The organism is Actinomadura meridiana, assembly GCF_039537545.1.
Lineage (GTDB): Bacteria > Actinomycetota > Actinomycetes > Streptosporangiales > Streptosporangiaceae > Spirillospora > Spirillospora meridiana.
In genome coordinates this window covers 169,045-225,532 of sequence record NZ_BAABAS010000019.1, presented here as the reverse complement: position 1 = coordinate 225,532, position 56,488 = coordinate 169,045, and the positions used below count along the sequence as shown (strand labels likewise).

The window sequence follows — 56,488 nt, the reverse complement described above, 5'->3', positions numbered from 1 at the left end:
GCGTTCCGGGTGCTGGTCCGCAACGCGATGTTCCGCCGGGTGGAGCTAGCCGCGCTGGAGCGGTACTCCGACCTCGCCGCCCTCGACCCGGACTTCGGCGCCGACGCCTGGGCCGACGCGATGGACGGCTACTTCGCCGAGCACGACGAGCTGCTCACCGGCGCCGACGCGCGCGGCCCGAAGCTGCTCCAGATCGAGGAGGTCCCGGAGGACGCGCTGTGGCGCGTCCGGCAGGTCTTCGACGACCCCGCGGGCCACCACGACTGGGGGATCTCCGCCGAGGTCGACCTGGCGGGCTCGGACCAGGAGGGCGAGGCCGTGATCCGCGTGACCGGCGTCGACCGGATGTGACACACCGAAAGGGGAGGGGCATGGTGCAGGTCGCGGTGGCGCAGTTCGCGCCCGGCGTCAACAAGGACGAGAACCTGGCGACGATCCGCAAGCTCGCGGGAGAGGCGGCGGGGCGCGGCGCGGACGTCGTGGTGTTCCCCGAGTTCGCGATGTTCACCGCGTCGAAGCTGGACGAGCGGTTCGTCGACTCGGCCGAGCCGCTCGACGGCCCGTTCGTGAAGGGCCTCGCCGACCTGGCGGGACGGCACGGCGTGCATGTCGTCGCGGGCATGAACGAACGCCTGGACGAGCCGAACCGCATCTCCAACACGCTCCTCGCCATCGGCCCGGATGGTGATGTCGTCGCCGAGTACCGCAAGATGCACCTGTACGACGCCTTCGGCTACAAGGAGTCGGACCTCGTCCAGCCCGGCGACATCGGCGACCCGGAGACGTTCACGGTCGACGGCGTCACGTTCGGTTTGCAGACCTGTTACGACGTCCGGTTCCCCGAGGTGACGCGCCGGATCGTGGACGCGGGCGCCGACGTGCTCCTGCTGCCCGCCGACTGGGTGCCGGGCCCGCTGAAGGAGGACCACTGGCGGACGCTCGTCCGGGCCCGCGCGATCGAGAACACCATCTACGTTGCGGCGGCCGGGCAGTGCGCGCCGACCGGCGCCGGGAACAGCATGATCGTCGACCCGATGGGCGTGGTGACGGCGGGCCTGGGGGACGGTACCGGCATCGCGGTCGCGGAGGTCTCGCCGGAGCGGGTCGCGGCGGTCAGGCGCATCAACCCCGCCCTTGACCTGCGCCGATTCACCGTCACCCAGGCCCCGGCTTGACAAATGAGTGAGCGCTCACTCAAATGGGCCTGGTCGGACGGTCTGCGGAGAGGGCGCGAGCGATGGGTGATCGACGGTTCCGGTTCGCGGTGATGGCGGCCTACGCGCGGGACGGCGCCGCGTGGGCGGCGCAGGCGCGGCGCGCCGAGGAACTCGGGTACGCGACGCTGCTGACGCCCGACACGTCGGGCACGGCGATGCCAGCGGCGGTGCTCGCCGCGGCGGCCGGAGCCACGACGACATTGCGCGTCGGCACCTTCGTGCTGTCGGTCGCGACCCGTCCCGCGCACATGATCGCCTGGGAGGCGGCGTCGATGGCGTTCGCCACCGGCGACCGGTTCGAGCTCGGCATCGGCGCCGGACGGCCCGGCGGCGAGGCGGACGCGGAGCTGTTCGGCGTGCCCTACCCGGCCGCCGCCGAGCGCATCGCCCGGGTCGAGCAGGTGATCGACGCGGTCGCGAACCCGCCGGAGGGCCTGTACGGCGGGTCCGGTCTTCGGCCGCGCGTGCTGGTCGCGGCATCCCGGCCGCGGATGCTGGCGCTCGCCGCCCGCCGCGCCGACACCGTCGCGTTCGGCGTCCCGCCATTGACGGACGACGCACGGCTCGCCGAGTTCGTCGGCGTCGTCCGCGAGGCGGCGGGGGAGCGGCTCGACGAGGTGGAGCTGTGCACGCAGGTCCATGTCGTCGGCGACGAGGTGCCCGAGTGGCTCGGCCGCCAGATGAACGTGGAACCCGGCGCGATGGCGGCGGCGGGCGCGATCGCGCAGCTGTCCGGGACGCCCCGGCAGATGGCCGACACGCTCGCCAGGCGCCGCGACGAACTCGGCGTCTCGTACGTGTCGGTCTCGTCGGCGTTCGCCGAGCAGTTCGCGCCCGTCCTGGAGCTGCTCGCCGGGCAGTAGCACGCGCCTAGCCGAAGACCTTTCCGGGGTTGAAGATGCCCGCCGGGTCGAGCGCGTTCTTGACGGCGTGGTGCATGGCGATGACGGCCGGGTCCAGCTCGTCGCGCAGGCCACGGCGCTTGAGCAGGCCGATGCCGTGCTCCCCGGCGATGGTGCCGCCGAGCGCGATGGCGCCCGCGATGATCTGGTCGAAGGCCCGCTCGGCGCGGACCCGCGCGGCGTCGTCGCCCGGCGGGATGATGATCACCGGGTGCAGGTTGCCGTCGCCCGCGTGCGCGACGTTCGCGATCCGGGTGTCGTTCTCGGCGGCGGCGGCCTCCACGCGGGACAGCATCTCGGGCAGCAGGCCGCGCGGGACGCACACGTCCTCGGTCAGCAGCGACCCGAGGCGTTCGAGTGCCTGGTGGCTGAGCCTGCGGGCGGCGAACAGCGCCTCCGCCTCGTCCTCGTCGGTGGACCGCGCGCTCCAGGTCGCGCCCGCCTCCTCGAACAGCCGCACCATCGCGTCGGCCTCCGCCTCCCCGGCCTCGCCCGGCTGGTCGGAACGGGCGAGGAGCAGGACGTTCGCGTCCGCCGACAGGCCCATGTTCCGCCACGCGTCGACGGCCTCCAGGACGTGCCGGTCGACCAGCTCCAGCGCGCTCGGCATGAGCCCGGCGGCGGTGACCTTCGCGACGGCCTCGCCCGCGTCCTGGAGGGTGTCGAAGTAGCCGACGATCGTGCGCTCGGGGGCGCGGGCGCCGCGCAGCCGCACCGTCACCTCGGTGATCACGCCGAGCGTCCCCTCGGAGCCGACCATGAGCCCGCACAGGTCGTATCCGGCGACGCCCTTGGCGGTGCGGCGGCCGAGCCGCACGACCTCGCCGCGCCCGACGACCGCCTCGACGGCCAGGACGTAGTCGCGGGTCACCCCGTACTTGACGCAGCACAGGCCGCCCGCGTTGGTGGCGACGTTCCCGCCGATCGTCGACCAGGGCGCGCTGGACGGGTCCGGCGGGTACCACAGGCCGCGTTCGGCGCAGGCCTGCCGCAGCACGTCGTTGACCACCCCGGGCTGGACGACGGCGAGCCGCTCGGCCTCGTTGATCTCCACGATCTCGGTCATCGTCTCCAGGGACAGCAGCACGCAGCCGTCCAGGGCGTTGGCGCCGCCACAGACCCCGGTGCCCGCGCCGCGCGGCACGACCGGGACGCCGTGCTCGGCGCAGACCGCCACGACGTTCCGGACGTCCTCGGTCGATCCGGCGCGGACGAGGGCCGCCGCCGTCCCGACGGGGGCCCACGCCGCCTGGTCGCGCGCGTAGGAGGAGATCACATCCGGATCGGTGACGATCCGGTCGGCGGGGACGAGGGTCCGCAGCTTGTCCAGAAAATCCGACATGGTGCTAAGTAATCACATCCGGCGCAGGTCAGGCCGCCCGGGATGTCACCAGCCGTTCGACGAACATCGCGCTAGTCCTCCCTCTTGAGAATGCGGCGCTTGCCGCCGTGCTTCTTGTGGACGGCCTGCCTGCTCACGCCGAGACAGACCGCGATCTCCTGCCAGGACCAGCCCCGGTCGCGGGCGCTGGCGACCTGGAGGGACTCCAGCCGCTCCGCCAGTTCGCGCAGCGCGCGCACGGCGCGCAGCCCGACCGCGGGATCCCGGTCGCTCGCCTCCTGGGCGAGCGTCACTCCGTCGTCCATGGCGTCAATGTAGGTTGACGCTCGGCCAGGTGTCAACCTACATTGACACTCAGTGGACGGGGAGGAGGGTCGACAGCAGGTCGTCGAGGTTGATCAGGCCAGCGACGTGATCGTCCGGCCCCATGGCGAGCCCGAGGTGGCTGTGGTGCCGTTTGAGGACGCCGACGGCCTCGCCGACCGACGTGCTGATCGGCACCTCGGGCACCGGGTGCGCCAGTGAGCGGGCGGGTGTCCGGTGGCCGCGCGCACGCGCCAGATAGGCGTCGCGGACGTGCACCATGCGGAACTGGCGGCCCGAGTCGCGCAGCATGATCCGCAGGTGGCCGGTGCGGACGGCGGTGTCGATGACCTCCTGCGGCGTCGCCCCCGCCGGGACCGACACGATCTCCGACACCGGCACGACGAGCCCGGCCAGCGGCGCGCGCGGGGCGTCGAGCGCGGCGGTCAGCAGCGCCAGCTCGGTCTCCTCGATCAGGCCGAGGCGCCGCGAGTCCTGGGCGATGCCGCGCAACTGCTCCGGCGTCCGCGACACCTCCCGCGCGTCGACCGGCTGGACGCCCACAAGCCGCAGCAGCAGGTTCGTCGTGCCGTTCAGGGCCGCCAGCAGCGGACGAACGACCGCCGCGAACGCGCGGAAGAGCGGCCCCAGCAGCGTCGCCGACCGTTCCGGATCGGTGATCGCCCACGACTTCGGCGCCATCTCTCCGACGACCATGTGCAGGAACGTGACCAACGCCAGGGCGATCACGAACGCGACACCGTGCGCCGCGCCGTCCGGCAGGCCCGCGGCGTGGAACGGCGGACGGAGGGTCTCCGCGAACACCGGCTCCGACACCAGCCCGAGGCCGAGCGAGCACATCGTGATGCCGAGCTGCGCCCCGGCGAGGGTCAGCGACAGCTCGTCGATCCCGGCGACCGCGGCGGCCGCGCCCCGGCGGCCCCGCGTGGCCGCCCGCTCCAGCCGGGGACGCCTCGCCGCCACCAGCGCGAACTCGGTCGCGACGAAGAAGCCGTTCCCGGCCAGCAGGGCCAGGGTGACGGGCGCGCCGAGAGACAGGTTCACCGGTCCTCCTTCCCATGATCGTCGCCGTCGTCCTCGACGTCGACGGCCCGGATGCGGATCAGGTCCGGCACGTGCCGTTGGACGGTCAGGACCTCGATGAAGGCCGTTCTCGCGGGCTCGTCCAACCGGGTCGGCGGCAGGTCGACGGTCACCGCGTCCCCCGGCTCCGCGACCCGGCCGAGGCGTTTCAGCAGTAGTCCCGCGACGGTCTCGTAGTCGCCCTCGGGCAGCGCGATCCCGGTCTCGTGAGCGACCTCGTCGGTGCGCAGCCCGGCGTCGGTCGTCCACCACTCGCCGCTGCGGATCGCGAGGTCCTCGTCCGGCTCGTTCTCGTCGGCGATCTCCCCGACCAGCTCCTCGGCGACGTCCTCCCAGGTGACCAGGCCCGCGAAGCCGCCGTACTCGTCCACCACGCAGGCCATCGGCTCGCCCGCCGTCCGCAGCCTGGTCAGCACGTCCGGCAGCGGCAGCGACGTCGGCAGCAGCAGCGGCGCCTTGGCGATGTCGCCGACGGCGGTGTGGCGCGCCTCGTCGGCGCCGAGCCGGATCAGTTCCTCCAGGCCGACGACGCCGACGAGGTCGTCGACGCCGGCGCCGACGACGGGATAGCGGGAGTGCCCGGTCGCGGAGATGACCTCGCTCAGCTCGGCGGCGCGCGCCGACGCCGGGACCGTCACCGCGTCGACGCGCGGGATCATCACGTCCTCCGCGTCGCGGTCGGAGAAGGCCAGGGCCCGTTCCAGCAGCACCGCGTGACCCGCCTGGATCTCCCCGGACTCGCCGATGATGTGTCCGAGTTCCTGGAGCGTCGCGCCATGGTGCAGTTCCTCCACCGGCTCGATCCCGACCGCGCGGACGAGCCGGTTCGCGGACGCGTCGAACAGCCTGATCAGCGGGCCCGCCATCGCCAGGTAGACGAGGGTGGACCGGGCGAGCACCCGCGCCATCGCCTCCGCCTTGACCAGCGCCAGGTTCTTCGGGAACAGCTCGCCCAGGATCATCTGGACGACGGTCGCGAGCGCGAAGCCGAGCGCCACCGCGACGCCGCCGGACGCCGCGTCCGGCACCCCGCCCGCCCGCAGCGCCGGGTCGAGGAGGTCGGCCAGCGCGGGCTTGGCGATGAACCCGACGACGAGGGCGGTGACCGTGATGCCGAGCTGCGCGCCCGACAGCATGAACGACAGCCGTCCCATCACCCGCACCGCCCGCGCGGCCGCCCGGTCGCCGTCCGCGGCCCGCTGGTCCAGCAGCGGACGGTCGGCGGTGACGAACGCGAACTCCTGCGCGACGAAGTAGCCGGTCGCCGCCGTCAACACGAGAATGGCCAGCAGCCCGAGCACGGCGCTCACCCGGACCTCCTTCCTGGGGGTGTCCGAGGCCCTCGCGGAACTCCAAGATCCCCTTACCCGTCACGCGCCCTTCACCCCACCGGGTGTTTGGACGGTTGTCAGGTGGTTATCGACCGCTCCGCGTGGAATGAACCCCTGGAATGAACCCGGGACGAGCAGAGGCCGCGGCCACGAGTTCGAGGGGGCGCCCATGCCCAGACCGTTCGCGTCGTCCGCCGATCTGGGCGACAAGGAGCAGACGCTGGAGGTTCTGGCCGACGGCGTGTACGCGCTCACGGCGGAGGGCGATCCGAATGTCGGGGCCGTCGAGGGGGAGGACTTCCTCGTCTGCTTCGAGGCGCTCGCGACCCCGGCCGCGGCCCGCGACTGGCTCGCCGTGCTGCGCGAGCACACCGACAAGCCGATCCGGTACCTGGTCCTGTCGCACTACCACGCCGTCCGGACCCTGGGCGCCAGCGCGTTCGGCGCCCCGGTGATCATCGCGCACGAGCTGACCCGGTCGCTGATCGCCGAGCGCGGCAAGCAGGACTGGGACTCGGAGTACGGCCGGATGCCCCGGCTGTTCAAGGATCCGGACGGCATCCCCGGCCTCACCTGGCCGACCGTGACGTTCTCCAGCACGCTCACCATCGACCTCGGCGGCGACCGGGGCGATCTCGACCTGGCGTACTGCGGGCGCGGCCACACCGAGGGCGACCTCGTGGCGTGGCTGCCCCGGCACCGGATCCTGTTCGCGGGCGACCTCGTCGAGACGCAGGCCGCGCTGTACACCGGAGACGCCTTCCACCAGGACTGGTCGTCCGGCACGCTCGACCACGTCTCCTCGTTCGGCGCGGAGACGCTCGTCGGCGGGCGCGGCGCCGTCGCGCACGGCCGGGACGCCGCCGACGCCGCCGTCGGCCAGACCCGCGACTTCCTCACCACGATGATCCGCGAGACCCGCCGGGTCCGGGCGGAGGACGGCACGCTCAAGGACGCCTTCGACGCCGTGCACGCCCTCCTCGAACCCGCCTACGGGCGCTGGCCGATCTTCGAGCACTGCCTGCCGTTCGACGTGTCCCGGCTGTGGGACGAGCTCGACGGCGTCGAACGTCCCCGGATCTGGACGGCCGAACGCGACCGCGAGGTCTGGGCCCAGCTCCAGCCCTAACCGAACTGGCGGGCGCGGAGATCCACGGTATGGCCGAGGACGCGCATCGCGCCGAACGGGCGCACGTTCCACGGCGCCCCACGACAAGACCGCCTTATTGCGGTGTCCTGGGCCATTCCCGGCAAGCCGTGCAGAAAAGGCGATTTGCCCGTTGCGCATGTAAGGGGCCGGGGGGCGAAAATCCGCCCCCCGGCCCCCGACATCGTGCCGGAGCGCGTCCGGCTACACGAGCGGCTCGGCTAGTGCGCCGCCTCGTACTGCTCGATCACATTGGCGGGGATACGGCCCCGCTCATTGACCTTGATCCCGCGGCTCTTCGCCCACTCGCGAATCTCGGCGGAGCGCTCGCGGCTGCCGGCGGTGCGGGTGGCGCGCCCGCCCCGGCCGGCCGGCTTGCGGGCCTTGCGGGCCCCGGCCACGAATGGCTCCAGACCGTTGCGCAGCTTGCCGGCGTTCTTCTTGCTCAGGTCGATCTCGTAAGCGGTGCCATCGAGGGAAAAGCTGACCGTCTCGTCAGCCTCTCCGCCGTCGATGTCATCGACGAGAAGGACTTCGACCTTCTGTGCCATGCGGGGACTCCCTAACTATGCGTCCGGCTTCGCGTCCGGATGTGCCTCGATGAATGCAGCATAGACCTCATCCGCTATCTTGCCACGTTCAGAGACTTCGATGTCACTTCGCAATGCCCACGCGCGGACATCACCGTTCGTGTAGCCCTTGATCTTCACGGTGCGGGACTTGCGCCCCTTCCCGGCGGGCTTCACCTCGGCGGCGTTCTCGATGAAGGGCGCGAGCGCGTCCAGCATCTGGTTCAGCCGCGTGAAGTTGTCCTCGCTCAAGTCGATCGTGAACGTGCGGCCCAGGACTTCGAAGTCCCGCTTTGCGACATCGGCTCCTTCGGAGCCGTCCATGTCGTCCACCCGAATGACCTTCTCGGCCATGTGTACTCCGTGTTCCCTTCCCCTGGCCTGCGCGGCGACCATGACCGTAGCGGATTTCGCCGTCGAGCACGGCATCGGGTCTCCCGGGCGCGTTGGCGGCCGGGCGCGCACTGGACGGACGCCGCCCGGCGCGGCCCGGGTCAGCCGGGACGGACGGTGTCGAGAACGCCCTGTGGCACGGGGCGGGACCGAAATCAAGTTCCGGTCAAAGTGCGCATGTCCCCGGCATCGAGGGGTAGCGGCCATCACCACTGGCATTTCACGTGAGGGAGCTGAAAGATGGTCAACCCCGCCCGCCGCGAGGACCCGAAGCAGGAGCAGTTGGAGAGTCGGCGGGTCAGCCCCCGGGACGCCCGGCTGACCACCGATCAGGGAATCAGGGTCGACGACACCGACAACTCGCTGTCCGCGGGTGAGCGCGGTCCGTCCCTGATGGACGACTTCCACCTCCGCGAGAAAATCACACATTTCGACCATGAGCGGATACCGGAGCGTGTCGTGCACGCCCGTGGCGCGGGAGCCTACGGCCATTTCCGGCTACACGAGTCGCTCGCCGAGTACACCACCGCCGAGTTCCTGTGCGACACATCACTGACGACACCGGTGTTCGTACGGTTCTCGACCGTCGCGGGTTCACGCGGCTCGGCCGACACCGTCCGGGACGTCCGCGGGTTCGCGACGAAGTTCTACACCCGGCAGGGTAACTTCGACCTTGTCGGCAACAATATGCCGGTCTTCTTCATCCAGGACGGCATCAAGTTCCCCGACTTCGTGCACGCGGTGAAGCCGGAGCCGCCGAACGAGATCCCGCAGGCCTCGTCCGCCCACGACACTCTCTGGGACTTCGTGCAGCTCCAGCCCGAGACCATGCACATGATGATGTGGCTGATGTCGGACAGGGCGCTTCCGCGCAGCTACGCGATGATGCAGGGATTCGGCGTCCACACGTTCCGGTTCGTGAACGCCGAGGGCCGCGCGACGTTCGTGAAGTTCCACTGGAAGCCCCGCCTCGGCACCCATTCCCTCGCCTGGGACGAGACGCAGAAGATCGCGGGCAAGGATCCGGACTTCAACCGCCGGGACCTGTGGGACCGGATCGGCGACGGCGACTTTCCCGAATACGACTTGTGCGTCCAACTCGTCCCGGTCGAGGACGAGCACAGATTCGACTTCGACCTGCTCGACCCGACGAAGCTCATCCCGGAGGAGGACGTCCCGGTGCGGCGGGTCGGCACGCTGACCCTGGACCGTAACCCGGACAACTTCTTCGCCGAGACCGAGCAGGTCGCCTTCCACCTCGCCAACGTCGTGCCCGGCATCGACTTCACCGACGACCCGCTGCTCCAGGCGCGGCTGTTCTCCTATCTGGACACGCAGCTGATCCGGCTCGGCGGGCCGAACTTCCCGCAGATCCCGGTGAACCGTCCGGTCGCGGACGTCCACAACCACCACCGCGACGGCTACCACCAGATGGACGTCCACCAGGGTCAGGCGAGCTACCACAAGAACTCGCTGTCGGGTGGATGCCCCGTGGTCGGCGGCGAGGGCTCCTACACGCACTTCCCGGAGCGGGTGGACGGCGCCAAGATCCGCAAACGGAGCGCGAGCTTCGCCGACCACTACTCGCAGGCGACGTTGTTCTGGAACAGCATGTCCGACTGGGAGAAGGGGCACATCGTCGGCGCGTTCCGGTTCGAGCTCGGCAAGTGCGACCACAAGCACGTCAGGGAGGGCGTCGTCGAACAGCTCAACCACGTCGACCACGACCTCGCCGTTCAGGTCGCGGACGGTGTCGGCGTCGAGCCGCCGCAGGCACCGGCGGGCGCCAACCACGGGCGCACCTCGCCCGCGCTGAGCCAGGAGAACCTCGGCTCCGACTCGGTCCAGGGCCGCAAGGTCGCGATCCTGGCGGCGGACGGCGTCGACTCGGCGGCCGTCGCGGCGGTCGGCGACGCGCTGAAGGACGCCGGGGCGATCTGCGAGGTCCTCGCCGCGAAGGACGGGTTCGTCCAGGCCGCCAACGGGGGCAGGGTCGAGGTCACCCGCGCGATGTCGACGGTCGCGTCCGTTCTGTACGACGCGGTGCTGGTGCCGGGCGGCGAGCGGAGCGTGGAGACGCTCGCGGAGGACGGCGACGCCCTGCACTTCGTCGCCGAGGCGTTCGTGCACTGCAAGCCGATCGGCGCTCTCGACGCGGGCATCGACCTGCTGGGCCGTGCCGGGATCACCGGGGTCTCCAGCGCGGAGGGCACGGTGAGCGAGGGCGGCGTCGTCACCGGCACGGGCCCGGGCGGCGACTTCTCCGCCGCCCTGATCGACGCGATGAAGGCGCACCGGCACTGGAGGCGCCAGAAGTCCCACGTCCCCGCCTGATCCCGAGAAAGGGCCCGCCCTCGTGAGGGCGGGCCCTTTGTCTCGTTCGGGTTCAGGCGGCGGGCTGGAGCAGCACCTTGATCGCGCCGTCCTGCTTCTTCTGGAAGATCTCGTACGCCTGCGGCGCCTTCTCCAGCGGCCAGCGGTGTGTCGCGAGGTCCATCACACCGAGCGGGTCGGCGTCGTCGGTGACCAGCGGCAAGAGGTGGTCGATCCACTTCTTGACGTGTGCCTGGCCCATCCGCAGCGCGATGCCCTTGTCGAACATCCGTAGCATCGGCAGCGGGTCCGTCATGCCGCCGTAGACGCCGATGACGGAGATCGTCCCGCCGCGCCGGACGGTCTCGATCGCGGTGCCGAGCGCGGCGAGCCGGTCCACGCCGACGCGCGACATCAGCGGCGCGGCGGAGTTGCCCGGCAGGAGGCCGGTGAGCGTCTGCGCGAACTTGGCGCCGGGCGAGCCGTGCGCCTCCATCCCGACCGCCTCGATCACCGAGTCGGGGCCCCGGCCGCCGGTGATCTGCCGGATCGCGTCCGGCACGTCGTCGACGTCGTCGGCGTCGACCACCTCGAGGCCGTGCCGCCGCGCCATCTCCAGCCGCTCCGGGACGAAGTCGACCGCGATCACCCGGTGGCCGTGGTGGCGGGCGATGCGGGCGGCCATCTGCCCGATCGGTCCGAGGCCGAGCACGGCGACCGTCCCGCCCTCGGGGACGTCGGCCCAGTGGACGGCCTGCCACGCGGTGGGCAGCACGTCCGACAGGTACACGAACCGTTCGTCGGGCGGGCCGTCCGGTACCTTGATCGGCCCGAAGTGCGCCTGCGGGACCCGCAGGTACTCGGCCTGCCCGCCGGGCACCTGCCCGTAGAGCTTGGTGTAGCCGAACAGTGAGGCGCCCATTCCCGTTTCGCGGTTCTGCGTCGTCTCGCATTGGGCGTACAGCTCCATGCCGCACATGTGGCAGTGCCCGCACGAGATGTTGAACGGGATCACCACGCGGTCGCCGGGCCTGACGTGCGTGACGTCGGCGCCGGTCTCCTCGACGATCCCCATCGGTTCGTGGCCGAGGACGTCGCCCTCGCTCATGAACGGGCCGAGCACCTCGTACAGGTGCAGGTCGGATCCGCAGATCCCGGACGAGGTCACCCTGATGATCGCGTCGTCCGGTTCCTTGAGCTCCGGGTCGGGCACGTTCTCGACCCGGACGTCGCGCTTGCCGTGCCAGGTGACGGCCTTCATCGCTCCTCCTCGTCCGTTTGTTCTGAAATGGGCGGATTGGAGGCGCCCTACCCGGCCGGGCGGCGCGAAACGTGGGCCCCGCCCGCTGACGCGCCCGCCGCGGGCGGGTCAGCGGGCGTAGGTGCCGACCAGGGCCGCGGAGGCGAGGACGTCGTCCTTCAGGGCCGCGCGCAGGTCGTCCCGCGAGAACCCGGAGGTCAGCCCGGACGGTCGGCGCAGCGCGTAGAGGGTGAACACGTAGCGGTGCGGCGGGTCGCCGTGCGGCGGGTGCGGCCCGCCGTAGCCGAGGTCGCCGAAGCCGTTGCGACCGCGGGCGAGGCGCGGGCCCTCCTGGCCCGCCGCGAGCCCGTCGAACTCCGGCGGGATGTCGCCCAGCATCCAGTGGACGAACGTGCCGCCGCGCGCGTCCGGGTCCTCGCAGACGAGCACGAGCTCCAGGCACGCGGCCGGGACGCCCGACCAGATCAGCGCGGGAGAGACGTCGCCGGACTCGTGCGAGTACGCCGCCGGGACGGGGCCGCGGTCGGCGAACGCGGGGCTGCTCAGCGTCAACTGCTCCATGGGGCCGTCGTGCCCGGTCGCCGCCGTTCGATGCCGCGCCGCCCGCGTTCGGAACGGGGCGCGGGAACGGCCGCGTTTGAAACGGGCCTGCGCGGCAAGTGCCCCCGTGGGTCTCGCGGGAGGGAGGGCGGTGGATGACGGCCGTTCAGGGGAGGGACGACACCAGCGTCGCCGACGCGCTGGCCGGGCACCGCAAGGGCACCAGGATCGGCCACGTCCTGGCGACGACCGACCACAAGATGGTCGGCTACCTGTACCTGACGACCTCGTTCGCCATGTTCCTCATCGCCGGGCTGATGGCGATGCTGATGCGCGCCGAGCTGCTGGAGCCCGGCAAGCAGATCATGGACAACCAGCACTACAACCAGCTGTTCACGATCCACGGCACGATCATGATGCTGCTGTTCGCGACGCCGCTGTTCCTCGGGTTCGCCAACGTGATCGTCCCGTTGCAGATCGGGGCGCCGGACGTGGCGTTCCCCCGGCTGAACGCGCTGACCTACTACCTGTTCCTGTTCGGGGCGCTGATCGTCCTCGCCGGTTTCCTGATGCCGGGCGGCGCGGCGTCGTTCGGCTGGTTCGCGTACTCGCCGCTGACGTCGGCGACGTTCTCGCCCGGCGACGGCAAGGACCTGTGGATCATGGGTCTGATCATCTCCGGGGTGGGCACCACGCTGACCGCGGTCAACCTGATCACCACGATCATCGGGATGCGCGCCCCCGGCATGGTGATGTTCCGGCTGCCGATCTTCACCTGGAACACGCTGCTGACCGGGCTGATGGTGATCATCGCGTTCCCGGTGCTGGCCTCGGCGCTGTTCGCGCTGGAGGCCGACCGCAGGCTCGGCGCGCACATCTACGACGGCGCGCACGGCGGCGGGCTGCTCTGGCAGCACCTGTTCTGGTTCTTCGGCCATCCCGAGGTCTACATCGTTGCGCTGCCGTTCTTCGGCATCGTCACCGAGATCATCCCGGTGTTCGCGCGCAAGCCGCTGTTCGGCTACCTCGGCATGGTCGGCGCAACCATCGCGATCACCGGCCTGTCGATGACGGTGTGGGCGCACCACATGTTCGCCACCGGCCAGGTCCTGCTGCCGTTCTTCTCGATCACCTCGTTCATGATCGCCGTGCCGACCGGGATCAAGTTCTTCAACTGGGTCGGGACGCTGTGGAAGGGGCAGTTGACGTTCGAGACGCCGATGCTGTTCGCGCTGGGATTCCTCACGACGTTCCTGTTCGGCGGGCTGACCGGCGTGATCCTGGCGTCCCCGGCGATGGACTTCCACCTCACCGACTCGTTCTTCGTCGTCGCGCACCTGCACTACGTCCTGTTCGGCACCGTCGTGTTCGCCATGTTCGGCGGGTTCTACTTCTGGTGGCCGAAGATGACCGGGAAGCTGCTGAACGAGACCTGGGGGAAGGTCCACTTCTGGTCGCTGTTCGTGGGGTTCCACACGACGTTCCTCGTCCAGCACTGGCTCGGCGCGGAGGGCATGCCGCGCCGCTACGCCGACTACCCCGACCAGTTCGCCACGCTGAACTTCGTCTCGTCGGTCGGGTCGTTCGTGCTGGGCGCGTCCACGTTCGCGTTCCTGTGGAACGTGCTGATCACCTGGCGGCGCGGGGAGCGTGTCGAGGTGGACGACCCGTGGGGCGCCGGGGGCTCGCTGGAGTGGGCGACGTCGTGCCCGCCGCCGCGCCACAACTTCACGTCGATGGCGCCGATCCGGTCGATCCGTCCGGCGTTCGACCTGCGGTACCCGCCGAAGGAGCCGCCCCAGGAAGCCGAACCGGCGCTGCCGCCGCCCTCCGGCCGCTCCTGACAATCACTCGCCGTCGCGCTCGTCCTGGCCGTCGTGCCCGTTGGAGCCGTGGCGCAGGTCGCCCTGGCCTCCGCCATGCGACTCGCTCTGGTAGTTCAGGTAGAAGCGGTTGACGCGGGTCCGCACCTGCGTGCGGGCCCGGTCGGGCGTCGGCAGCGGGATGATGTGGTGCGGGTAGGGGGCGACGAGTTCGCCCGGCCGCCGCGTCCGCTGGAGGGCCTCCTGGTCGGGCCCGGCCTGCTCGTGCCGCTCGTGGAAGCCGCCGCCCGGGTCCAGCGAGATCAGGCCGCTCTCCACGCCCTCCGCGCGCGTGCGCAGGTCACGGCGCTGGAGGCTCAGGCAGACCCGCCGGGTGACGGTGAACGTCAGCAGCGGCGCGACGAAGAATCCGGCGCGGAAGAACCAGGTCGTCCAGAACAGCGGGATGCCGAACGCCCACGCCAGGACGTCGTTGCCGCCCGCCGCCCACAGGTTCCCGTACCAGGCGATGACGGCGGCGCCGATCGCGGTCCTGGTGGCGGCGTTGCGCGGCCGGTCGAGCAGGTGGTGCAGGCGTTCGTCGCCCGTCGCCCAGCGTTCCACGAACGGGTACAGCCCGATGAGCGTGAAGAAGATCCCGGGCAGGACGACGGCGGGCAGCAGCACGTTCCACATGATCGTGTGGCCCCACAGGTTCGTCTCCAGGGGCGGCATGATGCGCAGCGCGCCTTCGAGGAAGCCGACGTACCAGTCGGGCTGGGAGCCGAACGACACCTCGTCCGGCTGGTACGGGCCGTACAGCCAGACCGGGTTGATCTGCGCGAACGTCGCCAGCGCGGCCAGGACGCCGAACGCGAACAGGAAGTAGGAGGTGCTCTGCGTCGCGAAGTGCGGGAAGGTCGGCTCGCCGCTCACCGCTCGCTCCCGCCTGCCCTTGCCCGGCCAGATGGTGTGCGTCTGGTGCCAGAGGATCATCAGGTGCGCGGTGATCAGGGCGAGCAGCAGCGCGGGGATCAGCAGGATGTGCACGGTGAACAGCCGCGGGATGAAGTCCTCGCTCGACGGGAACTGCCCGCCGAAGATCCACATGCTGGCGTACGTCCCGACGAGCGGGACCGACAGCACGATGCCGTTGAAGATCCGCAGGCCGGTGCCGGACAGCAGGTCGTCGGGCAGCGAGTAGCCCGCGAACCCCTCGGCGACCGCGAGCGCGAACAGGGTGGTGCCGATCACCCAGTTGATCTCCCTGGGCTTGCGGAACGCGCCGGTGAAGAAGATCCGCATCAGATGGATGGAGATCGCCGCGAGGAACAGGTTCGCCGCCCAGTGGTGGATCTGCCGCATCAGCAGCCCGCCCCGTACGTCGAACGTCAGGTGCAGCGTGGAGGCGTACGCCTCGCTCATCTCGCGGCCGCGCAGCGGCGCGTACGAGCCGTCGTAGATCAGCACGGACCCGCTCGGCTTGAAGAACATCGTCAGGTACACGCCGGTGATCAGCAGGACGATGAACGAGTAGAGCGCGATCTCACCCAGCAGGAACGACCAGTGCTTCGGGAACGCCTTGCCCAGGCTCGTCCGGAGGAACTGGGTGGAGCCGAGCCGGTCGTTGACGCCCCACGCCACCCTTTCGAGTTCGGCCTTCGCGCCGCCCTTCCGTCCAGCCATCGCGCCGCTCCCCGGGCCGAGCACTGATTTTCGCAGCCCCGGTACCCATGGCCCGACCCCGCAAACGCCGGTCCGGGCGGGGTCAGCAGGGGTCGGGCGGGGGTCAGTTGGGGTGAGCCGGGGTGAGCCGGGGTGAGCCGGGGTCAGCCGCTCGCGGCGTAAAGCACCTCGCGCATGCCGGGCAGCGCCTCCCGGTCGGCCCGCCACACCAGCCGGAGGCTGAGGTCGGGCGTGTCGAGCGCGAGCCGCGCGAGCGTCCCGGCCGCGATCCGGTCCCGGACGGCGAACTCCGGCAGCAGCGCGACGCCGAGACCCCGTTCCGCCCACGCGGCCATCACCGTCACGCTCCCGGCCATGACCCGTTCGACGGCCGGGCCGAACAGCCGGTCCCCGGCCAGCCGGAACGAGCAGGCTGGCACGTTGACCAGCAGCTTCTCGCCGCGCAGGTCACCGGCGGCGACGAGCGGGGCGGCGGCGAGCGGATGGTCCGGCGCGGCGACCAGGACGAGCGGGACGGGTTCCAGATCGAGATGGTCGAGCGGCGCGCTCGGCGCCGCGAACCCGAGCCCGCCGACGCCGTCACCGGAGTCCAGCAGCAGCGCGGCCTCCAGGTCACCGGCGGCGACGGCGGTCAGGAGCCGGTCGCGGGCGCCCTCCGACTGGACGTCGACGCGCAACCCCGGGCGCCGCTCGGCGAGCCGCGCCAGCACGTGCGGGACGTGGGTCGCGGCGATGCTCTCCAGCGCGCCGAGCCGCAGCACGGGCCGCTCCCGGGCCACCTCGCGCCGCGCCTGGTCGGCGTCGCGCAGCAGCCGCCCGGCCCAGCCGCGCATCCGGTCGCCCGCGGGCGTCAGCGTCATGCCCTTCGGGCCCCGGTCGAACAGCGCCACGCCCAAGGACCTTTCGAGCGCGCGGACCTGCTCCGACACCGACGACGGCGCGAGCCCGAGCGCGTTGGCGGCGTCGGTGACGGTCCGGTGGGCGACGACGGCCTCGAACGCCCGCAGCTGGCGCAACTCCATGCCGGTGGCAACCCGACCCGAGCGTTCGGATATTCCGAACGCAGCGTGCGGAACCGCCGGTGGAGCGGGACGGTACCCGTTCCCAGACTGGCGGCCATGAGATCGACCCTCACGCTGTTCGGCGTCTCGCTCGGCTACTTCATGATCCTGCTCGACACCACCGTCCTGTCAGTCGCCGAACCCGACCTGGTCGCCTCCCTGGACGGGACGGTCGCGGGCCTGCAATGGGCCGTCACCGGCTACACGGTCGTGTTCGGCGCGCTGCTGCTGTCGGCGGGCGCGGTCGCCGACCGGTACGGCGCGCACCGGGCGTTCCGCGCGGGAATCGCCGTGTTCGGCGCCGGGTCGCTGCTGTCCGCCGCCGCGCCCGACCTGTGGACGCTCGTCGCGCTGCGGGCCGTCCTCGGCGTCGCGGCCGCCGCGTGCGTGCCCGCCAGCATGGCCATGATCGCCCGGCTGTATCCGGTTCCGGCGGAACGGGCGCGGGCCGTCGCCGTCTGGGCGGCGATTAGCGGCGCCGCACTCGCCGCCGGTCCCGTCGTGGGCGGCGCGCTCGTCGGGCTCGCCGGGTGGCGCGCGGTCTTCCTGGTCAACGTGCCGTTGGCTGTCATCGTCCTCGTTCTCGTCGCCGGACGGGACGTCCACTGCCCGCGCGGCTCGCGCGCCATCGACTGGTGGGCGCAACTCCTCGCGTGCGCGGCCCTGGCCCTGCTGACGGACGCGCTCATCGCCCTCGGCTCGGGGGCGGACGTCCACGCGCTCGGCTCGGGCGCCGGGGCCGTGCTGGCGGGTGCGGCCTTCGTGCTCCGGGAGCGGGGGAGCGCGGCGCCGGTCCTGCCCCCGGCCGTGCTGCGGGTGTCCGGAATCCCCGCCGCGCTGGTGGCGGGGGCGGCGGTGAACTTCGTGATGACGGGCGTCCTGTTCGTCCTGCCGCTCGTGTTCGCGGAGGTCCTCGGGTTGACGCCGTTCCAGACCGGGCTGGCGTTCCTGCCGATGACGCTGCCGTTCGCGGTGAACCCGCTGATCACCGGGCGGATCGTCGCGGCGGCCGGGCCACGCCGTCCCGTCCTGCTCGGGCTGGGGCTGCTGACCTGCGGGGGAGTGCTGTTCGGGACGGTCCTGCTGGACGGCGCGACCTACCCGCCGCTCGTCGCGGGCCTGCTGTGCACCGGCTTCGGCGTCTCGTTCGCGCTGCCGGCCCTCGCGACCATGGTCGTCACCGGTGCCCCGGACGGCATGGCGGGCACGGCGGGCGGCCTCCTGAACGCCGCGCGGCAGGGCGGCGCCACGCTGGGCGTCGCGGTCATGGGCGCGTTCGCGTCCGTCGGGTCCGGGTCCTCCGCCGGGAACGAGCCCGCGTACGCGCTGTTCCTCGGCGCGGCCGTGTGCGCGGCGGCACTGCTGGTCAGGCCGCGCGCCCGTGTCCGGCCACACGCCGAGGCGACGGGCAGGCGTTGAGACGGTGGCGCAGGTCCGCGATGTCGGCGCGCAGCCGGTCCGCGTCGCGGGGATCGTGTTCCAGGCCGCCGAGATCCTCCTCGATCAGGTCGAGTTCGGTGGCGCGGAGCCGGGCGAGCAGCCGCCTCGGTTCCCCGCCGGGCACGTCCCACCGCTCCTTGCGGCGCCACTTGCGGTGCGCGAGGACATGGCTCTCGCCCGGCACCAGGACCCCGCCCGCCGTCTCGGCCTGCGCCGACCGCCGGAAATGCGCCAGATAGTGGCGGCGCGCCAGCCGGTACGTGACGATCGCCGTCAGCAGGATCGGGGCGCCCTTGACCGGCAGCAGCAGCACCCCGGACAGGACGGGCGCGTCCCACCACGAGTGCAACGCCATCGCCAGCACGACCCCGCCGAACGCGAGCGCCGCGCCAGTCCGGGACGCCCGGCCGAGCAGGCAGCCGAGTCCCGCGCCGCCGATCGCCGTCATCGCCCAGTGGCTCCACCAGGCGCCGCCGACGACCCGACTCGCGAACGAGAACAGCGCCGCGTTCACGTCCTGCGTCGCGCCGGTCAGCACGATCGTGTTCAGGACGTAGAGGAAGTTCTCCGCGATCTGGAAGCCGAGTCCGGTCAGCGCGCCGTAGGCCCACCCGTCCAGGGGGCCGCGGATCGCGGACGGCGCCATCAGCGCCAGCGTCACCACGCCGAGCAGCTTCAGGAGCTCCTCGTCCACCGGGGCGGCGATGGAAGCGCCCCACGCCGCGTTGAAGTCGGGCCCGGCGGTCTTCCCGAGCACCGCCCCGAACGCCCCGTTCGTCCGCAGCGCCAGCCCGAACGCCGCCAGCCCCCCCCACGCCACCGCGAGCAGCACGTACCCGATCGGGTGCGACCGGACCGGATGCAGCCGGCGCAGCGACCACACGCCCGCCGCCAGCGCCGGTGCGAGCAGCGCGGCCCCGGCGATGGACCCGAGCGGGAACGTCCGGACGGCGGCGGCCATCCCGAGGACCGCGAACCACGTCCCGATCAGGCACGCCGCGGCCCACAGCCAGAACGCTGGGCGGCGGGTCACGGGCGGCCTTCCGAGGTCTGCGACGTGCCGGGCCCGGAGATCGTCACGGTTCGCACCATCGCCTCCACCTGCGCCGCCACGTTCTGGAACGCGACCGGGGGACCGGCGGCCGTCACCGTCGCGCCGAGCGTGTCGGTCGCGTAGACGGCGGCCGTGCCGGTGCGGCCCCGGCCGGTCAGCGTCCCGATCAGCCCGGACAGCCCGTGCGCCGTCGTGATCGGACGCGGCCGCGTCCCGAGCCGCGTGCGCCCGCCGATGGCGACGATGCGGGCGAGGCCGTCCCACAGCTCGCGCGCGTCGAACGGCACGAGCGGGATGACGACGCTCAGGTTGAACACGACGTCCGCGCTGTGCAACTGGGCATAGCCGCTGAGCGACGAGTTCCCCTTGTTGAGAACCCACCCGTTGTGCGTGACCGTGACCGCCACGGGCCGGACGCCGTCGCTCTCCGTGCCGACCGACACGATCGTTCCGGGTGCGAGCTGCCTGCGCCCGCTTCCGAGGGCCAGGTCCAGCAGGGGCATCCCCGCGCACAGGACCAGCAGCGCGAGCGCCACGAGCCCTGTCTCCGACCATCTCACGCGCGCCACGCAGACCCCCCGAATGACCCGTGCCGCGGTGGAATGCCCCTTGACATCTCCCCTAAACAGAGGCGAGCGGCCAGGCGGGCCCGTGAGGATAGGGTTGGGCCACCCATGACAGCGTTCTTTACCGAATCCGCCGTCGCCGCCCGGCTGCGCGCGGCGGGCTGCGTCTTCGCCGAGGACGAGGCGCGCCTGATCCTCGACACGGCCGCCACCCCCGACGACGTCTCCGCCATGGTGGAGCGCCGGGCCGCCGGGCTGCCCCTCGAACACGTCCTCGGCTGGGCCGAGTTCCGCGGTCTGCGCGTCGCCGTGGACCCGGGTGTCTTCGTGCCGCGCCGCCGCACCGAGTTCCTCGTCCAGCGGGCCGCCGCGCTCGCCCCGCCGCGTCCCGTCGTGGTCGACCTGTGCTGCGGCTCCGGTGCGCTCGGCGCCGCGCTCGCCGCCGAGCTGCCCGACCACGGCGGATTCGAGCTGCACGCCGCCGACATCGACCCGGCGGCGGTGTGCTGCGCCCGCCGCAACGTCGCGCCGTTCGGCGGCCGTGTCCATGAGGGCGACCTGTTCGACCCGTTGCCGGGCGATCTGCGCGGCCGCGTCGGCGTGCTGCTCGCGAACGTGCCCTACGTCCCGGCCGACGAGATCGCGCTCCTGCCCGCCGAGGCGCGGCTGCACGAGGCGCGGGTGGCGCTCGACGGCGGCGGGGACGGTCTCGACGTCCTGCGCCGCGTGACGTCCGAGGCCGCGGCCTGGCTGGCCCCGGGCGGATGGCTGCTGTTTGAGACGAGCGAACGGCAGGTCCCGGACGCGGTCGCCGCCGTCGAGCGGGGAAGGCTCGCCGCGACCGTGGAGACGTCCGAGGAGTTCCACGCCACGGTCATCATCGGCAACAAATCCGTGTAAATCCTCAAGGTCGGGTAAATGGCGCTATACGACAACTCGAAGGAGTGAGGTCCATGCGCCGCATCAGTGCAGCGCTCAGCGCCATCGTCGGCACGATCGCGGGTGTCCTCAGCGCCATCGCGGGCGCGATCATCGGCATCGTCACGCTTCCGTTCCGGGTGATCCAGCGCCTGCTCACCCCGTCGCGGCGCCGCCACCGAACTTGACTCGGGGTGGCGGCTCGCTTATTTTGGCGTTCAAATATTGGTCGTCAAAGTAATGGCCGTCGCGGCGGCCGCGCGGAGGAACGATGAGCGACTTTCCCGCCTACGCCCCGTCCGAGGAGCACGAGCTGCTCCGGCGCACGGTGCGCGAGCTGGCCGATGCCAAGATCGTCCCGTTCGCGGCGGAGGTGGACGAGGAGTCCAGGTTCCCCCGTGAGGCGCTCCACGCCCTGGTGGCCAACGACCTGCACGCCGTGCACGTCCCCGAGTCCTACGGGGGCCTCGGCGCGGACGCCCTCGCCACGGTCATCGTGATCGAGGAGGTCGCCCGCGCGTGCGCGTCGTCGTCGCTGATCCCGGCGGTGAACAAGCTCGGCACCGTCCCCGTCCTGCTGTCCGGCTCGGAGGAGCTGAAGAGCAAGTATCTGGGGCCGGTGGCGCGCGGCGAGGCCATGTTCTCCTACGCCCTGTCGGAGGCAGACGCCGGATCGGACGCGGCGGGCATGAAGACCCGCGCCGTCCGCGACGGTGACGCCTGGGTGCTGAACGGCACCAAGATGTGGATCACCAACGCGGGCGAGTCGGAGTACTACACGGTGATGGCCGTCACCGACCCGTCGCAGGGCGCGCGGGGGATCTCCGCCTTCGTCGTCGAGAAGGGCGACCCGGGCGTGTCCTTCGGCCCCAAGGAGCGCAAGCTCGGCATCAAGGGGTCCCCGACTCGCCAGGTGATCCTGGAGGACGTCCGCATCCCCGCCGACCGCATCATCGGCGCCGAGGGCACCGGCTTCAAGACCGCGCTGGCCACCCTGGACCACACCCGCATCACGATCGCCGCCCAGGCCCTCGGCATCGCCCAGGGCGCCCTGGACTTCGCGATCGGCTACGTCAAGGACCGCCGCCAGTTCGGCAAACCCATCGCCGACTTCCAGGGCGTTCAGTTCATGCTCGCCGACATGGCCATGCGCCTCGAAGGGGCCCGCCAACTCACCTACCACGCGGCGATCAAGTCCGAGCGGGCGATGCACGGCGAGAAGATCGCCGACCTGACCTTCGTCTCCTCGGCGTGCAAGACGCTGGCGTCGGACGTGGCCATGGACGTGACGACCGACGCCGTCCAGCTCCTCGGCGGCTACGGCTACACCCGCGAGTTCCCGGTGGAACGCATGATGCGGGACGCGAAAATTACTCAGATCTATGAGGGCACGAATCAGATCCAGCGGATGGTCATGGCCCGCCAACTGCTGAAGTAACCGGCAGCCGCACCTCGAACACCGCGCCGCCGCCGGGCGCCTCGCCGACGGTGAGGACGCCGCCGTGCGCCAGCACCAGGTCACGGGCGATGGCGAGGCCGAGGCCCGCGCCGCCCTCGTCCCGGGCGCGGGCGTCGTCCAGCCGGACGAACCGCTCAAAGATCCGCTCCCGGTCGGCGGGCGGCACCCCGGGACCGTCGTCCGCGACCCGCACGACGGCCGTGCCCGCCTCGCCCGACACTGAAAGCCGTACGGCCGTGCGCGCGTGCCGTTCGGCGTTGTCGAGAAGGTTGCCGACGACCCGCGAAAGCCGTCCCGGCACCCCCATCACGTGCGGATCGTCGTCGATCGACGCCGTGATGGGAATCCGGTCACCCGTGCCCCGCCGGTCCAGCTCCTCCTGGACGAGACGCCCCAGCGCGACGGGCCGCTCCGGCGGACGGTCGCCCGCGTCGATCCGGGCGAGCAGCAGAAGGTCGGCGGCCAGATGTTGGAGGCGCACGACGTCGGCGGCGAGACCGTCCACGTCGAGCAGCTCGGGATGCGCCTGCGCGACCTCCAGTTGGGTGCGCAGCGACGCGATCGGGCTGCGCAGCTCGTGCGAGGCGTCCGCGACGAAGCCACGCTGCCGGGCCACCGAGTCCTCCAGCGCGGCGAGGGTCTCGTTCGTCGTGATCGCGAGCCGGGCGATCTCGTCCCGCGCGCCTGGCACCGGCACCCGCCGCGCCAGGTCCCCGGCGGCGGTGATCCCGGCCAGCTCCGCCCGGACGGCCGCCACCGGCCGCAGCGCCCGGCGCGTGACCAGCCAGGTCACCGCCGCGACGACGGCGAGCAGCGGGAGCAGGCCCGCCAGCAGCGACCGTGTGACGGTGCCGACGGCGTCCCGCACGGCGGCCAGGTCGGCGCCCGCGTACACGGTGACGGTCTCGCCCGCGGGCGTCGTCACTTCGACCGCGGCGAACCGGTAATCGGCGGTGTGGCCATCCACGGTCGCGCTGCCGGTGGACAGGTGCGGGCCGTCGTCCGACACCTCGCCGCGCCCCGGATCGTCGTCGTCATCGTGGTCGTCGTCCCCGTCGCCAGTCCCGCGCGGGGACGAGTCGGGCCGCACGCCCGGCGATCCCGTCCCGCTGATCGCCTCCAGGTCCTCGCTGGCGGCGCGCACGCGCCCGCTCTCGTCGACGACCTGCACCGGATGGTCGTCGCCGTCCGGCAGGTCCAGGCTCCCGTACGGGACGCCGGTCGCGAGCCGCGCGGCGACCTCCCGCGCCGTGACCTCCGCCCGCAGCTCGGCCTGCCCGGCGAGGTTCGCGCGGAGCAGCAGCACCACCGCGAGCCCGGCCGCGACCAGCGCGATCGCGACCACGGCGGTCGCGGCGAGCGTCGTGCGCGCCCGGACCGACGACAGCCCCCGCACGTCAGGCGCCCCCGTCCCTGGCCAGCCGGTACCCCGCCCCGCGCACCGTCGTGATCGACCGGCGGCCGAACGGGACGTCGAGCTTGCGCCGCAGCGCGCTCACGTACACCTCGACGATGTTGGGGTCCCCGTCGTAGGCGAAGTCCCAGACGGCCGCCATGATCTGCGCCTTCGACACGACCCGGCCCGCGTTGGACGCCAGGTGCTCCAGCACCGCGAACTCCTTGGCGGTCAGCTCCACCTCCGCGTCCCCGCGGAACACCCGCCGCGCCGCCGGATCCACGGTGAGGTCGCCGAGGACGATGGACGGCGCGGCGCCCCGCGTCCGGCGGCGCAGCAGCGCGCGGATCCGGGCGACGAGCACCACGTAGGAGAAAGGCTTGGTGAGGTAGTCGTCGGCGCCGGTGTCGAGGCCCTCCGCCTCGTCGTACTCGCCGTCCTTGGCGGTCAGCATCAGGATCGGCGTGTCGTCGCCCGCCGCCCGCAGCGACCCGCACACCCGGTAGCCGTTCATCCCCGGGAGCATGACGTCCAGGATGATCAGGTCGAACTCCCCGGTCAGCGCCAGGTCGAGACCCACGGCTCCGTCATGGACGGTCTCGACCGCGAACCCCTCGGCCGCCAGCCCGCGGGCGAGTGACGCGGCCAGGCGTTTCTCGTCCTCCACGAGCAGCAGGCGCATGCCCACAGCCTGCCAAACCGTCCCTGAAGGCGGCTTCAGGAAGCTTCAGGAGCGCCACAGGAACGCCGGGCAGGGTCGAGGTCGTACGGCGCGTCCGGACCCACCGGCCGCCGACACGACACCCGGAGGGTGCCATGAGGATCAACGCGCGGCGCTTCACCGTGGGACGCGGCCTGACGGTGGCGGTCGTCGCCGCGGGCGTGCTCGCGGTGGGCGGGGCCGCCACCGCGTTCGCCGACCACGACGGCGCACCCGGTAATGGGCACGCGACGCCCGTCACGGCGACGGAGGCGGCCGCCGCCGCCCTGAAGGCGGTTCCCGGCGGCACGGTGGAGGAGGTCGAGCTGGACGACGGTGCCGTCTGGGAGGTCGACGTCATCGCCAAGAACGGGGTCGAACACGAGGTGACCCTGGACGCGAAGACCGGCAAGATCCTCGCCTCCACGATCGACCACGACGATGACGACGACGACTGACCGGCACCGTCGTTGACGTGAACCATCCGGTTGCCTAGCGTGACAGGCAACCGGATGGCCGCGTTTTGGACGGTGCATGGACGAGACGCCCGCAAGCGAGTTCGTGTACACGACCTACATCAGGGCCACACCGGAACGGCTCTGGAAGGCGCTGACCGACCCGGCCCTCACCCGCCGCTACTGGGGCGTCGCCTTCGAGACCGACTGGGCCCCGGGCTCCCCGATCATCTGGCACGAGGAGAACGCGACGACCGCCGACCCGGAACAGGTCGTCCTCGAAGCCGACCCGCCCCGCCGCCTCTCCTACACCTGGCACACGTTCACACCCGAATGGGCACGCGCGGTCGGCGTCGACGAAGACACACGCGCGAAACTCCTGGCGGAGCCGCGCTCCACGGTGACGTACGAGATCGAACCCGCCGGGGAGACGGTCAGGCTGACGGTCGTCCACGCGGCGGGCGACGCGCTCTTCGCCATGTCGCGGCAGGGCTGGCCGCACGTCCTGTCCGGCCTGAAGACGCTGCTGGAGACCGGCGAGCCGCTGCCCCTCGCCTGACCGACCGGCCGTCAGAGGCGCAGGCCGGTGCTGCCGCCCGTCTCCTCCTCGCCGTCGGTGGTGGGCTCGGTTTCGAGGTACTCGTCGTCCGGCCAGAGGGCGTCGGCGAGGCAGGCGAGGTACTCCTCGTCGGCGGGGTCGAGTTCGGCGGTCATCGACTCCGGATGGTCGGCCGGGGAGGGCGTGCGCGGCGGCGGGTCGGGGGCGGTGTCCTGGAACGGGACGTGCGGCATCGGGTGGAGAAGGTTCGGCAGGCAGAGGCCGAACAGGGCGACCAGTGACACGAGGACCAGGACCGTGGTCACGCCACACCGTCCTTTCGCGGTCGAGTCCGCACGATTCCTGTGTAAGGAGCGAAACAGTTGAACGCTACCTGGGCGGCCGATCGGATGGGAGTCCGACATGCTGATCTCCGGCGACTACGCCCGCGGGGAATCTCGTGGGACGCGCGTGCGACGCGAGGAAGCGCAAGCAAGCGTGAGGCGGGGTGCGGCCCGGCGCCGAACGGCGCGTGACCAGGCGCCCGGTCGCCGTGAGCCGTCCGTGAGGCGTGGGGAGTCGGGCGCCTCAGGCGGCGGTGGTGGGACGGTGCGGCGCGATCACGCGACCGTCGGGCAGGAGCTCTCCCGTGTCGTCGAAGACGACGATGCCGTTGCAGAGCAGGCTCCAGCCCTGCTCCGGGTGGCTGGCGACGGTGCGCGCGGCCTCGCGGTCAAGGTCGTCCGGAGCCGGACAGTGCGGCTCGTGCTGGCAACAGGTTGTGTCGTGTTGAGCGGTCACGGGGTCCTCCACGGTGTCCCGAGATTTAAGGACATAGATTCAGCCTGCCGTGGCCCGACCGAAATATGCAAGTGGATGGGGGATTCTTTACCGTTAGATACGTGTAAAGCCGGACAAGCAGGGCATCGCACATGATTCATCTCAGAAGGCCCTCGCCGGGCTCGTCGCCATGGTCCACGTCGAGGCCGACGACGGACGCGCAGCCCGTGCAGAGCCACTCCGCGATGACCGCCTCCGGGTTGGTCCCGTGCGTCCGGTAGGGACGCTCGACCGCCCGGCGCCGCATCCCGTGGCCGCAGGACGGATGCAGCAGCAGCCCGCAGGTGGGGCACGGCCAGACGTCCTCGCACCGCAGGTCACAGCGGGGGCACAGCGGCGACTCGTAGGACCCGGCCGCCCCGGCCGCCCCGGCCGCCCCGGTGGGCTCCAACTCGCCGAGCCACTCCTGTTCGAGGTCGAGGTACTCGTCGCTTGGCCAGTGGTGATCGGCGAGCCACGCGAGGTACTCCTCGTCACCCGGGCCGAGGATGGCCGTCAGGGACTCGGGATGCTCGTTCTCCGAACGGTGGGGGAGCCGGCCGTGCCGCGCCGTGGCCAGGAGCGTCAGCAGGCCGAGGAGCGCGGCCGCGACCAGGCCTGTCGCCAGGGGCATCGCGGCGTCCTTATGATCTTGCGGCGGGAATCTTCGATCATGAATTCACATCACAAAACCCTGCGAACGCTACAAGAAAGGTTCTTTACTGAAAAGTCGATCAAAAGGATTCCTTACCAGGATCATGACGGCGGTGACGTCCGAAACCGGGCCCTGTTCATGTCCAGAACCGGCCCGGCCTGCGGGAACCGGCCCCGGGGGAGCCCCGGCGGGGGCCTCGGGACGATGTCCGGTTTCACTCTCCGCTGAATCCGCCCGCGCCCGCCGCCCGGCTGCCCGGCCTGGACCGTGCCACCCGACCCTGTGGAAAACCGCAGGATCGGGGTGCGGGACGCGGCCGCACAGGTGGGCGGTGTACTCCATGGTGGTGCCGGCGTCCGGTTTCTAGCGTCGTCAACATGATCGAAATGGCCTACACGGCGTCCGGGAGCGAACCCGTCGGCGGCATCGCGGGATGGGCGACGGACCTGATGGACACCCTCGGCGCCCCCGGCGCTGGGCTGGCGATCGCGCTGGAGAACCTGTTCCCGCCCCTGCCGAGCGAGGTGATCCTGCCGCTGGCCGGGTTCACGGCCGCGCAGGGCCGGATGAGCCTGGCGGCGGCGCTGGTGTTCACGACGCTCGGCAGCGTCGTCGGCGCGCTCGCCCTCTACGGGATCGGCGCGCTCATCGGACGCGACAGGATCCGCCGTCTCGTGGCGCGGCTCCCGCTGGTCAAGCTGTCCGACCTGGACCGGACGGAGGCGTGGTTCGCCCGGCACGGCGCCAAGGCGGTGTTCTTCGGCCGCATGATCCCGATCTTCCGCAGCCTGATCTCCGTCCCGGCCGGGCTGGAGCGGATGCGGATGACCACCTTCCTGCTCTACACGACCCTGGGCAGCCTGCTGTGGAACACGGCGTTCGTCCTGGCCGGATACCAGCTCGGCGACAACTGGCGGACCGTCGAGGACTACGTGGGCATGTACTCCAAGGTGGTCGTCGCGCTCGCGGCCGTCGCCGTGGCGGTGTTCGTGGCCGTGCGTGTCGTGCGGGAGCGCCGGAAGGCGAGAATGCCAGCGTGACCACGTCTTCTTCCGCCGGGCGCCCGCGTCGCGCCGTCCTCGCGACGGTGGGCCTGGCGCTGGGCGCCGTCACCGCCGGGGCGGAGTTGGTCCTGCTGGCGGTGGCGGCGCTCCTGATGGCCTACTCGCTGGCCTTCTCGCGCGGCCAGCGGACGGTCCCGGCGGTCGTCGCGGACGCCGCGCGGACCGTGACGGAGCTGGAACGCTGGAGGCTGCGCAGGTTCCACGGCGAGGACAGGGCCGTCGAGTACGGCCCGCTGCGGGCGCTGGCGTATCTCGTCCTGCGCGTGCCGGTCGGGCTGCTCGGCGGAGTGATCCTGATGCTGCTCGCCTACGGCGCGGCGCTCGGGGGCGCGCTGGCCGTGAGCTGGTGGATCACAGGCGACTACCTGGACGGCATCGCCCCGAGCCCGTGGATCGTCCTGTACACGGTGGTCTTCGGGTCCGTGCTGCTGTTCCTCGCCGTGCAGGGCCTCGTCGGGGTCGTGGCGCTGGAGCGGACGGTGGCGCGCCGCTGCCTCGGCCCGAGCCCGCTGGAGGCGTACGAGCGCCGCATCGCGCAGCTGTCGGTCACCCGCGCGGAGGTGGTGGACGCGGTCGACGACGAGCGCCGCCGCATCGAACGCGACCTGCACGACGGCGTCCAGCAGCGACTCGTCGCGCTCGGCATGCTGATCGGCCGCGCCCGCCGCGCCCGCGACGACGAGCGCTCGGCCGACCTGCTGCGCCAGGCGCACGAGGAGTCGCGGCGCGCCCTGGAGGATCTGCGGGAGGTCGCCTGGCGCGTGTACCCGGCCGCGCTGGACGGCGAGGGCCTGCGCGCCGCGCTGGAGACGGTGGCCGACCGGTCCGCGCTGCCGGTGACGATCTCCTACGACGTCCCCGCCCGCCCCCCGCACGCGGTGGAGACCGCCGCGTACTTCGTCGTCTGCGAGGCCGTCACCAACGCGGCCAAGCACTCCGGCGCCCACCGGATCAGGGTGGACGTCACCGGATCGGACACAATGATCGGCGTGCGGATCGAGGACGACGGCGGCGGCGGAGCCGACCCGGGCGGCGGCGGGCTGGCCGGGCTGGCCCGCAGGGTCGCCGCGCTGGACGGGACGTTCGCCCTCCACAGCCCGCCCGGCGGCCCGACCGTGATCACCGCGGAGCTGCCGTGCGGGTGATGCTGGCCGAGGACTCGACGCTGCTCCGCGAGGGCCTGGTCCGGCTGCTCGCCGAGGAGGGCCACGAGGTGACGGCGGCGGTCGGCGACGGCGACGCGCTGCTCACCGCCGTGGCGGCGGGCCCGCCGGACGTCGTGGTCGTGGACGTCCGGATGCCGCCCACGCACACCGACGAGGGCCTGCGCGCCGCGCTGCGGATCAGGGGGCGCTGGCCGGACGTCGGCGTCCTCGTCCTGTCGCAGTACGTGGAGAAGCGCTACGCCACCGAGCTGATCACGGCGGACACGACCGGCGTCGGCTACCTGCTGAAGGACCGCGTGGCGCAGGTGGACGAGTTCCTCGACGCCCTGGACCGCGTCGGCTCCGGCGGCGCCGCGTTCGACCCGGAGGTGGTGCGCCGCCTCCTCGCCGCGCACGGGCCGCGCGCCGACCCGCTGTCGCGCCTCACCCCGCGCGAACGGGACGTCCTCGACCACATGGCGCAGGGCCATACCAACGCCTCGATCGGCCGGCTTCTGCACATCTCGCAGAGCGCGGTGGAGAAGCACGTCAACGCGATCTTCGAGAAGCTCGACCTGTCGCACACGACCGGGTACAGCCGCCGCGTCCTGGCCGTCCTCCGCTACCTCGGCACCTGAACTCCCGGCAAACCGGACTAACAGCAATAAATCGGGTATGGGTCCTGGTCAATCCTCAATCCGCGGAGGAGGGGGCATGGCGGACACCAACCGAGGAGTCGTCTACCAGCGGCCCGGCGAGGTCACGGTCGAGAACCTGGAGTTCCCGAAGCTCGAACTGGCCGAGCAGAACGGCCGCAAGCTCGAACACGGCGCGATCCTGAAGGTCCTGGCCACCAACATCTGCGGCTCCGACCAGCACATGGTGCGCGGCCGGACCACCGCTCCCGCCGGGCTCACGCTCGGCCACGAGATCACCGGCGAGGTGATCGAACTCGGCCGGGACGTCGAGTTCATCAAACAGGGCGACCTCGTCAGCGTCCCGTTCAACATCGCGTGCGGCCGCTGCCGCAACTGCAAGGAACGCCACACCGGCGTGTGCGAGAACGTCAACCGGGACCGGCCCGGCGCCGCCTACGGCTATGTCGACATGGGCGGCTGGCACGGCGGCCAAGCGAGTTACGCGGTCGTCCCGTACGCGGACTTCAACCTGCTGAAGTTCCCGGGCGACCGCGACACGGTGATGGCGAAGCTCCAGGACCTGGCGATGCTGTCGGACATCTTCCCGACCGGCTACCACGGCGCGTTCACGGCGGGCGTCACCACCGGCTCCACCGTGTACGTGGCGGGCGCGGGCCCGGTCGGGCTCGCCTGCGCCACCGCGTGCCTGCTGCTCGGTGCCGCCGTCGTGATCGTCGGCGACATGAACGAGGAGCGGCTCGCGCAGGCGCGCGGGTTCGGCTGCGAGACGATCGACCTGTCCAAGTACGCCGACGTGCCCGCGCAGCTCGACCAGATCCTCGGCATCCCCGAGGTGGACGCGGCCGTCGACTGCGTCGGGTTCGAGGCGCGCGGCCACGGCCCGGAGGGGTCGGCGGGGGAGCAGCCCGCGACCGTCCTGAACACGCTGATGGACATCACCCGCGCCGCCGGACGCCTCGGCATCCCCGGCCTGTACGTGACGGGCGACCCGGGCGCGCCGGACGAGAACGCCAAGATCGGGCAGCTCGGGCTGCGGATCGGGCTCGGCTGGGCCAAGTCGCAGGTCCTCACCACGGGACAGTGCCCGGTGATGACCTACAACCGCCAGCTGATGATGGCGATCCTGCACGACAAGGTCGAGATCGCGCGGAACGTCAACGCCTCGGTCATCCCGCTCGACCAGGCGCCCGAGGGGTACGCCGCGTTCGACAAGGGCGCCGCGCACAAGTACATCCTCGACCCGCACGGCCTGGTGGCCGCCTGACCGCGCGCGTCAGGCGGGGACGGAGTCGACCGCGTAGCGGGCCCCGCCCACCGCACGGGCGCGGTCGAGCAGGGCCCGGTTCCCGGCGAGCATCGCCGCGACCGGCGAGCAACCCGGCGAGGCGGTCCGCAGGACGCTGAACAGCACCGGATCGTCGGGCGCGTCCAGCCTCGGGACGCGCCCGACCCGCAGCGCCTTGACCAGGATCACCCCGCTCACGCCCAGCCCGGACGGGGTCAGCTCCGCCAACGTCGCCTCGATCACGGCCGTCGCGTGGGACGCGGGCAGGAACACCATTCCCCAGGGATGCGGCCGCGCCCATTCGCCGAGCGCGACCAGTTCCTCCACGTCGGGCCGTAGCCGGTCGCAGAAGTCGAAATAGGGCAGCTCCTCGATATCGGCCGTCCCGGGCGGCGGCTCGCCGTCGGCCCCGTACAGGACGGCCTTGACCTCGTACGCCCACCCGTCCGGCGACGGCCTGACCTGCGCCGAGACATGGTCGGCCCGGACCTCGCGCTGGACGCGGAGCACGTCCTCGGCGTCCCGGCACGGGATCGTGCAGGCCAGCACCCGCTCCGGTGCCGGGATGAGCGCGACCGTCGCCCCGGTGATGACGCCGTGCCGTCCGAGCCCGCCACGGACCGCGTCGAACAGCCCGGCCCGCGTGCCGGAGGAGCAGGAGACCACCTCGCCGTCCACGACGACGTCCAGGCCGAGCACGGTGTCGGCCTGCGTCCCGTAGATGTGGGACGTCCCGCCGACACCGCCGGCGGAGATCGTCCCGCCGACCGTGACGTCGAGGTAGTCGGTCAGCACCGGCGGGGTGAGGCCGTGCCGCAACGTCTCGGTGAGAAGCGCGTGCCAGGTCGCCCCGGCGGCGACGGTCACGTCCCGCGCGCCGACTTCGACGCCGGTGAGCTCACGCAGATCCAGCGAGACACCGCCGGTGAGCGACTGGCCGTAGGTGGAGTGCCCGAGGCCGCGCGGCACCACGTCCAGGCCCCGCGCGGCGGCCTCCCGGACGGCGCGCGCGACCTCGTCCACCGACCGGGGCCGGACGACGCGGGCGGGCGAGCGCGCCACGATCCCGCCGAAGTCACGCACGGGCGCGCACTCCCGGGCGCCCGCGGCTCACCGTTGCCGCAGCCGTTCGGCCACCCGGCCGAGCGCGTCGCCGAGCAGGTCGATCTCCTCGGGGGCCAGCACCTCGATCAGCGCCTCGCGGACGACGCGCCGGTGCCCGGGCCGGACGCGGGCGAGCGCGGCGGCGCCCTCCTCGGTCAGCTCGGCCCACACCGACCGCCGGTCGGACTCGTTCTCGGTGCGCTTGACGAAGCCGTCGCGTTCGAGCTGGGTGACCTGGTAGGTGAGGCGGCTCTTGGACACCATCACCACGCGCGCCAGGTCGGACATGCGCAGCCGGTTGCCCTCGGCGAGGCTCAGCCCGACGAGCACCTCGAACTCGGGGTGCGAGAGCCCGCCGTCGCGTTTGAGCTGTCGTTCGATCTCGTAGTCGATCAGGTGGCCGGCGGCCAGAAAGGCCATCCAGGCCCGGAGCTCGTGTGGTTCGAGCGGGTCCCCGGGGTCGTTCATACGGTGATTCTAGGTGGCCTGGTGATTCTAGTCGTCCCGAATAGTAATTGAAATTTCTAAATGGTCTGGATTTGAATCATCGTCTGCTAGCGTCGAAACCGTTCATATTTGAATCTTCAACCAGAGGAGACCGAGGCATGCTCCCCACTCGCCGTCCCCCCGCGCTCCCCGACGCCGGGCTCCTCATCGGCCGGCTGGCGGTCGGTGTGATCTTCGTCGCGCACGGCTGGCAGAAGGTCTTCGACACCGGCCACGCGGGCGTCGCCGACGGCTTCGACAAGCTCGGCATCCCGCTCCCGGACCTGTCCGCCCTCTTCGCGTCCTACGTCGAGCTGCTCGGCGGCGCCGCGCTCATCGTCGGCCTGCTGACCCCGCTCGCGGGCGTACTGATCGCGCTGAACATGGGCGGAGCCTTCTGGTACGTGCACAAGGGCCACGGCATCTTCTCCGAGAACGGCGGCTACGAGTACGTCATGGTCCTCGCCGGAGTCGCGCTCCTGCTCGCCGCCACGGGCGCGGGCCGCTTCTCGCTGGACGCCGTCATCTGGCGCCGCCGCGAGAACGCTCCAGAGCACGAGTCGATCCCGGCCTGACCCCCCGCCGCTCCGTTCGACGGCCGTCGGCCCACGGCCGCTGACCCGGCCCGTCCACGCACCGCCCCGCGGGATCCTCGCGCACCGGATCTCGACCCCCCGGAACGGCGTGGACGGGTCGCTGGCGTTCCGGGGGGCGCCGACGCGCCCGGCCCACCCGGTCGCCGCAAGTGTGACGAAGATCACTTTCTGGTGCGCGTCCACTGTCACATGACAGTCGGGTAAACCTCTGTTACCTACCAGGAAAGGAATATGGCCCGATCCAATCCCCCAGAGTGACCGCCCCACCCGCCTGACAACGGTCTTTTCGGGACATCTCCCCTTAACGTCGAAGTGACAAGATGTTCCTGATGACCGTTTCTGGGCATGAGTGATCACTGAGAGTTCCTGGAGAGGCGGGTCGCAGAGTGTCGCGCGGTAGTGAGTTCGTTGTGGTGGCCAATCGGCTTCCGGTAGATCGGACCGTTGGGGAGGACGGCGTCCCGCGCTGGCGGCGCAGTCCAGGTGGCCTGGTCAGCGCCATAGCGCCGGTGATGCGGCGCAGGAAGGGGACCTGGATCGGCTGGACGGGCGCCCCCGACGAGGAGCTGGAGCCGTTCGAGGAGGACGGCATGGCGCTGCATCCCATCGCCCAGTCCGCGACCGAGGTCGAGCTCTACTACGAGGGCTTCTCGAACGCCACGTTGTGGCCGCTGTACCACGACGTGGTCGCGCCGCCCGTCTACGACCGCGCGATGTGGGACGCCTACGTCCGCGTGAACAGGCGTTTCGCGGAGGCGGCGGCCAAGGTCGCGGCGCGCGGCGGCGTCGTCTGGGTGCAGGACTACCAGCTCCAGCTCGTCCCGCGGATGCTGCGGGAGCTGCGCCCCGACCTGCGCATCGGCTTCTTCCTGCACATCCCGTTCCCGCCGCTGGAGCTGTTCTGGCAGCTGCCGTGGCGGCGGCAGATCCTGGAGGGCCTGCTCGGCGCCGACCTGGTCGGCTTCCAACTGCCCGGCGCGGCGGCGAACTTCGTGCGCCTCTGCCGCCGCCTCCTGGAGGCCCGGCACGTCAAGCAGGACGTGTACTGGGAGGAGCGGGTCGTCCGGGCCCGCGCGTTCCCCATCTCCGTGGACGTGGGCGAGCTGAACGACCTGGTGGGGCGCCAGGACGTCCAGGAGCGCGCCCAGGAGATCCGGGGCGACCTCGGCGAGGCGACGGTGCTGCTGGGCGTCGACCGGCTCGACTACACCAAGGGCATCACGCAGCGGCTCCAGGCGTTCGGGGAGCTGTTCGAGGACGGCGACCTCAAGCCGGGCCAGGCCGTGTTCGTGCAGATCGCGACGCCGAGCCGGGAGCGCGTCGAGCAGTACCAGCTGCTGCGGGAGGAGATCGAACAGCAGGTCGGACGCATCAACGGCGAATACGGCGAGATCGGGTTTCCGGTCATCCACTACCTGCACAGCTCGTACGACCGCGCCGAGCTGACCGCGCTCTACCTGGCCGCCGATGTGATGGTCGTCACACCGCTGCGCGACGGCATGAACCTCGTCGCCAAGGAGTACGTGGCGTGCCGCAAGGACCTGCGGGGCGTGCTCGTGCTCAGCGAGTTCACCGGTGCCGCCGCCGAGCTGAAACGAGGCGCGTTCCAGGTCAACCCGTACGACATAGACGGGCTGAAGGGCACGCTGCTGGCCGCGCTGGACGCCGAGCCCGCCGACCAGGCCCGGCGGATGCGCGTGATGCGCCGCCGCGTGATCGAGAACGATGTGGACCGCTGGGCCCACGCGTTCCTCAGCGAACTGGAGCGTCCCGCGGTCCGGCTGGAGCGGGCCGACCCGCTTCCTGCGGCTCGGGAGGGCTGACCCGCAGGTCGAAGGCCGCCCACACGGCCTTCCCGCCGGTGGCGAGCCGCGCCCAGCCCCAGGCGTCGCTGATGGCGCCGAGGACCAGCAGGCCGCGGCCGCCCTCGACGAACCCGGCGGGGTCGCTCGGGACGGGCTCGGGCGCGCGCCCGCTCGGGTCCGTCACCGAGATGACGAGCCGTCTCGGGTGCCCGATCAGGACGAGCTGGATGGGACACAGCGGCAGCGGTTGGGGCAGCCCCTCCATGCCGTGTCGCAGCGCGTTGGTCACCAGCTCCGACACCGCGATGACCACGTCCTCGGAGGCGTCGGCGAGACCCCAGCCGTCCAGCGTGACGTGGGTGAACTCGCGCGCCGACCGGGGCGCGGTGATCTCGGCGGGGAAGACGCGCCGTGCCATGCGCGGGGTCCCGGCGTGCGGGGCGGGCCACAGCCCGGCGAGGCCCGGCACGACCGCCGGGACGTTCGCCGACCCGTTGGCGGGCCCGTTCGCTGGGACGTTCGGCCCGAGCGACGCGGGGGGCGCGTCGGGCCAGGGATGAAGGGCCGGGGCGTGCCGCGACCGGCCGCCCCCCATGGCGGCGGGAGCTGCGACTTCGTCTGCCTGGTCAACGGTCATGGTCAACAACCTCAAGGCGTGCGGGGTGGTCACCGGCGAGCGTTCGCTATCTTGCTCCTCAAGTCGTGCAGATGCAAGACCGTCTGCATGAACGGATGCAAGAACGAATGCACGTGCATCTCGTACCATTGTGTGGGGTGGGGCGAGATCGCGGCCTCCCGCGCGGAGGCTGGGACGCCTGAAGGGGGCTACCAACGATGGACGGCCAACAGATGCTGGACGTCTGGCGCGGCGAACTCGTCTGGCAGAAGAGTCGGCGGAGCAATCCGTCCGGCAACTGCGTCGAGATGGCCGAACTCCCCAGCGGGGAGATCGCCGTTCGCAACTCCCGGGATCCCCAGGGAGCGGTGCTCGTCTACACCCGCGAGGAGGTGGAGGCCTTCGTGGGAGGTGCCAAGGACGGCGACTTCGACCACATGCTCGTCTGAGCCGCCGAACGGGCGGTGCTTCTTTCCGGCCTCCCGGCCGGTAGCGTGCGGCCCATGCACCTTGGGCAGATCGCCGCGCAGACGCCCGACAAGCCCGCCGTCGTCATGGCGGGCTCCGGGCGGGTCATCACCTTCCGGGAGCTGAACGAGGAGTCCAATCGGCTCGCCCAACTGCTCCGCGCGGAGGGGCTGCGCCGGGGGGACCACATCGCGTTCATGCTGGAGAACCACCCGCTCTTCCTGGCCGTCGCCTGGGCCGCCCAGCGGTCCGGGCTCTACTACACGGCCGTCAGCACCCGGCTCCAGTCCGACGAGCTCTCCTACATCGTCGAGAACTGCGGGGCGAAGGCATTCATCACCAGTGCGGCGATGGAGGCCGGTGAACAATCCGTTCCGGGGGGCGTGGGGGGTCGCCCCCCCACAAGAGAACGGCCCATTCCGGGGGGTGTGGGGGGTCCCCCCACAAGAGAACGGCCCGTGTCGAAGGTGCGAATGCCGGACGTGCCGCTGCGCCTCATGCTCGGCGGCACGGCCCCCGGCTACGAGTCCTACGAGGAGCGCGTCGCCGCGTACCCGGCCACGCCCATCGAGGACGAGAGCGAGGGCCACGACATGCTCTACTCGTCCGGGACGACGGGCCGTCCCAAGGGCGTGAAGCTGCCGTTGACCTCGGGGCCCATGGGCAGCCAGAACATCCTGCACGGGCTGCTGTCGCTGCTGTTCCAGCCCGACGCCGACTCGGTCTACCTGTCCACCGCGCCGCTCTACCACGCGGCGCCGCTGCGCTACTGCGTCACCCTGCACCGCTTCGGCGCGACCGTCGTGGTCATGGAGAGGTTCGACCCGGAGCAGGCCCTCGCCGCCATCGAGAAGTACCGGGTCACGCACAGCCAGTGGGTGCCGACCATGTTCATCCGGATGCTCAAGCTCCCGGAGGAGACCCGCGCCCGCTACGACGTGTCGAGCCTGCGCGCCGCCGTCCACGCCGCCGCGCCCTGCCCCGTCCCCGTCAAGGAGCGGATGATCGAGTGGTGGGGCCCGGTGCTGCACGAGTACTACGCCGCCACCGAGGCCAACTGCTTCGTCTACACCAACGCCGAGGACTGGCTCGCCCACCCCGGCACAGTCGGCCGCCCCCTGCTCGGGGAGGTCCACGTCTGCGACGAGGACGGCCGCGAACTCCCGCCCGGCACCCCCGGCACCCTCTACTTCGGCAACGCGCCGATGTTCGAGTACCACGGCGACACCGCCAAGACCGCCGAGTCCCGCGACCCGTGGGGCAACGGCTGGACCACCGTCGGCGACATCGGCTATGTCGACGAGGACGGCTTCATCTACCTCACCGACCGCCGCTCCTACGTCATCATCAGCGGCGGGGTGAACGTCTACCCGCAGGAGGCCGAGAACGTCCTGGCCGTCCACCCCCGGGTCGCGGACGTCGCCGTCATCGGCGTCCCGGACCCGGAGATGGGCGAGGCCGTCAAGGCCGTCGTCCAGCCCATGTCCATGGACGAGGCGGGCCCCGACCTGGAGGCCGAGCTCATCGAGTTCTGCCGCGCCAAGCTCGCCCGCTACAAGTGCCCCCGCACGGTCGACTTCCGCGCCGAGCTTCCCCGGCACGCCACGGGCAAGCTCTACAAGCGGCTGCTGAAGGACGAGTACTGGCCCGGCGAACACCCCGAGACGCCCTCAGACGCCACCAGAAGGCCGCAGAGGGCCTGAGAACACCCACGAACGGCAGAACCCGGCCGGTGGTCCCGGCCGGGTTCTGGAACACGCCTGCGGCGCCCCGGAACGTCCCCGTTCGTCAGTGCATCGGCATCGGCGCGTCGCCCGCCGCGGTGGGTGTGTCCGGCTTACGGCGCGGCAGCAGCAGCGCCGGAAGGAACCCGAGCGCGAGCAGCGCGACCGCGTACCAGTACGTGTGCTGGAAGGCGTCCGCCATCGGCGGCGCGATCTTCTCCATGATCGCCGGTGGCACCTTCTCCGTGCTGCCGATCTCCCCGCCGCCTCCGCCGACGCCCTTCAGCTCGTGCGTCAGCTGGTTGGCGAGCAGCACCGAGATCATCGCGGTGCCGATGGACGCCGACACCTGCTGGATGATGTTCAGCATCGTGCTGGCGCGCGGCACCTCGTCGTGCACCAGCGTCTGGATGGCCGCGGCCATCGTCGGCATCATCGTCAGGCCCATGCCCATGCCCATGCCGAACAGGACGGCGGCGAGCGTCCAGTAGCTCGAGTCGGCCTCCAGGATCGCCGCGAACGTCGCCACGGACGCCACCACCAGGGTGATGCCGACCAGCACGACCCGTCCAGGCCCGACCTTGTCGGTCAGCTTCCCGCCGATCGGCATCGTCAGCATCGCGCCGAGCCCCTGCGGGGCCAGCAGCAGTCCGGCGGTCGTCGCGCCCTCGCCGCGCACCGTCTGGAAGTACAGCGGCAGCAGCAGCATCGCGCCCATGAACGCGACCATGAACAGCATCATCGTGATGGACGCCGCCGCCACCGACCTGCGCTTCAGCAGCCGCAGGTCGATCAGCGGGTTCCGCGCGGTCAGCGCGCGGGCCACGAACCCGACGACCAGCGCGGCGCCGACCACCGTGAAGACCAGCGACTGGGCCTTCAGGAAGTCCTTCTGCTCGGCGCCCTTGGCCACCCCGTAGATCAGCGAGGCGAGCCCCGGCGACAACAGGATGAACCCGAGGAGGTCGAGTCTCTCCGTGGGTTTCGGCTCGTCCCGCTTGAGGACCTTGGCCGCCAGGATCAGCGCGACGATCCCGATCGGCAGGTTGATGAAGAAGATCCACCGCCAGGACACGTCGTCGACGAGGTACCCGCCGATGATCGGGCCGAGGATCGGTCCGAGCAGCATCGGCACGCCGACGATGCTCATCACCTGCCCGACCCGCTGCGGTCCCGCCGCCTGCGTCATGATCGTCATGGCGGCCGGCATGATCATGCCGCCGCCGAGTCCCTGCAACACGCGGAACACGATCAGGCTCTCCGCCGACCACGCCAGTCCGGCGAGGGTCGAGCCGAGCACGAACATCCCGATCGAGATCATGTACAGGCGTTTGGTGCCGAACCTCGCCGAGGCCCAGCCCGTGAGCGGGATCACCGTGGCCAGCGCGAGCGTGTAGCCCGTCGCGACCCACTGGATCGTGGCGAGGGAGGTGTTGAACTCCTTGGCCAGGTCGTTGATGGCCACGTTGACGACGGTCACGTCCAGGATCGCCATCACGGCGCCGAGCACGACGACCCCGGCCACGACGAGCACGCCGCGGTCGAGACCTCCGCCCGGGTCGGACTCCTTCAACGGGCCGTCCGCTGTCTTCGAAGACGCGGGAGCGGTCAACTCTCATCCAATCGTCAAGGCCGCGCACGCGGGCACGCCGAGGCCGTCGGGCATGTTCAGGGGGTTACCGCCGCAAAATAGTGCAGCGACTGACACTTTCGCGAACGATTAAACTCCGCAGGTTCCGGGAGTATTCCAGCGGGGTCCGACAAAACCTCCCAGCTCCCCACGGCCCACCCTCAGACCTGCACCTAGGTCGAGGTCAACGAACTGTGACGCACCAGACACCAGACCCCAACCCCCCGTCACCCCAGGCAGACCACCGCCCCACCCAAAACTCATCGCCATCCGGTCGGAGGCTCAGCGATCCGTGACCTTCAGCCGCCCCTTGAACTTTTCCAGACCGCGCACGGACTGGCGCGGCAAGATGTAGATCTCGAGCTTGCGGTTGGCGGCCAGCGGCGACCAATCGAGGTCGGGGGCGGTGCCGTGGAGGTGGAGAACCCTTAGTTTCGGCAGGTCCGCGAGTGGCCGGAGGTCCGTGATGTCGTCGCAACCACGGAGGAATAGCCGCCTTAACTGGTTGAGGGGCCGCAGCGGAGCGAGGTTCCGAATGCGGGTGTTCGACAGGTTCAGCGTGTTGAGCGTCGTCAGCGAGCTGATCGCGTCGAAGTCGGTTGCCTGTCGGCAGCCCTCGAGATAGAGCTCGAACAGCGGGAGACCCGTGAGCGGACGGAGGCTGGTCACCCAATCGCAGTGGCTTACGTACACGTTGTGGAGGCCGGGAGCCGCTCCACGGATCTCTTCTAGGCCCTCGGCGATGTGTGCGCCGTTGAGCCCCAAGGTCCCCAACCTTCTGAGAGAGGGGAGCGCGGAGATACTTCCCAAGCGGATCGCGTTGGTCAGCCAGAGGTAGGTCAGCTCGGCATGTCGGAGCAGTGGTGAGTAGTCCACGACTCCGTCACAGTCGGCGAGATAGAGCTGGTTCAGCTGCGGCAGCGCATCGAGAAAACCAAGATCGTTCATTCCGGGAAATTCGACGGTCAGGCCCTGCAGTGCCGGGAGGGACGGTAGAAGCGCCGGATCCGCCATCGGCTCGTCCGAGTAGAGCTGGAGATGGACCAGGGTCTGCGTGTGAGGGGCGAGGAACCCGAAGTCGTCGATGCGGCCCGTCTGGACGATGAGCCCCGCGAGCGGAGGGACTTTGGCGAGCGCACCAAGCTGCCGCGGCGAGCGCCCCACCCGGAGACTGCCGCTCAAGGGGTAGCGCGTGAGGACGCGATCGGCGAACTCATCGGTGTCGAAGTAGTTCCACGCTTCGGCCATGCGATCTTGCGATAGCAGACGAGTATCGGACGCATAGCGGGCCAGGACGTCCAAGGCGCCCGGTCCGTTGACCAGCCAGGCCGTCTGGATCGTCGCCGAAGCGGCTGCTGAGGTGATGCCGTCCAGGGTCTCGGGGAGGTGGGCGAGCACCGGTTCTCCCGCTGTGGCGAGGAAGCGGGCGGCGACTTCGTTGCGGGGCGGGATGAGGGCGTCCAGGCACCGGTCGAGCTCTTCACGGAGGTCGTCCGGCACGGAAGGGAGAGTCTCCAAGCAGGCGACGGCCACCAGTTTCAGGACGCGGGCTCGCCGTTCCTCGGAGTTGGCACGGGCGAGTATCCCCGTGAGGAGGTCGCGGCGCAGCGGTTCGTTGGCGTGCCCGGCGGCCATGATGACGGTCTCCCGCCACGTGTCGCGGTGTGCGTTGCGGACGAGTAGATCCATGTCGCCGAGGTCGGCGGCCTGTTTGGCGGTGAGGTACTCCTGGACGGTCCGGTGCACGAAGTCGATGCGTCCTGGCACCGGCTCGCGAAGGACGCCGCTGCGCTGGAGCAACTCGTCCACCACCGTGCGCGGTGAGGCGTGGACCTGCGGCATCGAGTCCAAGCGGTCGGCGACGAGGCGCTCGACCATCGTCTTGGGCAGCTCTACACGGGCACTCGTTGAGAGATGCCACGCGATGTCCTGCAAGATGCGGATCTTCTGGTCGCGTTCGAGGCTGCTCGGAATGCCGCGCTTCGAGTCGCGTGTCTCCAGAAGCATGTCGAGGGCCGCCCCGTAGAGCCCCATACGGTTGCGTGGCAGCGCTTCGCGATCGAGGTTGAGGGCGCACAGCATTGCCGCAAGCAGTGGGCTGGACGCGAGCGTCCGCAAGTTCGGAGCGGCCTCCAGCCGAGCCAGCAGGCGCGCCTCATAAGACGAAAGTCGCTCCGGGGTGCACGGCAGATCCGGGCACTCACGGACGGCGGTGTGCCAATGCTGGACGAGCCTCCGCACGTCCGCCGGTCCGAGCTGTTCGAGAAAGGCCGTGCCGAACCCTTCCGCCTGCAGCCAGTCGTACCCGGCGGCGGCTGGACGCGATGTGACGACGATCCTGATGTCGCCGAACTCCGAAACGATGTTCTTCAGCCACTGCCTGACCGCCTGCCGTTGGGCGGTCGTGACTTCGTCCACCCCGTCGACGAGGAGCACTGAACGCCCAGCCGCCAAACGCCGATGCACCCAGCCGCGAGGCATTATCCCGGCGAGGTTGCCCGCGACGTCGTCGATGAGCTTTTCGGGACGCGGTAGAGATCCGTTCGCGTGGCTGCGTAGCTTGACGAGGAACGGGACGCATCCGTTCCAGTCACGCAGCGGCCCGCTGAACGAACCACGCGCCGCCGTGACGGCGAGCCACCGCAGAAGAGTGCTCTTGCCGCCACCAGCTTCGCCACGAAGCAGCATCAGACGCCGGTTCTTTAGAACCGCCTCAACCCGCACGGCCCCTGTCTCTGCTTCGTCTCGCCATTCACTGATGGGAACGGCCTGAGCCGCCGGAGGACGAGACTTTCGTTTCTCCTCGTCGGAGACGTTCAAGCTGATGTAGGCGACGCTCAGGGTCGTCTGCGGCCGGGTGAACCGCTCGAACCGGACGCCGAACAGTTCCAGCGTGTCAAGCGACTCGCTGATCGACGCCAGGTAGCGGCGGGTGAACTCGTCATCGTCCGAGGTGCCCTCTGGCGCGTCGAGGGTTCGCGCCGGAAGCCGCGCCAGGACAGCGCCGATCTGGTCGGACAGGCCGCTCAGCCGCCCCAGCATCTCGACGGACGCGCGCGACCCGAACTGCGGCAGATGAACGATGATGCGGGCGAGGCAGTCGCAGCATTCGTCCAACGTGACCTGATAGAGCCGGGCCCCTGCCTCACCTAACTCGAACTCGGCTCTGCGGATCGACATCCGTGACCTGAGCCCGCGCGCCAGTTTCACCGGATCGACGTCTGCGGCGAACAGCGCGTCGTCTGACAGGTCGGCTTGTTCGAGTGTTCGAACGACCTCGTGAAGGGCGGCCTCTCGGTCGTTGTCGGTGAGGTCGCGGAACTCGTGTCCGGCGAAGGTGAGGATTCGTTCGGCCACCGAGTCGGCGATGCCCTCGAACTGGCGTTGGACGCGCCGTCGCTTGATCTCGTCCGGGAAACCCGTCTTGATCAGCTCGACGAGATCCTTACCGGCCGCGTCTCTGGTGGTGCGTCCGGCGAGCCATCGTCCTGCCGCCAGTTGCACCACCGATCCGCCCACGCGGAGCGCGGCGACCTCGATGCCGGGCACTGCATTTCCCTCAGCTGTCGCTGGCGGGCAGGAGGCCGACGCCGCTGAAGTGGGGGACTTCCGGGTCGGTCCAGGGGGAGTGGTCGGGACGCCAGCGGGAGCAGGAGACGACTCCCGGGTCGAGCAACTGGGTTCCCGCGAAGAGGCGTTCGATCTGTTCGGGGGAGCGGGCGCAGATGGGGGTGCCGCCGCGTTCCATCACCTCGGCGACGGCCCGGCGCATGGCTTCGCCGTCGAGTTCCTCGGTGGTGGCGTCGCAGGTGTGGGAGATGACCAGGTAGCTGCCCGGGGGCAGTTTTCGGAGCAGGTCGGCGACGATGCGCTGGGCCTCGGTGTCGTCCAGGATGTGGTTCAGGACGCCGAGCAGCATCAGCCCGATCGGACGGTCGAAGTCGAGCGTCTGCGCCGCGACGGACAGGACGGCGTCGGTGTCGCGGATGTCGGCCTCGATGTAGTCGCACGTGCCCTCGCTGGTGCTGGTCAGCAGGGCCCGGGCGTGGGCGAGCACCAGTGGGTCGTTGTCGACGTAGACGATGCGGGACGACGGTGCCACCCGCTGCGCGACCTCGTGCGTGTTGTCGACGGTGGGCAGCCCCGTCCCGAGGTCGAGGAACTGCCGGATCCCGTTCGCGACGAGGAAGCGCACCGCGCGGCCCAGAAAGGCGCGGTCGTGTTTGGCCGAGGCGGCGATGCCGGGCAGGAGCCGGAGCACCGCGTCACCGGCCTCGCGGTCCACCGGGTAGTTGTCCTTGCCGCCCAGCCAGTAGTCCCAGACACGGGCCGAGTGCGGCATGCTGGTGTCGATCTCGGGTCCCGGTCGCGGCTCTTCTGGCATGAAGCGGATTCCTCCTCCGTCGGACGGCTGCCCCAATCATCCACCAGTGGTGACGCCGATCGCACCGGGTCAGCCGTGTCCACTCGCTTCTCGGGGTTGCCCGCACGCCTTCCGGTGAAAACGTAGGATCCCTCCTAGCGGTCACGACCATTCGAGGAGTCGACGATGCCCCCGTCCGCGAATCAGCCTTCCCACCTGCCCGAGGACGTGCAGGTGAGGCTGCGCACCGACATTCCGTCACCGGCGCGGACGTGGAACTACTGGCTCGGCGGCAAGGACAATTATGAGGTCGACCGCGCGGTCGGGGACGCGACCGCGGCCCTGAATCCCGACCTCGTTCCGTTGGCCAAGCAGTCCCGCAAGTTCCTGATCCGGGTCGTGACGTACCTGGCGGCCGAGGCGAAGGTCCGCAATTTCCTGGATATCGGCGCGGGGCTGCCGACCGAGTCCAACACCCACGAGATCGCGCAGCGCGTGGCCCCCGACGCCCGCGTCGTCTACGTCGACAACGACCCCATGGTCCTCGCGCATGCGCGCGCCCTGATGCGGGGGACCAGCCCGCAGGGGGTCACCGACTATCTCGACGCCGACTACCACGATCCTCAGCGGATTCTCACCGAGGCGGCCAACGTCCTGAACTTCACGGAGCCGGTCGCGGTGATGTTCATGGGCGTCATGGGTTTCTGCCAGGAGTATCGGGACGTCAAGCAGATCGTGTCCGACACGATGGCGGGCGTTCCCTCGGGGAGTTTCCTGGTCCTGTGGGACTGCACCGATACGTCCGAGGCCGCCAAACAGGGCACCGAGAAGTACGCCGAATCCGGAACGCTGCCTTACCGACTCCGTAGCGTCGAGCAACTCGACGCCCTTTTCGACGGCCTGGAGAAAGTGGACCCGGGCATAGTCTCCGTCTCGCAGTGGCGGCCGGACCCGGCCACCGACGACGCCACTCACGTCGACGGTTACGGCGCCGTGGCCCGCAAGCCCTGAATGGGGGTACGCGGCGTGTGGCGCTGGGTGGGGGCGTTCGCATTCGTCGCGGCGCTCACTGTCGCGCAAGGCTGGGGTCTTCTGGCGGCGGACGACGGCCAGGGCTCGATAACGCGGCTGGGCTTGGTCGCGGCGGTCGTCGGGCCGCTCGCGGTCGAGGTGTCGGTGCTGCGGTGGGCGTGGCTGGGGCAGCGGCAGGCGCCACTGCGTGAGCTCGCGGGCCCGGAAGGGTTCCTGGGCGCTGCGCCGGTGGCGGGACGTTTCGTCCGGCGCCCCGACCTGGAGCGTGCGACGGTCCGGGCCCTGCGCGGCGGCGGCGCGTGGGCGGTGGCGCTGGTCGGGTTCGGCGGCACCGGCAAGTCGACGCTGGCGGCGGTGGTGTGCCGCCGCCGATGGCTGCGACGCCGCTACCGGCAGGTGACGTTCGTCAAGGCGGGACCGGGAACCGCGCCGGTGACGATCCTGACCGAGTTGGCGCGCCGTCTCGGCGTCGCGGACCCGTCGTACGCCACCGTCGACCAGGCCCGCGACGAGATCGAGACGGTCCTGGGCAGGCGCAGGCTGCTGATCATGCTCGACAACGTCTGGACGCGCGGCCCGCTCGACGCCGTCCTCGGCCTGGGACCGGGCTGCCGCGTCCTGTTCACCACCCGCAACCGCGACCTCGTCTCCACCGTCGGCGCCGCCGAGGTGATCGTGGACCAGCTGACCGACGACCAGGCGCTGCGAATCCTGGCGACCTGGACCCGCACCGCGCCGTCGGCGCTCCCGCAGGACGCGTACCGGCTGTGCGCGCGGCTACAGAACCTGGCGTTGGGCGTGGCGATGGCGGGCGCGATGGCCGCGCGCGGGCTCAGCTTCACCGACATCCACGCCCGCATCGACCAGGACCTGGGCAGGATCAAGGGCGACTTCGCCCCGGAGTACCAGCACCCGACCCTGCGGGCCGCGATCGACGTCAGCATCGACGACCTCACCGGCGACGCGCGGGACCGGTATCTGCGACTGGCGGTGTTCGAGGGCCGTGGCCCGTTCCCGGCGGACGCCGCGGCGGCGCTCTGGGATCCGCTGCCCGATCCGGACGTCCGCGACCTGCTGGCCGACCTGGTCGGCCGTTCCCTCCTCAGCACCACGGGGGAGGGCTGGTACATCGCGCACGACCTTCAGTACGACGCCATCGTCCAGCACCTTTCGCACCGGGCCGCCGAGATCGACCCGGTCCGCGCGGCCCACGACACCCTGCTGGACGGCTACCGGGCGCGCCGCCCGGACGCCGACTGGATCGGGTTCGCCCTCGCCGACGCCTACCTGCTGGGAAACCTCGCCTGGCATCTGTCCCGCGCCGGTCGGAAGGCCGAACTGGTCGACCTGCTCGGTGACCTCCGATACCTGTCCGCGCGTCTCGCCGCGCATGGCCTGCCCGATCTTATCGGTGACACCCACGGCACCGGGCATCCCCGCGTCCGCGCGACGGCCCGCGCGTTGAAGCAGTCCGCGCCCGCGCTCACCGCCGCGCGGGAGGCGGAGCTTCAGGGCCTCCTGGCCGCCCAGCTCGTCGGCCGCCTCATGGACCACCCCGACCCCGACACCGCGTCCTGGGCTGGTGACCTGCGTCCCGCCGCCTCCTGGTTGCGTCCGATCACCCCGGGCGCTCTCGCTCCCGCGACCGGCCCGCTGGAGCTGACCATCAGCGCCACGAAGTCCTGGTGCTCGCCGCCACCACCTACCGCCTGCGCCTGACAACGGGCACGACGCCACCCAAGGCCACGGAAAACAAGATGATCGACAGAGGTTGAGCCCCCAGGATGGGGAGATGCTCGTTGATCACTTCCCTCTGCTGGGCCTGCGGCTGCGCACGCCGCGCCTTGAGTTGCGCCTGCCATCGCCGGAGGAACTGGCCACCCTGGCCGAGCTGGCGGCCGCAGGCGTCCACGACCCCGATGTGATGCCGTTCCTGGTGCCGTGGACGGATCGTCCGCCCGCCGAGATCGCGCGGAGCGTCGTCCAGCACCACTGGGCGCAGCTGGCGAAGTGGGAGCCGGGGGCGTGGTCGTTGAATCTCGCCGTCTTCCACGCCGGTGTTCCGGTCGGGTCCCAGAGCATCGAGGCGAATGATCTGGCGATCACGCGTGAGGTGTCCACCGGCTCGTGGCTCGGACGCCGCCACCACGGGCAGGGAATCGGCACCGAGATGCGGGCGGCGGTGCTGCACCTGGCCTTCGCCGGGCTGGACGTCGAGGAGGCGACCTCGGTCGCGTTCATGGACAACCACGCCTCCCGCGCCGTCTCCCGCAAACTCGGCTACGCGTCAGATGGAATCGAGCGCCGCGTCGTTCGCGGCGCACTGGCCATCGACGATCGTCAACGCCTGACCCGCGCCGCCTGGGAACAGCACAGGACCGTCACCGTCACCATCGAGGGGCTCGACCCGTGCCTACCCCTTTTCGGCGCCCCTTCGGAATGAGCGGCGAGGAGACCGCGACCATGAAGCTTGAGAGTGCCGCCCGGGAATGGCGGCGGCACGGCTTCGTCGTCCTGCCCGGCTACCTGCCGCCGGATGTCCTGCGGCCCGCGGTCGCCGAACTGGACCTGCTCTTCCCCTCCGCCCAGGGCTTTCACGATGGAACCGATCCGCGCAGGGACTGCTTTCTCGACGACGAGTTCGCCGGGATCGACGCTTTTCCGTTCGCCGCCACGCAGATCGGTCTGCTGGCGGTCCATGAGCTCCTGGTCAGGCTGGCGGAGATGCTGCTGGACGACGCCGACCTGCGCATCTACTCCGCCGAGGCATGGGCGAAGTACACCGGCGCCGCCGACTACGACCAGGCCCTGCATCGCGACTACCTCAACCACACGCTCCTCGTCCCCAGCACTTCGCCCGAGTTCCGGCAACTGGAGATGTTCGTTTTTCTGGTGGACGTCCCCGAAGACCTGGGGCCGCCGCACCTGGTATCCAAAACCCACACGGTCGACTTTCCGGCAAAACCGAACTGGTTGCACAGAAGAGACTTGCCGGGCCCTGACGAATTCGGGTTCGAGTCAGTTCGGCCCGGTCTCTACGAGCATGAGATTTCAGCGGCCGGTCCCGCCGGAACCGTGGTGGCATTCGAGCAGGGCACCTTTCATCGCGGTACGGCTCTGACGCGTCCCGGCGGCGCCCGCTACACGATGCACCTCAATTACCGCCGCGCGGCGACGGAATGGGGACAACGCCGGGGATGGGCCGAGTGCGCCCACGACCCGAACTGGTACCGGTTCGTCGCGCACGCCAGTCCGCGCCAACTCGAACTCTTCGGCTTTCCGCCGCCCGGTCACCCGTACTGGACGGCGGAAACGCTCGCCGGTGTCGCACTGCGCTATCCCAACCTCGACCTGTCTCCCTGGCGCGACGAGCACGGCGCCCAGCCCTCTGATGCGGGGATTTGATCGCGCGGGAGTTGGAGACGGGAACTCAGCGCCGTTCTTGTCGGCTGAGTTGAACACGGTGGTAGCGCTGGCTGTACCGGCACCTGTCCAGTAAGCGGGATTGAGTGCCAGAGCGTGTGAGGGCAGGCTGCTTGGTGCCAGCCGTGATTGGTGGGGGAGCGGCTGCCCGCCGCTGGGTGAACGCTCTTAAGGAGCTTCAATTGGGAAGATGGCTGTATGCCGTTCCGCGCGTGTGCGGTCGTTCGTCAGGTCTGCCAGGGGCGCTGCGACGGTGGAGGTTCGTTCTCGCGGCAGCGGTTTTCGTGGCTACGTCCATCGTGGCCGGGCCGGCCTTCGCCGATGACTTTCCCACTAAGGAAGAGTTGAAGCGGGCAGTCGCCAGTTCGCCGGCAAGTAACGTTTTTTGGACCGGCAGGATCGGTTCGTGTTCGAGTAGAGATGACAGTGTCCTTGGGATAGCCGGGGAGTTCGCCAAGGGCCGAAACCAGAAAACCCTGGAGATGCGGCTGGAGGAGTCTGTGCCCAACATGCCGGATTGGGATTCACCCGACCCCGGCCGGGCCAGGGAGCTGTGGGAGTACGCCTCGTCGCAGTTCGCGGAGCAGACGTCCGACCAAGCGTGGGTTGTGAAAGGAAAGTGTGTTCGCGAGCATAACGTCTGGGAAGACAGGGAATTTCCCGCGCTGAAGGCGAGCGGGAAGGTCAAGTGCATCTGGCAGGTCGACGAGAACGATCTCACCCATGAGAAGCTGATCTGGAATGCCTGGTGGTGGGGTGGCACTTGCTCCGGCGAGGTGCATCTGCGCAACAAGGCCGCGCAGGCTTGCGCCGCTTACAACCCCCCGAACTATCAGTGGAACCACCCTGACGACGAGGTGCATTGGACCCATTACTACGGTTGGGCTTTCATCGGTGGCGGCAAGCCATACGGCGGGACCCGGGGCGACAACGTTCCGTCCGAGGCTGTGGGATACCAGTTCTCCATCGAACCCAATGACGACGGGCCAAGTGACCCTCAATACTTCCTCGACCATAATGACCGCGTGCTCGCCTGGTTCATGCCCGGCAGCAAAACGCCGGATTTCCTTCGGATCAGGCCGCAGTCAGAATTTTGGCCTCGCGGCGATGAGCCCGCTCCAGAGGTGTGTTCGTTCGGAACAGCGATACGCAACGGTACCGCGCAGACCTTGCGTCCGATGGGCCTCGGGTCATCAACCACCTACGGTGAGGGCAGTTCGGACGGCAACGGATACCGCGACACCGCCGACCAGGGGCTCAGCGCGCTCGCCGAGCAGAACGCCGGACACACCGGTGACCACCTCGCACCCTCGGCAGCGCGCAAGGCGGTCGCGGGCGCCGACGATTCCACTCCACTGGTGGACTGGGTCGGCTCCGTTCGTGTCGGGACGATGGCGGACCGCGAAGTCGAAGGGTGGCGGGGGTTCCGCATTGATGAGATCGCGGGCAAGGCCGAATGTGCCGTGAAGACCTACCAGCCCAACATCATCACCCTCATCGCCGGTGGCAACGACGTGCTCCAGAACTATCAGATGGACGGGGCGATCGGACGGCTCCAATCCCTCATCGAGCAGGTGACCACCGACGCTCCGGGAGTGACGGTCCTGGTCGCGGGAGTACAGCCGCTCCGTGACCCGGGCAGCAATGCCCGCGGAGAGGCGTTCACCGCGCAGATACCGGCGATGGTGGACCGGCTCGCGGACCGGGGCGTGCGCGTCCTCTACACCGATACCACCGGGCTGGAACTCTCCGACATCGGCGCTGACGGCATCCACCCCACCGATCAAGGCTACGAGAAAATCGGCGACGCGTTCGTGAAGGCGGCCGGTCAGGCCAATGAGCGGGGCTGGATCCGGCAGCCGACCGCCCAGGCCGACAACGCCGGGTCCAACCCCTGTGGTCTCAAGGACGACGGTCCAGGTCAGACCCCACCCGCCCAGAACAAGTTGGGGCAGCACTGGGACGACCGCGGCGTCATCCAGGCCCAGCAGTTCTCGTCGTCCAACCGGTTCTGGATGGTCGACATCAACAAGGACGGCAAGGCCGAGTACGTCACGGTGGACAAGGACCAGAACTTCCGGTTCTGGTGGAACAGCGGCCCCTCCGGCAAGAACTGGACGCCCTTCGTCGAAGGCCAGAACTCCTACAAGCCCTCCCCGGGCGCGGTCGGAAACCAGTTGCGTTTCGGTGACGTCGATGGCGACGGCTTCCCCGACTGCATGGTCGTCAATTCCGAGGGAGGTGTCTTCGTCTCCACCTGGAAGGCCGACAATCCGTCCGGTTCACGCATGTGCATGGACAAGGAGAAGTTCGCGGGCGGAGCCAGCGTCTACTCCGAGGGGTCGAGTGGATCCAAGCCGCGGATCGACCCGAGCATCCAGATCAGGTTCGCCGACGTCACCGGAGGCGGACGCGACGACTACCTGCTGATCGAGCCGGACGGCACCGCGACCGCCTGGTACAACAAGGGCCTCCAGATCGACCGCACCCGCCCCTACCTGGAATGGGCCCAACCCGAGAAGATCGCCGACGCGCTGGCCAACCCCAGGCAGATCAGGTACGCCGACATCAACGGCGACAAACGCGCCGACCGGATCCTGATCACCGCCAAGGGCGGCGCCCGGGCCTGGATCAACGAGGGGGCCAAGGGCGCGGGCGGCACCTACCGCGACATCGGCAGGATCGCCGGTGACGGTGACCTGCCGCCCCAGGACATCCAGTTCGCCGACCTCGACGGAGACGGCAAGTCCGACTTCCTGCGCATCGGCTGGACCGGAGTGGCCCACGCCTGGCTCAACAAACTCCCGTCCGACTACTTCGACACCTTCCACCCATAGATCGCGTTCGACGACGGGCGTTCGGTCCTGCGGACCCAGCCCAAGGCCACAGGACCGAACATCCCCTTCTGGGCGCCCCCGGTGTGAGCGGGCGGGCATGTGCCCGGCCGCTCACACCAAGGACGGTGGCGGTTACTGGATGCCGCCGCCGAGGTTGAACCACTGTGACCAGCCTTCACTGGCCCTCCACCGAAGCTGGTACAGGTTGTTGTTGGCGCCCCGGGCGAACACGTGCAGCTCGCTGCCGCCGGGCCGCCAGGCCGCGCCCGGGCCGGACGTCAGCCCGCCGCCGAGGTTGACCCAGTCGGTCCAGGTGCCGCCGTCGTTCCAGTACTTCTGGTAGAGGTTGGCGTTGCCGCCCCGGACGAACACGTCGAGCCGGGTGGAGCCGCGCCACGTGGCGACCGGCCCGGACGTGAGGCCGCCACCCAGGTCGAACCACTGTGACCAGCCCTCACTGGCCCGCCACCGCAACTGGTCGAGGTTGAGGTTCGCGCCACGCGCGAACACGTGCACCTCCTCGGTGTCGGGACGCCAGGCCGCGCCCGGCCCGGAGGTCAGCGCGCCGCCGAGGTTGTACCAGTCGGTCCAACCGCCCTTCGCGGTCCAGTACTTCTGGAAGAGGTCGTTGTTGGCGCCCCGGGCGAAAACGTCCAGGCGGTCGGGGCCATGCCAGCTCGCGCTCGGCCCGGACGTGAGCCCGCCGCCGAGGTTGAACCACTGTGACCAACCTTCACTGGCTCTCCACCGAAGCTGGTACAGGTTGTCGTTCCCGCCGCGCACGAACACGTGAAGCTCATCGTCGCCCGCGCGCCACACCGCCGTGATCTGGCCCGACGTGAGGCCGCCGCCGAGGTTGACCCAGTCGGACCAGCCTCCGTTCGCCGTCCAGTACTTCTGGTACAGGTTGTTGTTGCCGCCCCGGACGAACACGTCGAGCCGGTTGCCGTTGTGCTGCCACGTGACGGCGGGAACGATGTCCTCGTCCGCCCGCAGATACGAGCCGGTGGGCTTGGTGTTGGACGCGGTCTGCGCCGACGCCTGGACCGAGACCACGAACTGCGCCGACAGGACGAGCATTACGGCCGTCCAGAACGCGGCCAATTGACGAATCAGCATGGGTCGATGGATTCTCACACGTCCCCCTGGGAGCGATTAATGGGGAGCGAAACCCACATTCAGGACGTGCTCGAGAAGCCGCACGATCGTCGTGTGGGTCTCCGGATGCCAGCGATTGCACCACCCCGAGGGGACAGAAGCGAGGAGAGTGGATGACTTTGACCCAAAGCGGTCAAATCGGGTGAAATAACGTGAATCTCGGTCACTCTCGGGAACCGATCATGTCGGCGGGACGGCCGCGCAGCGCCATCCGCACCGCCGCCTCCGTCGCCAGGAAAGTCGTCCCCACCGCGACACCCAGCACCGCCAGATAACCGGCGACCGGCACATGGGGCGTCCCCAACCGCGTCATGCCCGACGTGAACGCCGACAGGACGACCAGCCCCAGCACTGAACCGAGCACCATCGCGATGACCGCGACCACCCCCGACTCCCACCGGGTCATCCGCAACACCTGCCGCCGGGTGGTGCCGACCAGCCGCAGCAGCGCGAACTCGCGGGCCCGGTCCGTCGTGGCCATGACCAGGGTGTTCACCACGGCAATGGCGGTGAACGCGATCACGAGCCCCATCGCGAGGTACTGGACCCGCCGGTTGGCGCGCTGCTGCGCCGCCTGCTCAGCCCGCACCTCCCCACGGTCGGCCACCCGGACACCAGGAAGGTCGCGGACGGCCGCAGCCAGATTCCGCCGCACGTCCTTGGCCCCCGGCTCCGCCCTCACCAGCACTGACGTGTTCAGCGAGTTGTCCACGTGCGGCGCGACCACATCGCGGGGGAGGGTCACGTCGGCGAACCCCAGCTGGAGTGCGTAGATCGTTACCACCTTCGGAGAGACCAACGTCCCGTCCCCGAGCCGCATCCTGAACGTGTCGCCGACCGCGACCTGGGCGCGCGAGGCGCCGTTGCCGCTCAACGCGACGGTCCCAGGCCCGAGCCGCGCCAGAGAGCCGGACGTGGTCCGCAGATCCATCGTCTTCGTCAGCCCCTCGGGCGTGACCCCCTGAACGGTGTACTTCCCGAGCCCCAGGCCGCGCCCGTTGGTCTCGACCACCTCCGTGACCGCCTCCACGCCCGCGACCCGCCGTGCCGCGTCGGCCGCCGCGCCCGGCACCCCGGGCGCGTCCGCCGTCAGCACGTACTGCGCGGTGATCCCCTCCCGTTTCTCCTGCTCAGCCGCGTGCCCAAGGGTCGTCTGGGCGAACAGAATGGTCCCGCTCATGGTGACCGCCAGGCAGAGGGGCGTGACGACCGACGCCAACCGCCGCGACGCCGCGACCGTGTTGGCCGCCGCGAGATATCCGCCCGCCGGAGACAACAGCCTCAGCGGGACGCCCAACGCTCGAGCCGACATCGCGGTGATCACCGGCCCCAGCAGAGCGACCGTCGTGACCCAGAGCAGCGCGGCCAGGAACGTGACCGGCGTCGCGGCCGGTTCCGTGGACAGCCCGCCCAGCACCACGGTCACCACGACCGAACCGGCCAGACACACCGCCCCGGCCACCAGCCGCGCGATCCCCGGGCGCGACGGCTCGATCGCCGCCTCCCCGAGCGCCTCCGTCGGACGGATCATCGCGATCCGCCGACTGGAGATCCGCGCCGCACCCCACGCGGCCAGCGTCGTCGCGCCGACCGCCGCGAACATCGGGAACGGTCCGACCGACAGGTCCAGCACGTCCGGGATCGCCCCCGCCTCCACGAACCGAGCCCGCAGCCACCGCGCCACCGCGACGCTCGCGACACACCCCGGCACGCTCGCCGCCACGCCGACCAGCACGGCCTCCCGTCCGATGAGCCGCCGGACCTGCCTCGGCGTCGCCGCCACCGCCCGCAGCAACGCGATCTCCCGATGCCGCTGCCGGACCGACAACCCGAACGTCCCGACGACCACCAGAATCGCGACGAGCAACGAGGTGGCGCCGAGCGTGCCGCTCAGGCTGAGCAGCATGACCTGGGCCTTCGCGGCGTCGAGGAACTCCAGCCGCCCCCGGTCATCTCCGGTGTAGACCTTCGCGCCGGTCCCGGCGACGGCTTTTCGTGCGCTGTCCGCCAGCGTCGCGGCATCGGTGTGCGCGTCCGGGACCAGGCCGATCGCCGACAGCCGTCCCGACCGCGCGGCCAGCCGGTCAGCCTCAGCAGCGGTGAAGAACACGGCGGCCTGACGCTTCAGCCCACCGTCCGCGATCCCTGACACCCGGTAGACGCCAGGCGACGAGGCGGACCGCACGGTCACGGTGTCACCGGGCTTGATCCCGCTCCGCCGCGCCAACGCCGCGTCCACGACGATCTCGTTCTGCCCACCGGGCGCGTGCCCGGCGGTCAGCCTGAAGGGAGTGAGCGCGGCCGACGACCAGCCGTGCCCCCACGAGTCAGACCCGTCCGGGCCGCCGAGAGTACGGCCGTCCTTGACGACATAAGCCGGGAACGACACCTCGCGGATCACCGCCCGCGCACCCCGGACCGAGCCCAGCCGCTCCGCGACGTCCGCCGAAACCCCGACGTGCTCGCCCAGCGGCTTCGACTTCATCTTCTCCTTGCCGTCTTTCTTCTTCTTGACGGCGTGCGCGTTCTGGTCACCGGCGACCACCACCGGCGTCCCCGCGTACCGTTCGGGCGGGATGCCGCCGCGCAGCCCGGTCTCCAGCAGCATGCCGCAGGCGCCGACAAGAGCGGCGGCGAAGAACAGCGCGACGAACGCACCGGCGAACCCGGCCTTCCGCGTGCGCAGCGTGGCCAGTGCCAGGGACAGCATCAGCCACGCACCTCCAGCCGCGTCATGTGCTCGGCGATCCGGTCGGCGCCCGGCTCGGTCATCTCGTCCACGATCCGGCCATCGGTGAGGAAGAGCACGCTGTCGGCGTACGAAGCGGCGACGGGATCGTGCGTGACCATGACGACGGTCTGGCCCGTCTCGTCCACGACGGAACGCAACAGCGTCAGGATCCGCTGGGCGGTGCGGACGTCGAGCGCGCCCGTCGGCTCGTCCGCGAACAGGACATCCGGCCGGGTCACCAGCGCGCGGGCGATCGCCACCCGCTGCTGCTGCCCGCCCGACAACTGGGCGGGACGGTGCCCCAGCCGATCCGCGAGCCCCAACCGGTCGACGACCTCGCGTCGCCAGCCCCGCTCGGCCCGAGTGCCCGACAACCGGCCGGGCAGGTCGATGTTCTGCTGGACGGTCAACGACGACACCAGGTTGAACGACTGGAACACGAACCCGACCCGGCTGCGCCGCAACTCGGTCAGCTTGGTCTCGTTCAGCCCGGCGAGGCTCACACCACCGAGATGCACAACACCCGATGTGGGACGGTCCAACCCCGCCGCACAGTGCAGAAACGTGCTCTTACCGGAACCCGAGGGCCCCATAACCGCGGTGAAGCTGCCGCGACGAATGTCCAAAGTGACGTTGTCAAGCGCGGTCACGGCACCCGGACCGCGACCATAAGTCTTGGTCACCGCGTCCAACCTGGAGGCCAGGCCGGTCTCAGCGGAAACCCGGCTCTTGTCGAAAGGCAAGGGATAAGCTCCGATTCACTGGAAGAGGCGTTGAGCGAGCCGCCCGCGAAGGGCGGAGACGTGTCGTCCAGGGGCCGCCGAGTTGCCGCTCGGCGGCCCGCTGTGTCGGGGGGATCGGCCGGTCAGTCCACCCCTTCCTGCTCGTCGTCCTCCGTCATCGCGGGGAACGCGAAGAAACGGGTCAACATCGTGCGCGCGCCTGGCGGTGTCTCGTCGTCCGGGCGCTTGTAGCGGTTGAGGAGCCGGATGTACTCCTCGAAGAACTCGCGCAGTTCGTCCAGCGTGACCCGGATCGACCCGCGCGAGTGGGGGAGTGCGTCCGACCAGGCGCCCAGGTCGTCCCGCCGCTCCTGGAACCGCAGCAGCTCCGCGAGGTCATCGGCGATCTCCAGCCGGACCATCTCGTCGAGGACGGCCCGCATCTCCTCGCTCTGCCGCGTGCGCGGCGGAATCCGCAGGTCGCGCATCGGCGCCTGCCACCACCGCTCCCGCCCATGCCCGCGTCCGGCCGACTCCTCGACGAACCCGAACTTGGCCAGCTCCCGCAGGTGATAACTGGTCGCCCCGGTGTTGAGCCCGAGGGCCCGCGCCAACGTCGCCGACGTCGCCGGACCGTGCAGGCCCAGATGCTGAAGGATGCGCTGGCGC

At 70.5% G+C, this 56,488-nt stretch carries 52 protein-coding genes (2 of these 52 running past the window's edge); 25 read left to right on the top strand and 27 right to left on the bottom strand.

The features are described 5' to 3' along the window. The 3 genes from ABD808_RS25935 to ABD808_RS25925 form a co-directional block, all read left to right on the top strand. Positions 1–351: the final stretch of a DEAD/DEAH box helicase gene (locus ABD808_RS25935; RefSeq protein ID WP_344901303.1), read on the top strand. The gene continues 2,157 nt to the left of window position 1, outside the view; 351 of the gene's 2,508 nt are visible here — the last part of the coding sequence; the start codon falls outside the window, past its left edge; the stop codon is at positions 349–351. Positions 352–371: 20 nt separating this feature from the next. Then, on the top strand, positions 372–1,175 hold the full coding sequence (locus ABD808_RS25930) for a carbon-nitrogen hydrolase family protein (RefSeq protein WP_344901300.1): 804 nt from the start codon (positions 372–374) through the stop codon (positions 1,173–1,175). 62 nt (positions 1,176–1,237) lie between these two features. Continuing rightward, on the top strand, positions 1,238–2,080 hold the full coding sequence (locus ABD808_RS25925; protein WP_344901297.1) for an LLM class flavin-dependent oxidoreductase: 843 nt from the start codon (positions 1,238–1,240) through the stop codon (positions 2,078–2,080). Between the two features lie 7 nt (positions 2,081–2,087). Here the strand turns inward: ABD808_RS25925 and ABD808_RS25920 are convergent, their stop codons facing one another. The 4 genes from ABD808_RS25920 to ABD808_RS25905 form a co-directional block, all read right to left on the bottom strand. Next, positions 2,088–3,461 carry an FAD-binding oxidoreductase gene (locus tag ABD808_RS25920; RefSeq protein ID WP_344901294.1) on the bottom strand — a complete coding sequence of 458 codons (1,374 nt, stop codon included), beginning with the start codon at positions 3,459–3,461 and terminating at the stop codon, positions 2,088–2,090. Positions 3,462–3,532: 71 nt separating this feature from the next. After that, positions 3,533–3,766, bottom strand: a complete 234-nt coding sequence (locus ABD808_RS25915) for an RNA polymerase subunit sigma-70 (RefSeq protein ID WP_344901291.1) — start codon at positions 3,764–3,766, stop codon at positions 3,533–3,535. A 49-nt stretch (positions 3,767–3,815) separates the two neighbouring features. Further along, a complete protein-coding gene (locus tag ABD808_RS25910; RefSeq protein WP_344901288.1) occupies positions 3,816–4,829 on the bottom strand; it encodes a CNNM domain-containing protein in 1,014 nt (337 codons plus the stop codon). Then, the gene (locus ABD808_RS25905; protein WP_344901285.1) at positions 4,826–6,178 is read right to left on the bottom strand and encodes a hemolysin family protein; all 1,353 of its coding nucleotides are present in this window, start codon (positions 6,176–6,178) and stop codon (positions 4,826–4,828) included. The genes ABD808_RS25910 and ABD808_RS25905 overlap by 4 nt, the downstream gene beginning before the upstream one ends. Before the next feature lie 190 nt (positions 6,179–6,368). Between ABD808_RS25905 and ABD808_RS25900 the strand changes: the two genes are divergently transcribed. Then, positions 6,369–7,328 carry an MBL fold metallo-hydrolase gene (locus tag ABD808_RS25900; protein ID WP_344901282.1) on the top strand — a complete coding sequence of 320 codons (960 nt, stop codon included), beginning with the start codon at positions 6,369–6,371 and terminating at the stop codon, positions 7,326–7,328. A gap of 239 nt (positions 7,329–7,567) precedes the next feature. On the opposite strand, the gene ABD808_RS25895 is transcribed toward ABD808_RS25900, so the two are convergent. Continuing rightward, on the bottom strand, positions 7,568–7,897 hold the full coding sequence (locus tag ABD808_RS25895) for a histone-like nucleoid-structuring protein Lsr2 (RefSeq protein WP_344901279.1): 330 nt from the start codon (positions 7,895–7,897) through the stop codon (positions 7,568–7,570). 15 nt (positions 7,898–7,912) lie between these two features. After that, entirely contained in the window at positions 7,913–8,269 is a 357-nt protein-coding gene (locus ABD808_RS25890; protein ID WP_344901276.1) for a histone-like nucleoid-structuring protein Lsr2, read from the bottom strand. Positions 8,270–8,548: 279 nt separating this feature from the next. On the opposite strand from ABD808_RS25890, the gene ABD808_RS25885 reads away from it, so the two are divergent. Then, the gene (locus ABD808_RS25885) at positions 8,549–10,642 is read left to right on the top strand and encodes a catalase (protein WP_344901272.1); all 2,094 of its coding nucleotides are present in this window, start codon (positions 8,549–8,551) and stop codon (positions 10,640–10,642) included. A gap of 52 nt (positions 10,643–10,694) precedes the next feature. Here the strand turns inward: ABD808_RS25885 and ABD808_RS25880 are convergent, their stop codons facing one another. Together ABD808_RS25880 and ABD808_RS25875 are read right to left on the bottom strand one after the other, a co-directional pair. Continuing rightward, positions 10,695–11,882, bottom strand: a complete 1,188-nt coding sequence (locus ABD808_RS25880) for a zinc-dependent alcohol dehydrogenase (RefSeq protein ID WP_344901269.1) — start codon at positions 11,880–11,882, stop codon at positions 10,695–10,697. Positions 11,883–11,990: 108 nt separating this feature from the next. Next, positions 11,991–12,443: a YbhB/YbcL family Raf kinase inhibitor-like protein gene (locus ABD808_RS25875; RefSeq protein WP_344901266.1), complete on the bottom strand. Its 453-nt coding sequence runs from the start codon at positions 12,441–12,443 to the stop codon at positions 11,991–11,993. Between the two features lie 134 nt (positions 12,444–12,577). On the opposite strand from ABD808_RS25875, the gene ctaD reads away from it, so the two are divergent. Then, entirely contained in the window at positions 12,578–14,266 is a 1,689-nt protein-coding gene (gene ctaD, locus ABD808_RS25870) for an aa3-type cytochrome oxidase subunit I (protein ID WP_344901264.1), read from the top strand. A gap of 3 nt (positions 14,267–14,269) precedes the next feature. Here the strand turns inward: ctaD and qcrB are convergent, their stop codons facing one another. Further along, a complete protein-coding gene (gene qcrB / locus ABD808_RS25865; protein WP_344901261.1) occupies positions 14,270–15,910 on the bottom strand; it encodes a cytochrome bc1 complex cytochrome b subunit in 1,641 nt (546 codons plus the stop codon). A 143-nt stretch (positions 15,911–16,053) separates the two neighbouring features. After that, a complete protein-coding gene (locus tag ABD808_RS25860; protein ID WP_344901258.1) occupies positions 16,054–16,932 on the bottom strand; it encodes a LysR family transcriptional regulator in 879 nt (292 codons plus the stop codon). Between the two features lie 96 nt (positions 16,933–17,028). Between ABD808_RS25860 and ABD808_RS25855 the strand changes: the two genes are divergently transcribed. Beyond that, complete coding sequence (locus tag ABD808_RS25855; protein WP_344901254.1) at positions 17,029–18,390, top strand: MFS transporter; 1,362 nt, start codon at positions 17,029–17,031, stop codon at positions 18,388–18,390. On the opposite strand, the gene ABD808_RS25850 is transcribed toward ABD808_RS25855, so the two are convergent. Then, positions 18,338–19,444 (bottom strand): PrsW family intramembrane metalloprotease, encoded by a 1,107-nt coding sequence (locus tag ABD808_RS25850; RefSeq protein ID WP_344901251.1) that lies wholly within the window; start codon positions 19,442–19,444, stop codon positions 18,338–18,340. The genes ABD808_RS25855 and ABD808_RS25850 overlap by 53 nt on opposite strands. Further along, positions 19,441–20,034, bottom strand: coding sequence for a hypothetical protein (locus ABD808_RS25845; protein ID WP_344901248.1), 594 nt, complete (start codon positions 20,032–20,034; stop codon positions 19,441–19,443). Before ABD808_RS25845 ends, ABD808_RS25850 begins: the two co-directional genes overlap by 4 nt. Before the next feature lie 105 nt (positions 20,035–20,139). Between ABD808_RS25845 and ABD808_RS25840 the strand changes: the two genes are divergently transcribed. The 3 genes from ABD808_RS25840 (at position 20,140) to ABD808_RS25830 (ending at position 22,387) form a co-directional block, all read left to right on the top strand. After that, the gene (locus tag ABD808_RS25840) at positions 20,140–20,931 is read left to right on the top strand and encodes a putative protein N(5)-glutamine methyltransferase (RefSeq protein WP_344901245.1); all 792 of its coding nucleotides are present in this window, start codon (positions 20,140–20,142) and stop codon (positions 20,929–20,931) included. 53 nt (positions 20,932–20,984) lie between these two features. Further along, entirely contained in the window at positions 20,985–21,137 is a 153-nt protein-coding gene (locus tag ABD808_RS25835) for an LPFR motif small protein (protein ID WP_344901242.1), read from the top strand. A gap of 83 nt (positions 21,138–21,220) precedes the next feature. Further along, positions 21,221–22,387, top strand: a complete 1,167-nt coding sequence (locus tag ABD808_RS25830) for an acyl-CoA dehydrogenase (protein ID WP_344901239.1) — start codon at positions 21,221–21,223, stop codon at positions 22,385–22,387. Here the strand turns inward: ABD808_RS25830 and ABD808_RS25825 are convergent. Continuing rightward, entirely contained in the window at positions 22,362–23,804 is a 1,443-nt protein-coding gene (locus ABD808_RS25825) for a sensor histidine kinase (RefSeq protein WP_344901236.1), read from the bottom strand. The genes ABD808_RS25830 and ABD808_RS25825 overlap by 26 nt on opposite strands. Before the next feature lies 1 nt (position 23,805). Beyond that, complete coding sequence (locus ABD808_RS25820) at positions 23,806–24,486, bottom strand: response regulator transcription factor (protein WP_344901233.1); 681 nt, start codon at positions 24,484–24,486, stop codon at positions 23,806–23,808. A 134-nt stretch (positions 24,487–24,620) separates the two neighbouring features. Between ABD808_RS25820 and ABD808_RS25815 the strand changes: the two genes are divergently transcribed. Then, on the top strand, positions 24,621–24,962 hold the full coding sequence (locus tag ABD808_RS25815; RefSeq protein ID WP_344901230.1) for a PepSY domain-containing protein: 342 nt from the start codon (positions 24,621–24,623) through the stop codon (positions 24,960–24,962). 76 nt (positions 24,963–25,038) lie between these two features. Next, on the top strand, positions 25,039–25,518 hold the full coding sequence (locus ABD808_RS25810) for an SRPBCC family protein (protein WP_344901227.1): 480 nt from the start codon (positions 25,039–25,041) through the stop codon (positions 25,516–25,518). Between the two features lie 11 nt (positions 25,519–25,529). On the opposite strand, the gene ABD808_RS25805 is transcribed toward ABD808_RS25810, so the two are convergent. The 3 genes from ABD808_RS25805 to ABD808_RS25795 form a co-directional block, all read right to left on the bottom strand. After that, entirely contained in the window at positions 25,530–25,823 is a 294-nt protein-coding gene (locus tag ABD808_RS25805) for a hypothetical protein (protein ID WP_344901224.1), read from the bottom strand. Positions 25,824–26,085: 262 nt separating this feature from the next. Next, on the bottom strand, positions 26,086–26,298 hold the full coding sequence (locus ABD808_RS25800; protein WP_344901221.1) for a DUF5999 family protein: 213 nt from the start codon (positions 26,296–26,298) through the stop codon (positions 26,086–26,088). Positions 26,299–26,434: 136 nt separating this feature from the next. Then, positions 26,435–26,950 carry a hypothetical protein gene (locus ABD808_RS25795; protein WP_344901218.1) on the bottom strand — a complete coding sequence of 172 codons (516 nt, stop codon included), beginning with the start codon at positions 26,948–26,950 and terminating at the stop codon, positions 26,435–26,437. 398 nt (positions 26,951–27,348) lie between these two features. Here ABD808_RS25795 and ABD808_RS25790 point away from each other — a divergent pair, with 398 nt between their 5' ends. From ABD808_RS25790 to fdhA, 4 genes are all read left to right on the top strand, one after another. After that, complete coding sequence (locus ABD808_RS25790) at positions 27,349–28,011, top strand: DedA family protein (RefSeq protein WP_425548981.1); 663 nt, start codon at positions 27,349–27,351, stop codon at positions 28,009–28,011. Beyond that, entirely contained in the window at positions 28,008–29,180 is a 1,173-nt protein-coding gene (locus ABD808_RS25785) for a sensor histidine kinase (RefSeq protein ID WP_344901215.1), read from the top strand. Before ABD808_RS25790 ends, ABD808_RS25785 begins: the two co-directional genes overlap by 4 nt. After that, the gene (locus ABD808_RS25780; protein ID WP_344901212.1) at positions 29,171–29,818 is read left to right on the top strand and encodes a response regulator; all 648 of its coding nucleotides are present in this window, start codon (positions 29,171–29,173) and stop codon (positions 29,816–29,818) included. The genes ABD808_RS25785 and ABD808_RS25780 overlap by 10 nt, the downstream gene beginning before the upstream one ends. A gap of 76 nt (positions 29,819–29,894) precedes the next feature. Next, complete coding sequence (gene fdhA, locus ABD808_RS25775; RefSeq protein WP_344901209.1) at positions 29,895–31,103, top strand: formaldehyde dehydrogenase, glutathione-independent; 1,209 nt, start codon at positions 29,895–29,897, stop codon at positions 31,101–31,103. A 9-nt stretch (positions 31,104–31,112) separates the two neighbouring features. Here the strand turns inward: fdhA and ABD808_RS25770 are convergent, their stop codons facing one another. Together ABD808_RS25770 and ABD808_RS25765 are read right to left on the bottom strand one after the other, a co-directional pair. Then, complete coding sequence (locus tag ABD808_RS25770; protein ID WP_344901206.1) at positions 31,113–32,207, bottom strand: FAD-binding protein; 1,095 nt, start codon at positions 32,205–32,207, stop codon at positions 31,113–31,115. A gap of 27 nt (positions 32,208–32,234) precedes the next feature. Continuing rightward, a complete protein-coding gene (locus ABD808_RS25765; protein WP_344901203.1) occupies positions 32,235–32,696 on the bottom strand; it encodes a MarR family winged helix-turn-helix transcriptional regulator in 462 nt (153 codons plus the stop codon). Positions 32,697–32,833: 137 nt separating this feature from the next. On the opposite strand from ABD808_RS25765, the gene ABD808_RS25760 reads away from it, so the two are divergent. After that, positions 32,834–33,289, top strand: coding sequence for a DoxX family protein (locus ABD808_RS25760; RefSeq protein ID WP_344901200.1), 456 nt, complete (start codon positions 32,834–32,836; stop codon positions 33,287–33,289). A 407-nt stretch (positions 33,290–33,696) separates the two neighbouring features. Further along, a complete protein-coding gene (locus ABD808_RS25755; RefSeq protein WP_344901197.1) occupies positions 33,697–35,133 on the top strand; it encodes an alpha,alpha-trehalose-phosphate synthase (UDP-forming) in 1,437 nt (478 codons plus the stop codon). Here the strand turns inward: ABD808_RS25755 and ABD808_RS25750 are convergent. Next, positions 35,063–35,752: an ATP-binding protein gene (locus tag ABD808_RS25750; protein ID WP_344901194.1), complete on the bottom strand. Its 690-nt coding sequence runs from the start codon at positions 35,750–35,752 to the stop codon at positions 35,063–35,065. The genes ABD808_RS25755 and ABD808_RS25750 overlap by 71 nt on opposite strands. A gap of 197 nt (positions 35,753–35,949) precedes the next feature. Between ABD808_RS25750 and ABD808_RS25745 the strand changes: the two genes are divergently transcribed. Beyond that, positions 35,950–36,180: a DUF397 domain-containing protein gene (locus ABD808_RS25745; RefSeq protein WP_344901191.1), complete on the top strand. Its 231-nt coding sequence runs from the start codon at positions 35,950–35,952 to the stop codon at positions 36,178–36,180. Between the two features lie 54 nt (positions 36,181–36,234). Beyond that, positions 36,235–37,902 carry an acyl-CoA synthetase gene (locus ABD808_RS25740; RefSeq protein ID WP_344901188.1) on the top strand — a complete coding sequence of 556 codons (1,668 nt, stop codon included), beginning with the start codon at positions 36,235–36,237 and terminating at the stop codon, positions 37,900–37,902. Positions 37,903–37,987: 85 nt separating this feature from the next. On the opposite strand, the gene ABD808_RS25735 is transcribed toward ABD808_RS25740, so the two are convergent. The 3 genes from ABD808_RS25735 to ABD808_RS25725 form a co-directional block, all read right to left on the bottom strand. After that, positions 37,988–39,496 carry a DHA2 family efflux MFS transporter permease subunit gene (locus ABD808_RS25735; RefSeq protein WP_344901185.1) on the bottom strand — a complete coding sequence of 503 codons (1,509 nt, stop codon included), beginning with the start codon at positions 39,494–39,496 and terminating at the stop codon, positions 37,988–37,990. A 339-nt stretch (positions 39,497–39,835) separates the two neighbouring features. Next, a complete protein-coding gene (locus ABD808_RS25730; protein ID WP_344901182.1) occupies positions 39,836–43,102 on the bottom strand; it encodes an NACHT domain-containing protein in 3,267 nt (1,088 codons plus the stop codon). Positions 43,103–43,112: 10 nt separating this feature from the next. Continuing rightward, on the bottom strand, positions 43,113–43,937 hold the full coding sequence (locus ABD808_RS25725; protein WP_344901179.1) for an SAM-dependent methyltransferase: 825 nt from the start codon (positions 43,935–43,937) through the stop codon (positions 43,113–43,115). 165 nt (positions 43,938–44,102) lie between these two features. On the opposite strand from ABD808_RS25725, the gene ABD808_RS25720 reads away from it, so the two are divergent. The 5 genes from ABD808_RS25720 (at position 44,103) to ABD808_RS25700 (ending at position 51,208) form a co-directional block, all read left to right on the top strand. Beyond that, positions 44,103–44,927 carry an SAM-dependent methyltransferase gene (locus tag ABD808_RS25720; protein ID WP_344901176.1) on the top strand — a complete coding sequence of 275 codons (825 nt, stop codon included), beginning with the start codon at positions 44,103–44,105 and terminating at the stop codon, positions 44,925–44,927. A gap of 27 nt (positions 44,928–44,954) precedes the next feature. Next, complete coding sequence (locus ABD808_RS25715; RefSeq protein ID WP_344901173.1) at positions 44,955–46,667, top strand: NB-ARC domain-containing protein; 1,713 nt, start codon at positions 44,955–44,957, stop codon at positions 46,665–46,667. Positions 46,668–46,740: 73 nt separating this feature from the next. Further along, positions 46,741–47,391: a GNAT family N-acetyltransferase gene (locus tag ABD808_RS25710; protein WP_344901170.1), complete on the top strand. Its 651-nt coding sequence runs from the start codon at positions 46,741–46,743 to the stop codon at positions 47,389–47,391. Then, positions 47,388–48,353, top strand: coding sequence for a phytanoyl-CoA dioxygenase family protein (locus tag ABD808_RS25705; RefSeq protein WP_344901167.1), 966 nt, complete (start codon positions 47,388–47,390; stop codon positions 48,351–48,353). The genes ABD808_RS25710 and ABD808_RS25705 overlap by 4 nt, the downstream gene beginning before the upstream one ends. 104 nt (positions 48,354–48,457) lie before the next feature. Beyond that, on the top strand, positions 48,458–51,208 hold the full coding sequence (locus ABD808_RS25700; RefSeq protein ID WP_344901164.1) for an FG-GAP-like repeat-containing protein: 2,751 nt from the start codon (positions 48,458–48,460) through the stop codon (positions 51,206–51,208). A 132-nt stretch (positions 51,209–51,340) separates the two neighbouring features. On the opposite strand, the gene ABD808_RS25695 is transcribed toward ABD808_RS25700, so the two are convergent. From ABD808_RS25695 to ABD808_RS25680, 4 genes are all read right to left on the bottom strand, one after another. After that, positions 51,341–52,327 carry a PLL family lectin gene (locus tag ABD808_RS25695; RefSeq protein ID WP_344901162.1) on the bottom strand — a complete coding sequence of 329 codons (987 nt, stop codon included), beginning with the start codon at positions 52,325–52,327 and terminating at the stop codon, positions 51,341–51,343. Positions 52,328–52,529: 202 nt separating this feature from the next. Then, complete coding sequence (locus ABD808_RS25690; protein WP_344901159.1) at positions 52,530–55,076, bottom strand: FtsX-like permease family protein; 2,547 nt, start codon at positions 55,074–55,076, stop codon at positions 52,530–52,532. Continuing rightward, complete coding sequence (locus ABD808_RS25685) at positions 55,076–55,690, bottom strand: ABC transporter ATP-binding protein (protein WP_344901329.1); 615 nt, start codon at positions 55,688–55,690, stop codon at positions 55,076–55,078. The genes ABD808_RS25690 and ABD808_RS25685 overlap by 1 nt, the downstream gene beginning before the upstream one ends. Positions 55,691–55,962: 272 nt before the next feature. Next, positions 55,963–56,488: the 3' portion of an ArsR/SmtB family transcription factor gene (locus tag ABD808_RS25680; RefSeq protein ID WP_344901156.1), read on the bottom strand. It continues 56 nt past the right edge of the window; the window shows 526 of its 582 coding nt (coding positions 57–582); its start codon lies off the right edge, out of view — the gene reads right to left on this strand; its stop codon occupies positions 55,963–55,965.

Excerpts from the sequence above, each read along its gene's own strand:
- ABD808_RS25895 (WP_344901279.1), bottom strand. The coding sequence starts at position 7,897 with ATGGCACAGAAGGTCGAAGTCCTTCTCGTCGATGACATCGACGGCGGA.
- ABD808_RS25795 (WP_344901218.1), bottom strand. The coding sequence starts at position 26,950 with ATGCCCCTGGCGACAGGCCTGGTCGCGGCCGCGCTCCTCGGCCTGCTG.
- ABD808_RS25815 (WP_344901230.1), top strand. The coding sequence starts at position 24,621 with ATGAGGATCAACGCGCGGCGCTTCACCGTGGGACGCGGCCTGACGGTG.
- ABD808_RS25840 (WP_344901245.1), top strand. The coding sequence starts at position 20,140 with ATGACAGCGTTCTTTACCGAATCCGCCGTCGCCGCCCGGCTGCGCGCG.
- ABD808_RS25745 (WP_344901191.1), top strand. The coding sequence starts at position 35,950 with ATGGACGGCCAACAGATGCTGGACGTCTGGCGCGGCGAACTCGTCTGG.
- ABD808_RS25925 (WP_344901297.1), top strand. The coding sequence starts at position 1,238 with ATGGGTGATCGACGGTTCCGGTTCGCGGTGATGGCGGCCTACGCGCGG.
- ABD808_RS25760 (WP_344901200.1), top strand. The coding sequence starts at position 32,834 with ATGCTCCCCACTCGCCGTCCCCCCGCGCTCCCCGACGCCGGGCTCCTC.
- ABD808_RS25880 (WP_344901269.1), bottom strand. The coding sequence starts at position 11,882 with ATGAAGGCCGTCACCTGGCACGGCAAGCGCGACGTCCGGGTCGAGAAC.
- ABD808_RS25790 (WP_425548981.1), top strand. The coding sequence starts at position 27,349 with ATGATCGAAATGGCCTACACGGCGTCCGGGAGCGAACCCGTCGGCGGC.
- ABD808_RS25835 (WP_344901242.1), top strand. The coding sequence starts at position 20,985 with ATGCGCCGCATCAGTGCAGCGCTCAGCGCCATCGTCGGCACGATCGCG.
- ABD808_RS25750 (WP_344901194.1), bottom strand. The coding sequence starts at position 35,752 with ATGACCGTTGACCAGGCAGACGAAGTCGCAGCTCCCGCCGCCATGGGG.
- ABD808_RS25855 (WP_344901254.1), top strand. The coding sequence starts at position 17,029 with ATGAGATCGACCCTCACGCTGTTCGGCGTCTCGCTCGGCTACTTCATG.
- ABD808_RS25765 (WP_344901203.1), bottom strand. The coding sequence starts at position 32,696 with ATGAACGACCCCGGGGACCCGCTCGAACCACACGAGCTCCGGGCCTGG.
- ABD808_RS25725 (WP_344901179.1), bottom strand. The coding sequence starts at position 43,937 with ATGCCAGAAGAGCCGCGACCGGGACCCGAGATCGACACCAGCATGCCG.
- ABD808_RS25720 (WP_344901176.1), top strand. The coding sequence starts at position 44,103 with ATGCCCCCGTCCGCGAATCAGCCTTCCCACCTGCCCGAGGACGTGCAG.
- qcrB (WP_344901261.1), bottom strand. The coding sequence starts at position 15,910 with ATGGCTGGACGGAAGGGCGGCGCGAAGGCCGAACTCGAAAGGGTGGCG.
- ABD808_RS25685 (WP_344901329.1), bottom strand. The coding sequence starts at position 55,690 with ATGGGGCCCTCGGGTTCCGGTAAGAGCACGTTTCTGCACTGTGCGGCG.
- ABD808_RS25740 (WP_344901188.1), top strand. The coding sequence starts at position 36,235 with ATGCACCTTGGGCAGATCGCCGCGCAGACGCCCGACAAGCCCGCCGTC.
- ABD808_RS25710 (WP_344901170.1), top strand. The coding sequence starts at position 46,741 with ATGCTCGTTGATCACTTCCCTCTGCTGGGCCTGCGGCTGCGCACGCCG.
- ABD808_RS25930 (WP_344901300.1), top strand. The coding sequence starts at position 372 with ATGGTGCAGGTCGCGGTGGCGCAGTTCGCGCCCGGCGTCAACAAGGAC.
- ABD808_RS25860 (WP_344901258.1), bottom strand. The coding sequence starts at position 16,932 with ATGGAGTTGCGCCAGCTGCGGGCGTTCGAGGCCGTCGTCGCCCACCGG.
- ABD808_RS25820 (WP_344901233.1), bottom strand. The coding sequence starts at position 24,486 with ATGCGCCTGCTGCTCGTGGAGGACGAGAAACGCCTGGCCGCGTCACTC.
- ABD808_RS25900 (WP_344901282.1), top strand. The coding sequence starts at position 6,369 with ATGCCCAGACCGTTCGCGTCGTCCGCCGATCTGGGCGACAAGGAGCAG.
- ABD808_RS25690 (WP_344901159.1), bottom strand. The coding sequence starts at position 55,076 with ATGCTGTCCCTGGCACTGGCCACGCTGCGCACGCGGAAGGCCGGGTTC.
- ABD808_RS25810 (WP_344901227.1), top strand. The coding sequence starts at position 25,039 with ATGGACGAGACGCCCGCAAGCGAGTTCGTGTACACGACCTACATCAGG.
- ABD808_RS25915 (WP_344901291.1), bottom strand. The coding sequence starts at position 3,766 with ATGGACGACGGAGTGACGCTCGCCCAGGAGGCGAGCGACCGGGATCCC.
- ABD808_RS25695 (WP_344901162.1), bottom strand. The coding sequence starts at position 52,327 with ATGCTGATTCGTCAATTGGCCGCGTTCTGGACGGCCGTAATGCTCGTC.
- fdhA (WP_344901209.1), top strand. The coding sequence starts at position 29,895 with ATGGCGGACACCAACCGAGGAGTCGTCTACCAGCGGCCCGGCGAGGTC.
- ABD808_RS25890 (WP_344901276.1), bottom strand. The coding sequence starts at position 8,269 with ATGGCCGAGAAGGTCATTCGGGTGGACGACATGGACGGCTCCGAAGGA.
- ABD808_RS25830 (WP_344901239.1), top strand. The coding sequence starts at position 21,221 with ATGAGCGACTTTCCCGCCTACGCCCCGTCCGAGGAGCACGAGCTGCTC.
- ABD808_RS25920 (WP_344901294.1), bottom strand. The coding sequence starts at position 3,461 with ATGTCGGATTTTCTGGACAAGCTGCGGACCCTCGTCCCCGCCGACCGG.
- ABD808_RS25885 (WP_344901272.1), top strand. The coding sequence starts at position 8,549 with ATGGTCAACCCCGCCCGCCGCGAGGACCCGAAGCAGGAGCAGTTGGAG.
- ctaD (WP_344901264.1), top strand. The coding sequence starts at position 12,578 with ATGACGGCCGTTCAGGGGAGGGACGACACCAGCGTCGCCGACGCGCTG.
- ABD808_RS25875 (WP_344901266.1), bottom strand. The coding sequence starts at position 12,443 with ATGGAGCAGTTGACGCTGAGCAGCCCCGCGTTCGCCGACCGCGGCCCC.
- ABD808_RS25705 (WP_344901167.1), top strand. The coding sequence starts at position 47,388 with ATGAGCGGCGAGGAGACCGCGACCATGAAGCTTGAGAGTGCCGCCCGG.